61 protein-coding genes and 1 tRNA gene (2 of these 62 running past the window's edge) are annotated in these 54,330 nt (G+C 65.8%); 27 read left to right on the forward strand and 35 right to left on the reverse strand.

The genetic code is table 11. The features are described from left to right. Both pdxS and CHB65_RS06075 read right to left on the reverse strand, forming a co-directional pair. Window positions 1-167, reverse strand: partial view of a pyridoxal 5'-phosphate synthase lyase subunit PdxS gene (gene pdxS, locus CHB65_RS06070; protein WP_089384167.1) — the 5' end (the start) only. 742 nt of this gene lie to the left of the window's left edge; the window shows 167 of its 909 coding nt (coding positions 1-167); its start codon is at window positions 165-167; its stop codon lies off the left edge, out of view. Between the two features lie 166 nt (window positions 168-333). Then, the gene (locus CHB65_RS06075) at window positions 334-2,199 is read right to left on the reverse strand and encodes an aldehyde ferredoxin oxidoreductase family protein (protein ID WP_089384168.1); all 1,866 of its coding nucleotides are present in this window, start codon (window positions 2,197-2,199) and stop codon (window positions 334-336) included. Between the two features lie 118 nt (window positions 2,200-2,317). Between CHB65_RS06075 and CHB65_RS06080 the strand changes: the two genes are divergently transcribed. Together CHB65_RS06080 and CHB65_RS06085 are read left to right on the forward strand one after the other, a co-directional pair. Next, a complete protein-coding gene (locus CHB65_RS06080; protein WP_089384169.1) occupies window positions 2,318-2,992 on the forward strand; it encodes a molybdenum cofactor guanylyltransferase in 675 nt (224 codons plus the stop codon). Between the two features lie 169 nt (window positions 2,993-3,161). Continuing rightward, window positions 3,162-4,619 (forward strand): amidohydrolase, encoded by a 1,458-nt coding sequence (locus CHB65_RS06085; protein WP_089384170.1) that lies wholly within the window; start codon window positions 3,162-3,164, stop codon window positions 4,617-4,619. A 36-nt stretch (window positions 4,620-4,655) separates the two neighbouring features. On the opposite strand, the gene CHB65_RS06090 is transcribed toward CHB65_RS06085, so the two are convergent. The 3 genes from CHB65_RS06090 to hemC are packed head-to-tail and all read right to left on the reverse strand — an operon-like array spanning window position 4,656 to window position 7,439. Then, window positions 4,656-5,465: a uroporphyrinogen-III synthase gene (locus CHB65_RS06090; protein ID WP_089384171.1), complete on the reverse strand. Its 810-nt coding sequence runs from the start codon at window positions 5,463-5,465 to the stop codon at window positions 4,656-4,658. Then, on the reverse strand, window positions 5,462-6,280 hold the full coding sequence (gene cobA / locus CHB65_RS06095) for a uroporphyrinogen-III C-methyltransferase (RefSeq protein ID WP_089384172.1): 819 nt from the start codon (window positions 6,278-6,280) through the stop codon (window positions 5,462-5,464). The genes CHB65_RS06090 and cobA overlap by 4 nt, the downstream gene beginning before the upstream one ends. Next, window positions 6,273-7,439: a hydroxymethylbilane synthase gene (gene hemC, locus CHB65_RS06100; RefSeq protein ID WP_089384173.1), complete on the reverse strand. Its 1,167-nt coding sequence runs from the start codon at window positions 7,437-7,439 to the stop codon at window positions 6,273-6,275. The genes cobA and hemC overlap by 8 nt, the downstream gene beginning before the upstream one ends. A gap of 129 nt (window positions 7,440-7,568) precedes the next feature. Between hemC and CHB65_RS06105 the strand changes: the two genes are divergently transcribed. The 3 genes from CHB65_RS06105 to CHB65_RS06115 all read left to right on the forward strand — a co-directional run bounded on the left by CHB65_RS06105 (window position 7,569) and on the right by CHB65_RS06115 (window position 10,038). Continuing rightward, on the forward strand, window positions 7,569-8,846 hold the full coding sequence (locus CHB65_RS06105) for an aminotransferase class V-fold PLP-dependent enzyme (protein WP_089384174.1): 1,278 nt from the start codon (window positions 7,569-7,571) through the stop codon (window positions 8,844-8,846). An 87-nt stretch (window positions 8,847-8,933) separates the two neighbouring features. After that, complete coding sequence (gene sufU / locus CHB65_RS06110) at window positions 8,934-9,353, forward strand: Fe-S cluster assembly sulfur transfer protein SufU (RefSeq protein ID WP_089384175.1); 420 nt, start codon at window positions 8,934-8,936, stop codon at window positions 9,351-9,353. Window positions 9,354-9,393: 40 nt separating this feature from the next. Continuing rightward, window positions 9,394-10,038: an Sjogren's syndrome/scleroderma autoantigen 1 family protein gene (locus tag CHB65_RS06115; protein WP_089384176.1), complete on the forward strand. Its 645-nt coding sequence runs from the start codon at window positions 9,394-9,396 to the stop codon at window positions 10,036-10,038. Between the two features lie 79 nt (window positions 10,039-10,117). Here the strand turns inward: CHB65_RS06115 and CHB65_RS06120 are convergent, their stop codons facing one another. Then, window positions 10,118-12,646: a DEAD/DEAH box helicase gene (locus CHB65_RS06120; protein WP_089384177.1), complete on the reverse strand. Its 2,529-nt coding sequence runs from the start codon at window positions 12,644-12,646 to the stop codon at window positions 10,118-10,120. 304 nt (window positions 12,647-12,950) lie between these two features. Between CHB65_RS06120 and CHB65_RS06125 the strand changes: the two genes are divergently transcribed. Both CHB65_RS06125 and CHB65_RS06130 read left to right on the forward strand, forming a co-directional pair. Then, window positions 12,951-13,388 (forward strand): DUF5807 family protein, encoded by a 438-nt coding sequence (locus CHB65_RS06125; protein ID WP_089384178.1) that lies wholly within the window; start codon window positions 12,951-12,953, stop codon window positions 13,386-13,388. 176 nt (window positions 13,389-13,564) lie between these two features. Further along, on the forward strand, window positions 13,565-14,821 hold the full coding sequence (locus CHB65_RS06130) for an MFS transporter (RefSeq protein WP_179213594.1): 1,257 nt from the start codon (window positions 13,565-13,567) through the stop codon (window positions 14,819-14,821). Between the two features lie 89 nt (window positions 14,822-14,910). Here CHB65_RS06130 and CHB65_RS06135 read toward each other — a convergent pair whose 3' ends face one another. After that, the gene (locus CHB65_RS06135) at window positions 14,911-15,960 is read right to left on the reverse strand and encodes a tyrosine-type recombinase/integrase (RefSeq protein ID WP_179213595.1); all 1,050 of its coding nucleotides are present in this window, start codon (window positions 15,958-15,960) and stop codon (window positions 14,911-14,913) included. A 167-nt stretch (window positions 15,961-16,127) separates the two neighbouring features. Here CHB65_RS06135 and CHB65_RS16770 point away from each other — a divergent pair, with 167 nt between their 5' ends. Both CHB65_RS16770 and CHB65_RS06140 read left to right on the forward strand, forming a co-directional pair. Next, window positions 16,128-16,502, forward strand: coding sequence for a MarR family transcriptional regulator (locus CHB65_RS16770; RefSeq protein ID WP_143420350.1), 375 nt, complete (start codon window positions 16,128-16,130; stop codon window positions 16,500-16,502). A 141-nt stretch (window positions 16,503-16,643) separates the two neighbouring features. Continuing rightward, a complete protein-coding gene (locus CHB65_RS06140) occupies window positions 16,644-17,315 on the forward strand; it encodes a hypothetical protein (RefSeq protein WP_089384179.1) in 672 nt (223 codons plus the stop codon). Between the two features lie 85 nt (window positions 17,316-17,400). Here CHB65_RS06140 and CHB65_RS17995 read toward each other — a convergent pair whose 3' ends face one another. Then, window positions 17,401-17,817, reverse strand: coding sequence for an HNH endonuclease (locus CHB65_RS17995; RefSeq protein WP_089384180.1), 417 nt, complete (start codon window positions 17,815-17,817; stop codon window positions 17,401-17,403). A gap of 182 nt (window positions 17,818-17,999) precedes the next feature. Between CHB65_RS17995 and CHB65_RS16775 the strand changes: the two genes are divergently transcribed. Continuing rightward, window positions 18,000-18,563 (forward strand): hypothetical protein, encoded by a 564-nt coding sequence (locus tag CHB65_RS16775; protein ID WP_143420351.1) that lies wholly within the window; start codon window positions 18,000-18,002, stop codon window positions 18,561-18,563. A 663-nt stretch (window positions 18,564-19,226) separates the two neighbouring features. Here the strand turns inward: CHB65_RS16775 and CHB65_RS06150 are convergent. Both CHB65_RS06150 and CHB65_RS06155 read right to left on the reverse strand, forming a co-directional pair. Beyond that, window positions 19,227-20,561 (reverse strand): replication protein, encoded by a 1,335-nt coding sequence (locus CHB65_RS06150; protein ID WP_245809912.1) that lies wholly within the window; start codon window positions 20,559-20,561, stop codon window positions 19,227-19,229. 516 nt (window positions 20,562-21,077) lie between these two features. Beyond that, window positions 21,078-21,152: transfer RNA gene (locus CHB65_RS06155), tRNA-Arg, on the reverse strand. A 126-nt stretch (window positions 21,153-21,278) separates the two neighbouring features. Between CHB65_RS06155 and CHB65_RS06160 the strand changes: the two genes are divergently transcribed. From CHB65_RS06160 to CHB65_RS06185, 6 genes are all read left to right on the forward strand, one after another. Next, entirely contained in the window at window positions 21,279-21,908 is a 630-nt protein-coding gene (locus CHB65_RS06160; protein ID WP_089384182.1) for an AAA family ATPase, read from the forward strand. Continuing rightward, window positions 21,905-22,351, forward strand: a complete 447-nt coding sequence (locus CHB65_RS06165; protein WP_089384183.1) for an RNA-binding domain-containing protein — start codon at window positions 21,905-21,907, stop codon at window positions 22,349-22,351. The genes CHB65_RS06160 and CHB65_RS06165 overlap by 4 nt, the downstream gene beginning before the upstream one ends. A gap of 66 nt (window positions 22,352-22,417) precedes the next feature. Beyond that, on the forward strand, window positions 22,418-22,765 hold the full coding sequence (locus CHB65_RS06170; protein ID WP_089384184.1) for a hypothetical protein: 348 nt from the start codon (window positions 22,418-22,420) through the stop codon (window positions 22,763-22,765). A gap of 119 nt (window positions 22,766-22,884) precedes the next feature. Further along, a complete protein-coding gene (locus CHB65_RS06175) occupies window positions 22,885-23,343 on the forward strand; it encodes a TRAM domain-containing protein (protein WP_089384185.1) in 459 nt (152 codons plus the stop codon). 64 nt (window positions 23,344-23,407) lie between these two features. After that, on the forward strand, window positions 23,408-23,923 hold the full coding sequence (locus CHB65_RS06180) for a Tfx family DNA-binding protein (protein ID WP_089384186.1): 516 nt from the start codon (window positions 23,408-23,410) through the stop codon (window positions 23,921-23,923). Further along, entirely contained in the window at window positions 23,920-24,855 is a 936-nt protein-coding gene (locus tag CHB65_RS06185) for an ATP-grasp domain-containing protein (protein ID WP_245809913.1), read from the forward strand. The genes CHB65_RS06180 and CHB65_RS06185 overlap by 4 nt, the downstream gene beginning before the upstream one ends. 62 nt (window positions 24,856-24,917) lie before the next feature. Here the strand turns inward: CHB65_RS06185 and CHB65_RS06190 are convergent, their stop codons facing one another. The 8 genes from CHB65_RS06190 to CHB65_RS06230 form a co-directional block, all read right to left on the reverse strand. Then, window positions 24,918-25,475, reverse strand: coding sequence for a DUF1684 domain-containing protein (locus CHB65_RS06190; protein ID WP_089384187.1), 558 nt, complete (start codon window positions 25,473-25,475; stop codon window positions 24,918-24,920). Window positions 25,476-25,522: 47 nt separating this feature from the next. Next, window positions 25,523-26,227: a helix-turn-helix domain-containing protein gene (locus tag CHB65_RS06195; protein ID WP_089384188.1), complete on the reverse strand. Its 705-nt coding sequence runs from the start codon at window positions 26,225-26,227 to the stop codon at window positions 25,523-25,525. Between the two features lie 51 nt (window positions 26,228-26,278). Beyond that, window positions 26,279-26,551, reverse strand: a complete 273-nt coding sequence (locus tag CHB65_RS06200) for a DUF7521 family protein (RefSeq protein WP_394335410.1) — start codon at window positions 26,549-26,551, stop codon at window positions 26,279-26,281. 2 nt (window positions 26,552-26,553) lie between these two features. Beyond that, the gene (locus CHB65_RS06205) at window positions 26,554-26,937 is read right to left on the reverse strand and encodes a winged helix-turn-helix domain-containing protein (RefSeq protein WP_089384189.1); all 384 of its coding nucleotides are present in this window, start codon (window positions 26,935-26,937) and stop codon (window positions 26,554-26,556) included. A 654-nt stretch (window positions 26,938-27,591) separates the two neighbouring features. Next, entirely contained in the window at window positions 27,592-28,635 is a 1,044-nt protein-coding gene (locus tag CHB65_RS06215; protein WP_089384190.1) for an AIR synthase family protein, read from the reverse strand. Between the two features lie 66 nt (window positions 28,636-28,701). Then, complete coding sequence (locus CHB65_RS06220) at window positions 28,702-29,205, reverse strand: hypothetical protein (RefSeq protein WP_089384191.1); 504 nt, start codon at window positions 29,203-29,205, stop codon at window positions 28,702-28,704. An 87-nt stretch (window positions 29,206-29,292) separates the two neighbouring features. Beyond that, window positions 29,293-30,267: an aldo/keto reductase gene (locus CHB65_RS06225; RefSeq protein ID WP_089384192.1), complete on the reverse strand. Its 975-nt coding sequence runs from the start codon at window positions 30,265-30,267 to the stop codon at window positions 29,293-29,295. Between the two features lie 88 nt (window positions 30,268-30,355). Beyond that, window positions 30,356-30,553: a hypothetical protein gene (locus CHB65_RS06230; RefSeq protein ID WP_089384193.1), complete on the reverse strand. Its 198-nt coding sequence runs from the start codon at window positions 30,551-30,553 to the stop codon at window positions 30,356-30,358. 92 nt (window positions 30,554-30,645) lie between these two features. On the opposite strand from CHB65_RS06230, the gene CHB65_RS06235 reads away from it, so the two are divergent. After that, window positions 30,646-32,298, forward strand: a complete 1,653-nt coding sequence (locus tag CHB65_RS06235; RefSeq protein WP_089384194.1) for a cryptochrome/photolyase family protein — start codon at window positions 30,646-30,648, stop codon at window positions 32,296-32,298. Window positions 32,299-32,332: 34 nt separating this feature from the next. Here the strand turns inward: CHB65_RS06235 and CHB65_RS06240 are convergent, their stop codons facing one another. After that, on the reverse strand, window positions 32,333-32,512 hold the full coding sequence (locus CHB65_RS06240; RefSeq protein ID WP_089384195.1) for a DUF7470 family protein: 180 nt from the start codon (window positions 32,510-32,512) through the stop codon (window positions 32,333-32,335). A 94-nt stretch (window positions 32,513-32,606) separates the two neighbouring features. Between CHB65_RS06240 and eif1A the strand changes: the two genes are divergently transcribed. Next, complete coding sequence (gene eif1A, locus CHB65_RS06245) at window positions 32,607-32,888, forward strand: translation initiation factor eIF-1A (protein WP_089384196.1); 282 nt, start codon at window positions 32,607-32,609, stop codon at window positions 32,886-32,888. A gap of 15 nt (window positions 32,889-32,903) precedes the next feature. Here eif1A and CHB65_RS06250 read toward each other — a convergent pair whose 3' ends face one another. Beyond that, on the reverse strand, window positions 32,904-33,938 hold the full coding sequence (locus CHB65_RS06250) for a succinylglutamate desuccinylase/aspartoacylase family protein (RefSeq protein WP_089384197.1): 1,035 nt from the start codon (window positions 33,936-33,938) through the stop codon (window positions 32,904-32,906). An 80-nt stretch (window positions 33,939-34,018) separates the two neighbouring features. Continuing rightward, on the reverse strand, window positions 34,019-34,879 hold the full coding sequence (locus CHB65_RS06255) for a molybdopterin synthase (protein WP_089384198.1): 861 nt from the start codon (window positions 34,877-34,879) through the stop codon (window positions 34,019-34,021). A gap of 129 nt (window positions 34,880-35,008) precedes the next feature. On the opposite strand from CHB65_RS06255, the gene pyrH reads away from it, so the two are divergent. The 4 genes from pyrH (at window position 35,009) to CHB65_RS06275 (ending at window position 38,759) form a co-directional block, all read left to right on the forward strand. Further along, window positions 35,009-35,728: a UMP kinase gene (gene pyrH, locus CHB65_RS06260; RefSeq protein ID WP_089384199.1), complete on the forward strand. Its 720-nt coding sequence runs from the start codon at window positions 35,009-35,011 to the stop codon at window positions 35,726-35,728. Further along, window positions 35,725-37,440, forward strand: coding sequence for a lysine--tRNA ligase (gene lysS / locus CHB65_RS06265; RefSeq protein ID WP_089384200.1), 1,716 nt, complete (start codon window positions 35,725-35,727; stop codon window positions 37,438-37,440). The genes pyrH and lysS overlap by 4 nt, the downstream gene beginning before the upstream one ends. Then, window positions 37,441-37,731, forward strand: a complete 291-nt coding sequence (locus CHB65_RS06270; protein ID WP_089384201.1) for a DUF7573 domain-containing protein — start codon at window positions 37,441-37,443, stop codon at window positions 37,729-37,731. A 104-nt stretch (window positions 37,732-37,835) separates the two neighbouring features. After that, entirely contained in the window at window positions 37,836-38,759 is a 924-nt protein-coding gene (locus CHB65_RS06275) for a sensor histidine kinase (protein ID WP_089384280.1), read from the forward strand. Window positions 38,760-38,873: 114 nt separating this feature from the next. On the opposite strand, the gene CHB65_RS17880 is transcribed toward CHB65_RS06275, so the two are convergent. From CHB65_RS17880 to CHB65_RS06290, 4 genes are all read right to left on the reverse strand, one after another. Beyond that, a complete protein-coding gene (locus CHB65_RS17880) occupies window positions 38,874-39,008 on the reverse strand; it encodes a hypothetical protein (RefSeq protein WP_281251553.1) in 135 nt (44 codons plus the stop codon). Between the two features lie 82 nt (window positions 39,009-39,090). Next, window positions 39,091-39,381 carry a DUF5808 domain-containing protein gene (locus CHB65_RS06280; protein ID WP_089384202.1) on the reverse strand — a complete coding sequence of 97 codons (291 nt, stop codon included), beginning with the start codon at window positions 39,379-39,381 and terminating at the stop codon, window positions 39,091-39,093. Between the two features lie 81 nt (window positions 39,382-39,462). Then, window positions 39,463-41,112 (reverse strand): bifunctional N(6)-L-threonylcarbamoyladenine synthase/serine/threonine protein kinase, encoded by a 1,650-nt coding sequence (locus CHB65_RS06285; protein ID WP_089384203.1) that lies wholly within the window; start codon window positions 41,110-41,112, stop codon window positions 39,463-39,465. Window positions 41,113-41,125: 13 nt separating this feature from the next. Continuing rightward, window positions 41,126-41,434, reverse strand: coding sequence for a 30S ribosomal protein S24e (locus tag CHB65_RS06290; protein ID WP_089384204.1), 309 nt, complete (start codon window positions 41,432-41,434; stop codon window positions 41,126-41,128). A gap of 226 nt (window positions 41,435-41,660) precedes the next feature. Here CHB65_RS06290 and CHB65_RS06295 point away from each other — a divergent pair, with 226 nt between their 5' ends. The 4 genes from CHB65_RS06295 to CHB65_RS06305 all read left to right on the forward strand — a co-directional run bounded on the left by CHB65_RS06295 (window position 41,661) and on the right by CHB65_RS06305 (window position 45,239). Continuing rightward, on the forward strand, window positions 41,661-42,257 hold the full coding sequence (locus CHB65_RS06295) for a hypothetical protein (protein WP_089384205.1): 597 nt from the start codon (window positions 41,661-41,663) through the stop codon (window positions 42,255-42,257). Window positions 42,258-42,330: 73 nt separating this feature from the next. Further along, complete coding sequence (locus CHB65_RS06300) at window positions 42,331-42,618, forward strand: transcriptional regulator (protein ID WP_089384206.1); 288 nt, start codon at window positions 42,331-42,333, stop codon at window positions 42,616-42,618. A gap of 96 nt (window positions 42,619-42,714) precedes the next feature. Next, entirely contained in the window at window positions 42,715-42,843 is a 129-nt protein-coding gene (locus tag CHB65_RS17885; RefSeq protein ID WP_281251554.1) for a hypothetical protein, read from the forward strand. After that, complete coding sequence (locus CHB65_RS06305; RefSeq protein WP_089384207.1) at window positions 42,828-45,239, forward strand: APC family permease; 2,412 nt, start codon at window positions 42,828-42,830, stop codon at window positions 45,237-45,239. Before CHB65_RS17885 ends, CHB65_RS06305 begins: the two co-directional genes overlap by 16 nt. 54 nt (window positions 45,240-45,293) lie before the next feature. On the opposite strand, the gene CHB65_RS06310 is transcribed toward CHB65_RS06305, so the two are convergent. The 10 genes from CHB65_RS06310 to CHB65_RS06355 all read right to left on the reverse strand — a co-directional run bounded on the left by CHB65_RS06310 (window position 45,294) and on the right by CHB65_RS06355 (window position 53,961). Continuing rightward, the gene (locus tag CHB65_RS06310; RefSeq protein ID WP_089384208.1) at window positions 45,294-45,860 is read right to left on the reverse strand and encodes a GTP-dependent dephospho-CoA kinase family protein; all 567 of its coding nucleotides are present in this window, start codon (window positions 45,858-45,860) and stop codon (window positions 45,294-45,296) included. Between the two features lie 21 nt (window positions 45,861-45,881). Then, window positions 45,882-46,079: a transcription elongation factor subunit Spt4 gene (gene spt4 / locus CHB65_RS06315; RefSeq protein ID WP_089384209.1), complete on the reverse strand. Its 198-nt coding sequence runs from the start codon at window positions 46,077-46,079 to the stop codon at window positions 45,882-45,884. Next, window positions 46,079-46,660: a DNA-directed RNA polymerase gene (locus CHB65_RS06320; RefSeq protein WP_089384210.1), complete on the reverse strand. Its 582-nt coding sequence runs from the start codon at window positions 46,658-46,660 to the stop codon at window positions 46,079-46,081. The genes spt4 and CHB65_RS06320 overlap by 1 nt, the downstream gene beginning before the upstream one ends. Window positions 46,661-46,693: 33 nt before the next feature. Further along, on the reverse strand, window positions 46,694-47,104 hold the full coding sequence (locus CHB65_RS06325) for a PIN domain-containing protein (protein ID WP_281251555.1): 411 nt from the start codon (window positions 47,102-47,104) through the stop codon (window positions 46,694-46,696). A 1-nt stretch (window position 47,105) separates the two neighbouring features. Next, the gene (locus tag CHB65_RS06330) at window positions 47,106-48,329 is read right to left on the reverse strand and encodes a translation initiation factor IF-2 subunit gamma (protein ID WP_089384211.1); all 1,224 of its coding nucleotides are present in this window, start codon (window positions 48,327-48,329) and stop codon (window positions 47,106-47,108) included. A 223-nt stretch (window positions 48,330-48,552) separates the two neighbouring features. Continuing rightward, entirely contained in the window at window positions 48,553-49,269 is a 717-nt protein-coding gene (locus tag CHB65_RS06335) for a TorD/DmsD family molecular chaperone (protein ID WP_089384212.1), read from the reverse strand. Between the two features lie 36 nt (window positions 49,270-49,305). Then, a complete protein-coding gene (nrfD, locus tag CHB65_RS06340; RefSeq protein WP_089384213.1) occupies window positions 49,306-50,376 on the reverse strand; it encodes an NrfD/PsrC family molybdoenzyme membrane anchor subunit in 1,071 nt (356 codons plus the stop codon). After that, complete coding sequence (locus CHB65_RS06345; protein WP_089384214.1) at window positions 50,366-50,971, reverse strand: 4Fe-4S dicluster domain-containing protein; 606 nt, start codon at window positions 50,969-50,971, stop codon at window positions 50,366-50,368. The genes nrfD and CHB65_RS06345 overlap by 11 nt, the downstream gene beginning before the upstream one ends. Beyond that, on the reverse strand, window positions 50,968-53,253 hold the full coding sequence (locus CHB65_RS06350; RefSeq protein WP_089384215.1) for a molybdopterin-containing oxidoreductase family protein: 2,286 nt from the start codon (window positions 53,251-53,253) through the stop codon (window positions 50,968-50,970). The genes CHB65_RS06345 and CHB65_RS06350 overlap by 4 nt, the downstream gene beginning before the upstream one ends. Window positions 53,254-53,316: 63 nt before the next feature. Next, the gene (locus tag CHB65_RS06355; protein WP_089384216.1) at window positions 53,317-53,961 is read right to left on the reverse strand and encodes a helix-turn-helix domain-containing protein; all 645 of its coding nucleotides are present in this window, start codon (window positions 53,959-53,961) and stop codon (window positions 53,317-53,319) included. Window positions 53,962-54,207: 246 nt separating this feature from the next. On the opposite strand from CHB65_RS06355, the gene CHB65_RS06360 reads away from it, so the two are divergent. Beyond that, on the forward strand, window positions 54,208-54,330 hold the 5' end (the start) of the coding sequence (locus CHB65_RS06360; RefSeq protein WP_089384217.1) for a glycosyltransferase. The gene runs 2,757 nt beyond the window's last position; the window shows 123 of its 2,880 coding nt (coding positions 1-123); its start codon is at window positions 54,208-54,210; its stop codon lies beyond the right edge, outside the window.

The following is a 54,330-nucleotide window of genomic DNA, read 5'->3' on the forward strand; positions in this document are numbered from 1 at the left end:
ACGGCCTCAAGCGCCATCACCGCGACGGCTCCGGCATCCTCCGCGATCCGGGCCTGCTCGCGGGTGACGACGTCCATGATCACCCCGCCTTTTTGCATCCGGGCGAAGCCGCGTTTTATCAGCTCGGTGCCGTGTTTCAGCTCCTCCAGATCCGTGGCCTCTGGCATGGAAATCTCTAGGGCTGGCGCACACTTAACGGGTCGCTTTCGGCCCGTTTCTCCCGTCGTTGACGATCCGTTCACCCCGCGGTTTTTGGCCCGTGCTTCCAACCGCCTTCAACCCGTCTCCCCGCCGCTTCGGCCCGTTCCTCCGGCCGGCCATTTTCCCCCCGACTCACGACGGTCCATCCGTGGGGAACGGGGTGCCGACCGGCGTCGAGCCGTCGACGAGATCGGCCAGCCCGAGGCCGGCGACCGTCGCCGCCGTCGGCAACCCGTCCGGGCCCCATCCCCGGGCGCGGTAGTACGCCGTTAATAGCTCCTCGAAGGCCGCCGGATCGATCCGACTCCCGGCGGCGGGGCCGTTCGCGATCGGCTCCGAGAGGACCGCCGGTAGCCGGTCGTCGGTCCGGTCCGCGCCTTCGCGGGCGTTAAACAGGCGAACGAGCGTCCAGATCCGTTCACCGCACTCGGCGAGCCCTGCCGGGGTCTGCGGGAGGTCGCCGCCGGTCGTCCCGACGTGTGCCGCCATGAACGACGCCCCGTAGTCGTCCCAGAGCGTTTCGCCGGCGAAGTCGTCGGCGACGAGGCTCCAGAGGACCGAGCGGGTGTCCTGTGCAGCGATCACCGCCTCGACCCGGTCGTCGTCGTCCCACGCGGCGAAGACCTCCGCCTCGATCGGCCTCGCGCGCCGATGACAGCCGCCGCGATCGCTCGTCGCGTACGCGAGCGCCATCCCGACCGCGACCCGCGGGTCGTACCCCGGAAGCGACATCGATTTCATCGTGGGGACGCCGTCGTAGCCGACCCGATCGGCGGCGGCCTCCACGCCCTCACGCAGCGCGCACACGAGGTCGGCGACCCCGTCGTCCACGTCGCGCTCGTCCCAGCCGATCCCGGCGATCGCCGTCACGAGGTCGCGTGCCGCCTCCGGGTCGCCGAACGTCACGTCCTCGATCCGGGTGCCGCCGGGTAGTCTTCCAGTCACATCGAGTTCGCCTGCCTCGTTTGCGCGGGCGACCCACGCCACGGCGGTTCCCGCTTCGATCACGTCGAGTCCGAGCCGATCACAGCGGCCGCCGAGCGTCGCGACCGCATCGAAGTCGTCGAGGCCGAGGCCCGCGCCGAAGGTCATCTGGGTCGCCCCGCGTGGGACGGTCTCGCCCGACTCCGTCTCGACCCGAAACCCGCCCGGTACGGATTCGTCGGGGTTCTCCCGCTCGGATGCGGCCGCGCGGGCGGCGTCGATACCGATCCCGTCGATCCCCTCGAAGCGCCCCCGCTGCCATCCCTCCGTCGCCAGCGCGCCCACGGTGTCGGCAAAATCGGCCGATTCGAGGGTCTCGGCGGCGCGCTGCCAGCGCCCCACGTCCTCCTCGGCGTATCGCTCCGTCGCCGCCTCCCGAAGCGCGGCGAGTTCGGCCGTCGGCGGCTCGGCCGTCGGCCCGCGCGCGAGCACCGCCTTGAGCCCCTTCGCGCCCATAACGGCACCCGCGCCGCCACGTCCGGCGTGGTGCTCGCCGCCGTCGCTGGCGATGGTCGCGTAGCGGACACCGGCCTCGCCGGCTGGACCCACACAGGCGACCGCCGCGTCCGGGTGGGCGTTCGCGGTCTCGGCCGCGTCCGCGCCCCATGTCCCCGCCGCGAGGATCCGCCCGTTCCCGTCTTCGATCTCGATCCGGACGGGATCCTCGGCGGCCCCGGTGACGAGCAGGCCGAGGCAGTCATCGAGGCTGCCGGCCAGTCGGGAGGCGAACGCACCGCCCGCATACGAGTCGAGGAACAGGCCGGTGAGCGGCGATTTCGTCACCGCGGCGTACCGCAGTTCGCCCGGGAGCGATCCGGAGAGCGGGCCGACGAAGAACCCGAGCAGGTTCTCTGCGCCGAGCGGATCGACGCCGGCGTCGAGTTCCGCATAGAGATAGCGTGCGCCGAGTCCCTTGCCGCCGAGGTATCGTCGCCGCCATCGCTCCGGGACACGCTCACGCGTGACCGTGCCCGTGGAGAGATCGGCCCGCAGCACGTGAGTCCGGTCAGTCATTCGGTGTCACGGAGTTACGCGGGCTGACGTATATGCTGTCGGGTCGGACGGGTGGGTGCGCTCGACCGATCTCCGGGCGACCACAAACGCGAAGCCCCTGCGCTGAGACATATCGACCATGACGACCGGAGCCATCGTGGCGGGCGGCCGTTCGACGCGGTTCGGCGAGGCGGACAAGTCGGTCGCCCCGCTCGCAGGGGTGCCGATGATCCGTCGGGTCGCGAACCGGCTCGCGGGGACGGATGATCCGATTCCACCCGGGGCGGGACGCGCGTCCGGCGGCGATCCCGTCGTGGACGACCTCGTGGTCAACTGTCGGGCCGACCAGCGCGAGGCGATCGAGACGGCGCTCGCGGACGTTCCGCTCCCCGTCCGGTGGGCCATCGACGAGGAGCCGGACCTCGGTCCGATGGCGGGGATCCGCAACGCCTGTCGGGCCGCACCGAGCGACTACGCGTTCGTCGTCGCCTGCGATATGCCCTTCGTGGACCCCGCTTTCGTCGCGACGCTCTTCGCGGACGCGGCGGGCCATGACGCCGCGGTCCCCCGACTCGAGGACCGATGGTTTCAGACGACACAGGCCGTCTACCGTGCGGATGCGATGGCGGACGCCTGTGAGCAGGCGCTCGCTCGCGGCGACCGAAAGATCCTCGATCCGCTCTTCGAACTGTCCTACGTCGTCGTCGACGACGCGACGATCCGGCGCCGAACCGAGGAACGGACCTTCGAGAACATCAACACCGATGACGACCTCGAGGCCGCCGAGGGGATCATCGAGGGTATCACGGGGTGAGCGGTGGCGGGCCTCACGGGATGAACAGTGGCGGGCCTCACGGGATGAACGGTGGTGGGCCTCACGGGATGAACGGTGGCGGGCCTCACGGGATGGGCGGTGGCCGGGACGTCGTTGCCCGCGCGGCGGCCGGACGAACACTTTTGCGCTCGCTTCGTGATATCCCCTCATGGACACCGAATCGGTCGCTGCGTCGGTTGACGCCCGTCGTGAGCAACTCACCGCCCTCTCCAGGAAGATCTGGGAACACCCACAGACCGCCTTCGAGGAGACGTATGCCGCCGAGCAGTTGATAGACGCGCTCATCGAGCGCGGCTTCACGGTCGACGTCGGCGTCGGCGACATCGAGACCGCGTTTCTCGCGCGATACGGGGACGGGAGTCCCGTCGTCGGGACGCTGGGCGAGTACGACGCGCTCCCCGGGCTTTCCCAGCGGGCGACCGCGAACCGGGAGCCCGTCGAGGATGGCGCGCCCGGTCACGGCTGCGGACACAACCTCTTCGGCGTGGGTTCGCTCGGCGGCGCGCTCGCGGTCGCGGACGCCATCGACGACGGGCTGGAGGGAACGGTCATCTACGCCGGTACGCCCGCCGAGGAGGGCGGCTCCGGCAAGACGTACATGACACGCGCCGGCGCCTTCGACGACGTCGACGCGCTCGTCTCCTGGCACCCCGGCTGGTACAACGCGCCCACGGCCGCCTCGTGTCTCGCGGTCGATAGCTTCGAGGTGACCGCACGCGGCACCCCCTCACACGCCGCGGCCGCCCCCGAGGCCGGCCGGAGCGCGCTCGATGCCATTCAACTACTCAACACCGCCGTCGAGTATATGCGTGAACACGTCCCTGACCCCGTTCGGTTGCACTACGTCATCACCGACGGCGGCGCCGCGCCGAACGTCGTCCCGGCGGAGGCGACCGCCGAGTACCTCGTCCGTGCACCGAGCCGGACGCAGGTCGAGACCGTGAGCGAGTGGTTCAGAAACGCCGCCCGCGGCGCGGCGCTCATGGCGGACGTCGACGTCGAGGTGACCCAGACGGGCGGCGTCTACGGCGTCCGTCCGAACGAGACGCTCGCCGCGACGATCGGCGAGGTCATGACCGATCTCGGTGGCTTCGATGTCACCGACCGAGCGCTCGCGGCCGACCTCCACGAGACGCTTGAAAACGGCTCCGAGGCGGTGTCGGTGCTGCCCGCGGATGTTCGTGAGCGGGCACGAGCGGGACCGTATTTCACCGAGCCGCTCGACGCCTTCGACGCCGGCACCACCGGCTCGTACTCGACGGACTCCGGGGACGTGAGCCAGGTCGTTCCGCTCGGCCGGATGACGACGGCGACGTTCCCGGTCGGGACGCCGCTGCACTCCTGGCAGGCGGTCGCCGCGAGCGGATCCGTCGGGGTCGATGGAATGTGTTATGCCGCGAAGACGATCGGGGCCACGCTCGTCCGGTTGCTCTCGGACGGCGACCTGTTGGCGGCGGTCTCCGAGGAGTTCGAGGCACGTGGCGGCGTCGACTACGACTCGCCGATGCCCGCGGACGCCGACCCGTACGAGCTGTTCGACGTGGCGCGGCCGACGCTCGACCTCGATACATCCGATCGCGTCCGAGTCGTCACCGCGGACGACTGAGCGCGACGAGCGACCGTCGTCGCTCTGTTATTCCCGTTATTCGCGTTGTTCCCGTTTTTCACGCTGTTCGCGCTTACGTGCCGCCTCGACGACTGCGGCGGCAAGCGTGTCGAACTCGGCGGTTTCGGGGACCACGTCCACGTCGATCCCCTGTTCGGTCGCCGTCTCCGCCGTCGGTGGTCCGATCGTACCCACGACCGCCCGGTTCAACCCCTCGATCGCCTCCTCCCGGATCCCCCGCTCCTCGGCCGCCTCGAGGAAGTGGATCACGGTGAGCGAGGAGGTGAACGCGACCGCATCGAGCTCGCCGCGGGCGGCCATCGCGGCCGACTTGCCGCTTCCCTCGGGTCGCACGAGCCGGTAGAGCACCGTCTCGTTGAGATCCGCACCCGCGTCGTGAAGTCCCTTTAAAAGCACGTCGCTGCCGTGATCCGAGCGGGCCACCTCGACGCGCTCGCCGGCGACGTCGCCTTCGAGCAGTTCGACGAGCCCGGTCGAGGTGTACTCCTCGGGGATCAGATCGACCGTCCAGCCGGCCTCGCGAGCGGCGGCCGCGGTCGCGGGGCCGATGGCGACGAGGGTCGCGTCGTCGGGGTCCCAGCCGGCTTCCGCGGCGAGTTCGACCCCCGTCTTGCTCGTCACGATCACGTACGTGCCCGGCCCCGGGGTCGCACCCGTGGGCTCGACGGCGAGCATCGGGTCGGCGACCGCCTCCGCGCCGAGCGCTTCGAGGCGCTCGACGGCGTCGTCGATCCGTTCGTCTGCGGGCCTGAAGACGGCGATACGGGGGGCATCGCCGGTTCGCTTCCCTTCGCCCACTTCCGCATCCTCATCGGTTCGGTTCATTCTTCTCCCTCCTCCTCGCTCGCGTTCATGAGGAAGTCGATCACGCGGTCGCGGGTCGCCGCCACCTCGCCGATCACCGTGATCGCCGGGGGCGAGATGTCGGCCGAATCGCGCACGTCGACGATGGTCTCCAGCGTACCGGTCGCGACGTGCATATCGGGCCACGTCGCCCGCTCGACGAGCGCCGCGGGGACGTCGCCGTCGAGGCCGGCGCGCCGGAGTTCCGCGACGTACTCCGGGAGTTTCCCGACGCCCATCAGGACGACGATGGTGCCGCCCGTCGCCGCGAGCGCGTCCCACTCGACGGCCGACTCCTCCTTCGTCGGGTCCTCGTGGCCGGTGACGAACGAGACCGAGGAGGCGTGATCGCGGTGGGTGACGGGGATCCCGGCGACGGCCGGGCCGGCGATCGCGGAGGTGACGCCGGGGACGACCTCGAAGGGGATCCCGTGTGCGGCGAGGTGTTCGGCCTCCTCGCCGCCGCGGCCGAAGACGAACGGGTCGCCACCTTTTAAGCGGACGACGGCGAGCCCCTCCTCGGCGAGTTCGACGAGTCGACGGTTGGTGTACTCCTGTGGCGTCCACTCGCCGCCCGCGCGCTTGCCGACGTCCTCGCGTTTCGCCTCGGGGATCCGCCCGAGGATCTCCGGGCCGGGGAGTTTGTCGTGGAGGACGACGTCGGCCTCGTCGATCAGCCGGGCGGCCTTCACGGTCAACAGCTCCGGGTCGCCCGGGCCGGACCCGACGAGGTAGACGGTCCCGGGTTTCGTCGGCTCCGTCGTCGCCGGGTTGCCTCCGTTTGCCCCCTCAGTCATCGGCGTCCACCTCCTCGCGAGCGGCGGCGATCAGATCGGCCGCGCCCCGGTCGGCCAACTCGGCCGCGAACGCCTCCGCCGCCTTCGCGTGGTTTTCGATCGGAAGGTCGCGGGCGCCGGCGACCTCCTCGGTGCCGTCGATCGAGAGCACCCGCGCCCTGACGTGGACGTGCTCGCCCTGGACGAGCGCGGAGACGCCGATCGGCGCGATACAGCCGCCGTTGAGTTCGGCGAGGACGGTTCGTTCGACCGTGACGGCCACCCGCGTTCGGGGATGATCGACGGTCGAACGGACCGTCTCGATCACGTCCGGATCGGTCGCGGTGACGGCGATGGCGCCCTGACCGGCGGCCGGGACGAACTCCTCGCGTGGCAGCCGGGTCGTCGCCACGGCGTCCGCGAGCCCCGAGCGGAGCAATCCCGCCTCCGCGAGCACCAGCGCGTCGTACTCGACGTCGACGACTCGACCCATCGCCGAGCGCTCCAACTCCGTGAGCCCGTCGAACCACTCCTCGACGCTCCGGTCGAACGCCTCCTCGGGGGTTTCGGTGTCGTCCGTGTCCTCTGCGTCGTCCACGTCGCCTTCGTCGACGTCGCCTTCGTCGTCCGCGCCGTCGGGATCCGCATCGAGCCCACCTTCGGCAAGCAGCCGTCGTTCGTGTTCCGCCTGCAGATGCGGCGCGAGGAGCTTTTCGAGCCGCGTGTCGACGTTGCCGCGGATCGGCTCGACGGTCAGATCCGGCCGGCTCGCTTTGATCTGTGCCGTCCGCCGGAGCGATCCCGTACCGATCACGGCCCCCGCCGGAAGTTCGTCGAGCGCGAGGCCGTCCGGATGGACGAGGACGTCACCGGCGGGGGCGCGCTCCGGGATACCCGCGACCACGAGGCCGTCGGCACCGACGGTCTCCGTCGGGACGTCCTTTAACGAGTGAACGGCGAGGTCCGCGTCGCCGGCGAGGATCTCCTCGTCAAGCGCGCGCACGAACGCGCCGGTTCGGCCGAGCCGATGAATCAGCTCGTCGCGTATCTCATCGCCACGGGTCTCGACGCGACGGATCTCGACGTCGCGCCTGCGGGTCGACAGGACGTCACGGACGGCTCCGGCCTGCCGGAGGGCGAGGTCCGACCCGCGGGTGGCGAGTCTGAGCGTATCGGTCATAGCTGAATCGAGACCCCCCGGACTCAAAAGGACACCAGTTCGTTCCTGCGAGGCTGAACCAGCGTGAGAGACGCCGGCAACGCTCACCGAACCGAAGGGGTGTTGGTTCTGGAGCGCGAATTTCGGGTAATGGAAGTTCAGGAATCGTATCCGTTCGACGTCGAGGCGGTCCGTGCCGACTTCCCGATCCTCGATCGGAAGGTCGGCGGCGACCCGACGACGATCGGACAGGACGACAGCGACGACATCCCGCTCGTCTACCTCGATAACGCGGCGACGACACACACCCCGGAGCCGGTGGTCGACGCCATCGTCGACTACTACCGCGGCTACAACGCGAACGTTCACCGAGGGATCCATCAGTTAAGTCAGGAGGCGTCCGTCGCCTACGAGGAGGCACACGACACCGTCGCCGACTTCATCGGCGCGGCGGGCCGCGAGGAGGTCATCTTCACGAAGAACACGACGGAGGCGATGAACCTCGTCGCATACGCGTGGGGGTTGGAGGAGCTCTCCGCGGGCGACAACGTCGTGCTCACCGAGATGGAACACCACGCCTCGCTCGTCACCTGGCAGCAGATCGGCAAGCGGACGGGCGCGGACGTCCGGTTCATCGAGGTCACCGACGAGGGACGGCTCGACATGGACGACGCGGCCGAAAAGATCGACGACGACACCGAGATGGTCTCGGTCGTCCACGTCTCGAACACCCTCGGGACGGTGAACCCGATCCGGGAGCTCGCCGACCTCGCACACGAGCGCGACGCGCTGATCTTCGCCGACGCCGCCCAGTCGGTTCCCACCCGCCCGGTCGACGTGACCGACCTCGACGTCGACTTCCTCGCCTTTTCGGGGCACAAACTGTGTGGTCCCACCGGGATCGGCGTGCTCTACGGCCGCGAGTCGATCCTCGAGTCGATGAGCCCGTACCTCTACGGCGGCGAGATGATCCGCCGGGTCACCTTCGAGGACTCGACGTGGGAGGACCTGCCGTGGAAGTTCGAGGCCGGGACGCCCTCCATCGCGCAGGGGATCGCGCTCGCCGCGGCGATCGAGTATCTGGAAGGGTTCGGCATGGAGCGGGTGCAAGCCCACGAGGAGCTCCTCGCGGAGTACGCCTACGACCGGCTCACCGACCTCGGCTACGTCGACATCTACGGCCCGCCGGGCGACGAGCGCGGCGGCCTCGTCGCGTTCAACGTCGAGGGCGTCCACGCGCACGACCTCTCCAGCATCCTCAACGACTACGGGGTGGCCATTCGCGCCGGCGACCACTGCACCCAGCCGCTGCACGACACGCTCGGCGTCGCCGCCTCCGCGCGGGCTTCCTTTTATATTTACAACACCGTCGAGGAGGTCGATGCACTGATCGAGGCGGTGAGCGGCGCGCACGAACTGTTCGCCTGATCGGCTTCGTCTTTTCGGTCACTCCTCTCGAACCCGATCGACGCCGACGGAACGCTTTTGCTACCGAGAACGCTATCTCGACCCAACATGGGACTAGGCTCGGATATGTACAGACAGCAGATCCTCGATCACTACAAAAACCCGCGGAACTACGGTGAACTCGAGGATCCGGACTTCACACACGTCGGCGAGAACCCCTCCTGTGGCGATACGATCCGCGTCGACGTCGCGCTCGCGGACGACGAGGAGACGATCGAGACGGTTCGGTTCACCGGCGACGGCTGTGCCATCTCGATGGCCTCCGCGAGCATGCTCTCGGAGCGACTCAGTGGGATGACCATCGAGGAGCTGCACGAACTCGAGACCGAGGACATCACGGAGATGCTCGGCGTCGATATCTCTCCGATGCGCGTGAAATGTGCGGTGCTCGGCCGGCAGGTAACACAGGACGGCGCGAAGATCCACCGCGGCGAACTCGACGTCGACCGCACGAGGACGGAGGACTGAGCCCGCGGGACTTTTCGGTTCGGACCGCGTGTACTCGCGCATGAGCGAGGGGTTCGACAAGGAGGCCGAACGCGAAAAGCTCCGCAAGAAGTTCGCAGCGGACGACCAGAAACGCGAACACACGAAGCGGATGTCCGAGCTGCTTTTAAAAGGGGCGACGATGACCAACCGTCACTGTGAGACGTGTGGCGACCCGATCTTCCGTCACGACGGCCAGGAGTTCTGTCCGAGCTGTAACGCCACGACCAACGGGACGGATGGGGAGCAGGCGCCCGCAGGGACCGACGAAACGACACACCCCAGCGGTGCCACGGAAGCGGACGCCCACGACTCCGCCGCCGTCACGCCGGCTGATCCCGTCGATGGCACGACCGGACCCACCGGCACCGATGAGGCGCACGAAGCGACCAACGTCGGCGGCAGAAACCCTCCTGACACGCCGGCCCAAGGACCGCAACCGGGGGCCGGGGATGTGCAACCGGCGAGCCCGTCCGCCCGTCCCGAGGGACCCGTCGAGTCGGGCCACGGTGAGGTAGCGACCGACGTCGCAACCGCCCGAGCGTCGCTCACGCGAACGCTTGTCCGGTTTGCACAGGCTGCGGAGCAGACGGACGATCCACGACGGGCACGCGACCACCTGCGGGCGGCGCGGGAGGCGGCCGAGACGCTCCGCGCGTTGGAGTGAGCGACCGGCGGATCCCCCGACCGGGCACCGACGATTCGTTTATAAACCTCGACGATTCGTTTATAAATACGTCCCGCAGTCACTCGTACGGGCTTCCGACGACCTCGCGGATCCGATCCGCGGTGACCGCTCCAACGCCGTCGACTTCCAGGAGTTCCTCGCGCTCCGCGGTCATCACCGCCTCCACGCTGCCGAGGTGTTCCAACAGCGCCCGGGCGGTGATCGGACCGATGTCGGCGATGCTGGAGACGACGTACTCCTGTTGTTCCGCGCGCGTTTTCGTCGTCTTCTCGCCGTGCAGGCTCACCTCCCGATCCCGGGTCTCCTGTTCGCGCCGGGCGATCGTCGCCAACAGCGCCGTCGTGTCGGCCTCGCTTTCGGTCCGAAGAACGCTCACGCCGAAATCGACCGCGAGCGCCGAGAGCGCTCCACGGATCGCGTTCGGATCGATGTCGCGCTGGCCGTAGAGGTTCTCCCCCTCGACGATCACGATGGGACGTGCATACGCCCGGGAGAGTTCGCCGACCTGTTCGAAGAGCGACCGGTCCGAATCGAGCATCGAGTCGACGAAGTCGGCGGCGGATTTCCGCTCGACGGCGACGCGGTCCGAGAGGACGTAGTCGCCGACCGCCAGCGTCTCCAACCGGGTTACGAGTCCGTCGCGCGTCGAGAGATCCTTCGCGATCGAGGAGTCGAGTTCGCGCTGGTCGATGACGACCTCGACGCCCTCGTCGACGCCTGCGGTGGCGACGACCCCGTTTTCGTCGCTATCGCCGTCGGCCTCGTCGTCCTCGCTGTTATCGTTGCTGTCGCTGTCGCCGCCGTCATCACCCGCCTCGGCGCCGGCATCGCCGCCATCTTTCCCCCCGTTCCGAACCTCGGCCGCGAAATCCGTGAGCGCAGGATCCTCCGAGTCGTCCGCGGACACATCGGCCGTAGCCACGTCGTCTGCGGCCGCGTCGGCCGCTCCCGATCCATTCTCGGCGGGCCGTGCTGTCGGTTTCTCCTCATCACCCGCCGACGTGGCGAACGCATCGAGTCCCGCCTGCCCGTCGCCGACGCGCGATTCGATCTCGTCGGTTGCCGCTTTTAATTCAGAGAGCTCCGACTCCATCCGTTTCTCGCGGCGTCTGGAGATCCAAAAGAACGCCTCATCGCGGGTGTCTTTCGCCATCAACACGACGACCTCACCGCTTGCCTGCCGGCCGGTTCGGCCCTTCCGTTGGATCGAGCGGATCGCCGTCGGGACCGGTTCATAAAAACAGACGAGGTCGACCTCCGGCACGTCGAGGCCCTCCTCGGCGACGCTCGTCGAGACGAGCACCTCGAACTCGCCCGCCCTGAAGGCGTCGAGTGTCTCCTGTTGTTGCTTCTGGGTCATCCCGTCGGAGCCCTCCTTGTCGCCCTGCCCGACGAACTTGCGCACCTCGAAGCTCGTTTCGAGGAAGTCGACAAGTGCCTCCGCCGTGTCCCGCGATTCGGTGAAGAGGATCGCCCGCTCGCCGTCGTTGATCCCGAGCGTCTCCGCGAGCAGGATACGGGCCTGTGAGAACTTCGGGTGGAGCCCGTCGAACGACTCGGCCTCCCGCATCGCCCGCCTGACGGCCGGATCCGCGATCATCCGCTGGCTCGCCTTCGAGGCGCCCGAGGAGCGCGCCGCGTTGCGCTGGCGCTCGAAGTACCGCCGGACCGACTCGACCGACTGCGTCTCCACGAGCTCGACGGCCCGCCGGAGCTTCATCACCTCGGCGTGGACGGACATCCCCTTGTACCCGTCCGAGTTGTCCGCGTCCATCATCTTCCGGAGGGTCCCGCGCATCCCGTTGAGGTCGCGCTGGGAGAGGTCGGGATTCGTCGAGTTCGTCACGCCGAGCGACTTCAGCGTCTCCAACCGGTCCGAGATCACCTCGTTCAACGCGTCGCGGATCGCAAGCACCTCCGGGGGTAGCTCGACTTCGATCCATCGAACGTCGGTGTCGTGGGTGTACTCCGAGACGTCGGCGTCGCCCTCGGTCATCACCTCGACGTTGCGGAGACCGAGATTCGTACAGACCGTCTCGATCTCCTCGGTGTCGCCGCCGGGCGAGGCGGACATCCCCGTGACGAGCGGGTCGGCGGCGTCCGCGTGGTACCGCTCGGCGATGTAGACGTAGGCGTACTCGCCGGTCGCGCGGTGACACTCGTCGAAGGTGAGGTGGGTGACGTCCCGCAACGAGATCCGGTTTCCGACGAGGTCGTTCTCGACGACCTGCGGCGTCGCGATCACGATCCGCGCGTCCGCCCAGAGCGCGGCGCGGTCGTCGGGTTTCACGTCCCCGGTGAAGACGACGATCTCCTCGTCGGGGATCGTGAGCGCCTCGCGGTAGAACTCGGCGTGCTGCTGGACGAGCGGTTTCGTCGGCGCCAAAAAGAGCGCCTTGCCGCCGGCCGCGTGAAGCCGCTCGGCGGTGACGAGCAGGCTGACGGTGGTCTTGCCGAGGCCGGTCGGGAGACAGACGAGGGTGTGTGCGTCCCGGGCCGCGTCGGCGAGTTGGAGCTGGTAGCGCCGCCGCTGGAGGAAGTCGTCGACGAGCAGCGGGTGGTCGATGCCGGCGGCCTCGGTCGCCATCGGCGGCTCTTGGCCGGCTTCGGCCTAAAGGCTTCGCGAAGCGCGGTGAAAGTTATCGCTCGCCGTCCTCACGCTCCCGGAGGTCATCCGGGACGCGCTCGTCGGTCAACTCCGCCCACTCGACGAGTCGGTTTCCGGATGTCGTGTGCGTGCTCATCACGCGCCACGTCTCCCTCATGAATCTTAACGTTTTCTCCGATTCCCGCCGGATCGGAGCGGATCGCCACCGATCGACGGTCCGTCCCGCCCGCCAACGCCGATCCGAACACGGTCGGCTTTTAGGGCCGACGCCCGTCGGGCCGGCATGGACACCCTCGAAGCGTTTCTGGCCGGCGATCGGCTCGACGACGTCGTGCTCTTCATCAGCGACGCGTATCTGGAGGACGACTCGCGGCTTCGATCGGTCGGGGTCGAAACCGACGCGGGCGTTCGGCTCGTCCTCGACGGCGAGAAAGGGCGATCGGCGTTTCAGGCCGGCACCGGCATGGACGCGATGGCGTTCGCAAAGGAGGCGATGGGCAACGACGGCTCGATCGCGCGAACGCTCGACGCCGGCGAGTGCCCGTTCGCCGATGCGGAGCCCGACGTGGAACATACGGTCCGGTTCGTCTTCGCGTTCGCTGAGGCGCAGAACGAGGAGGTCGGCGGCATCTACGCCGATGGCGACGTCGTCCACGCCTACGCACACTGTGCCTGCGGCGAGAGCTATTCGGATCGGTGGGTCGTCGGCGAGCGGGCATAAGGGCGGGTCGCGGCTCGGCGAACGCGCATAACAGCGAGTCGCGGCTTACACCCGTCAGACGATCGTCCACTGGCGATCGCATCGAAACCCACGGCACAGGAAGGGATGGGCGCAGACGGTCCGACGCACCCGGCAATCGAAGATGGCCGATCACGGAAAGACGCCCCGGAATAAGAATGTTGAATACCGGAACGAGGCGATATCTCTCCGCTTCGACGTTGTTCCTCCGTTATCTCTCCGCGTTCGGTTCCGAACTGAAACACCTCGGAAGCGACGGTCGGGGGAGCCTGCTCCTCGCCATCGGAGCCGGGTGGGGCTTGACCACCGGCGCGAGGACGATCTATCCCGTGTTGCTTCCTCACCTCCGTGCTTCGTACGGACTCACCCTCACGGGCGCCGGAGCGCTGTTGACGGTCCTGTTCGCCACCTACGCGCTCGGACAGCTCCCCGGCGGGATCCTCGCGGATCGGATCGGCGAGCGGAAGACGCTGACGCTGAGTTTGGGGGTCTCATCGGTCGCCCTCCTGTTCGTCGTCCTCTCCCGCTCAAGTCCCGTCCTGTTCGTCCTGACGGCCCTGTTTGGGTTCGGCGTCGGCCTCTATGCGATCGCTCGGTTCACCGCCATCGCTACGCTCTATCCGGAGCGGTACGGAACCGCGATCGGCGTGACCAACGCCGCTCCCGAGGTCGGACAGGCGGTGTTGCCACCGGTCGCGGGCGTCGTCGCGGCGGCGGTGGGCTGGCAGTTCGGGTTCGGGTTCGCCATCCCGCTGTTCCTGATCATCGCGGTCGTGCTCTGGACGTCCCTGCCGGCGCATACGGCCGGCGAACGGGGCGCGGTCGACACCTTCTCCTCGGAGACGCTCCGGGTTCTTCGCTCGGAACTGCGGAAACCGCCGGTCGTGCTCGCGACCCTCCTGATGATCCTGGGAATCTCCGTCTGGCAGGCGTTCACCGGCTTCTACCCGACGTACCTCACCGAGGAGAAGGGACTCTCCTCGCCGGTCGCGAGCGTGCTCTTCGGGCTGTACTTCGGAGCCACGGCGTTCGTTCACCCGCTTTCGGGGGCGATCTACGACCGGCTAGGCGTCAGGTTCACCTACGCGGTCGTCGGCCTCTCCGTCCCCGCACTGGTCGCGCTCACCGTCGTCGAGAACGTCTGGTTGCTCGTCGTCATCTCGATCCTGTTGGGAACGCTCCTCGGGTTCGAGACGTCCACGGAGTCGTATCTCGTCAGGACCCTCCCCTCAAGCGTCGAGGGAACGGGGTTCGGCATCCTCAGAACCACCATCTTCGCCGTCGGGGCGACGAGCCCGATCGTGTTCGGTGCCGCCGCCGATCGCGACTTCTTCGACGAGATGTTCCTCCTCTTGGCGGCGATCCTCTTCGTCATGGTCGTGCTCGCGACCCGACTCCCCGTCGCGACGGACTGATCTGGAACCACGAAACCGACGGTTGTCGTACGAGCACGATGGGGTCTCGCTATCTCGGAATGTGCTGCGTTCGGTTGGGCACACATTGGCTATAAGTCTGGAAGGTACTCGCTGCGCTGTTCAGCCTGTTCGCGGTCGGACCGTCGGTCGTAGTGACGATCGAGAATATCCTCGCTTGCGTTCAGGCGATCTTTAACGACTCGACGAGGCACGTCCTCTCGTCGATAGTACGTGACACGCCCGCTCCGAACATCGTGCGGAGATCTCGACGAGGGACATTTGCTTGCGTGATCGAGATGGGTAGCTTCGCACTCATCGACGACCCGATCATGCGGGCACGGTTCTCCCCGCCAGCATGGACGGGTGACTCGGTAGAGTGTCGTCCGTAGCGTGTTTGCAGCTGGTCGACCATACTCGGTAGTGATCAGGGGTTGCCGCCCGTGCTCGTCAGTCACATCGTGTCGATGATAGTCGATGTAATCCGCGATGTACTGCGCCGTCGGTTCGCTAATTCGATTCCACCGCGTTCCCTTTTCTTGATTCTTGAGCGGAGTTCCGGTATCCGGTCGGTGAACGAAGTGGATGGCTGGTCCGTTCACGCGCGGGTGGGTTCCATCGAGATCAACGTCCCGAAGGTCGAGCCCCCGAATGGCTCCCGTTCGTGCGCCCGTTTTCCAGAGCAACAGCAGAACGATGTGATCACGCGAGCCCGGCTGTGCGTGTTCGAGGTAGTCCAGAATTTCGAGCACCCTGTCGGCTTCGAGAGTCGAATCGGAAACGTCCTCTCCGTTCGACATTCTCGGGAGAGCAACCTGTTCGTAGAGGGTCGCGGGGACCGCATCAATATCGGCGGCAAAACGAAGAAATCGACGAAGGGATGCGAGTTGGCTCTTGAGCGTAACCCGCTTGATTGGGTCACGCCCATCTCCATGTCCTTCGCGTCTCCAGGTGCGGTAGCGGTAGAGATGTCTCCCAGTTAGGTCGTTCAGATCCTCGATATCGTGCTCGTCACAGAATTGAAGAAACGCAAGAAGTCGATGCTTTTCAGCTCGACGAGTTGATTCCGCATGCTCGTCGCGCATGGCGCTATGGAACATCTCGACCGCATCTACCGGTGTGATGGGGTCGAGTTCACTCATGTCCCCTAGAGATACCGTTCGTGTCTACCGCTCCTTTCGCTGGCATATCATAACCGTAGGAGCCTTACCCAATAAAGATTTCCTAATTAGGAAATAACAAACAGAACTCTAAGATTGGTTTCCCAGAAAGGAAACGGTATTATTATCTTCGAGTTATAACTGCGACTATGAGTGATACTGAAGGGGAAGACGAAGTGGTGGAGGCCGACGATCCATCAGACTTAGATTACAGTATTGATCTCTCTGGGGATGCTACACCGGTTATTAGTGGTAACCCTCCTGACTGGTTTACCGATGCAGATGCACAGATTCTATTCGTGATGTATACCGGGTTAGTTCTGACACCCTCGATAATTGCAGATAATACAGAGATCACACGTCAAACGGTAGGCAAGCGGTTGAATACACTTCGAGCAGCAGGGTTCGTTGAAAAACTGGACCGAGGAAAGTATCAAATCACGCGAGATGGAGCGTTTGTTGTTTCCGGAGATCTAGAACTCTACGATAACACCGATCGATCTCCCCCTGAAGAGTATCTGTAAAACCGGCTGACCGGCTCTACCAAAATTTAAAGAGTTGGTTTGTAATGAAAACTTACAACTACAATTGATTCTCAAGAAATTCCTCATTTAGTGAACTATCTAACTTATACAGTTGAGTCGTGTTATTAAGAGACACAATCAATGAAGGCAGTAATTCAGGGTGAGATTCATGTTTCAAGTACGGATAGATGTCTCCTTGATTCTCGTTTAGATCAAAATGCAGACGCGTTATTTGTGGAGGCGAGAGAAGACCGTGTCGGGCCAGATGGCTGGTCTGTAGGATATCTTTCTTTTTTGATCGGGATTCTCATTCTGTACTGGTTACAGGATGTCTTATCTAATGGACCCGGAATCAAAGAGAAAACTAATCTGCCTATTCACGATGAGATCGATACACCTCTTCCGGAGCTGTATGCTGAGTTGCCCCAGAGTTGGATAGTTACGTTAGGGATACCCACCGCGATTATTTTTGTTGCGGGATTGTTGATTCCATCTTTCCCAATTCCGTTTATCAACGAACCAGTGATTGTTGGTGTCATATTCACACTTTCAATGAGATTACTGATGTTAATCTCGGCTATTTGTCTGTTCTCATTCGGCCTAATAATTCTTGAAGAAAAACGGATTGGAACCCGTGACCAACACATGGCAAGCGAGATCGACAGAATAGCTAGAGCGAAAGGGTACCAGACCGTGGTTGTTTCCTGTGGTGATGAACACATAGACCGACTTCCGGCACTTTTGGAAGAGAGAGGATGGGAGACTGAGGTCCACGAATCCGCGCACAATTGGGCTGCAAAGATCTCTCCCTGATTGAATTATCGGCTCTGAATAGAGAGGCTGTAGTCACAGAGTAAGTGTAGTGTACAGCTGGTAACTTCGTATTATGAAGGCCCAGCTATACCCGCATCTCGATGGATCCCATCAAAAGCCGCATGTCAGCTTCAGCGACGTGCCAGCATTGATCTTCACCGACGTAGATTGGCTGAATAGGGACATTACACATCTCACCCATTTGTGGGAGTATGTTTCGCCAGAACTGTCGGTAGAGTTCAAACGTCTCCGAGTCCATCATCCCAGTGCTCGCTGATTGGACGGTCGGTGCCATCTTCTTACCATGGGCAGCGTCGTGACACCTACGACAAAGGACTGTCTGATTACTCATCAGGTTTGATCCACCTTGTCCCCTTGGGACGATGTGGTGGACATCTAGTACCGCTTCATGCTCTTCTACTCCACAGTTGGCGCAACGGTTCTCGCACCGTTCCCGAACGGCCATATTCGTAATTTTGTAGGCTTGTGTTGTCTTGCTCATATGCGTGCTATGGGCACCGCTTTCGAACAGGACAAGAGATAAATTCGGGTGCTTCGTTGCCCCAAATGGCGTCTCCTGTCCGGCTGCACATCCACGGTCCGGGGATGCTTATCGGCTCATGCGCCGAGATCCTTGATCTCCCTCGGCGCACGATCTAGATTGAGAGAGTAGTCACTTCCGGGATGATACTCTCTGCGGCTCTCAAACTCAACTTCGTCCGTCTTTTTCAGCACCGAACTGCATCTGGAAAGATGAGAGGTATTATTATATACTTACTGGACAAAACGTACAGATATACAAAATGTATGATTCGTAGAGAACCTTCGGAGGTTCATTGGGATGAGCTGGAGATCGAACATGTGTATATCGATGATACTGAGGTCTATGGGGAAAAGCGGATACCACGTGAGACAGAGCACACCACGTTCTATGACGAACCCACAAATAGAACCTACGTAATAAAGTGTAACTCTGGAGAAATATTTGAATTTAGTGGCGGAACAGCATCTGAGAATGAAAGAAGGGCGGATGTATTCATGACTCTTTGGCTTCGTACTGGTGGATTTAAAATAGGAGACAACCAGACAATGGTACCGGCGCAGATAGCTGCACTAGGGAAACCCTCAATCGCAGCCTACCTAGACGTGACCCAAGAACTCGACCGAAATAGGATTGGCGAGTTATTGCGTATTAGCAAAGGAACTGTTGAGCAATACATCTCAAAAGTTAGGCGTGGACATCGATGAACACCTCTGTCTTATTGATTAGGTTATGATCGATTAAAATCAGTGTCTCGGATTTATCACGTCGCTTCTGTCATACTTGACCGGCTCTGTTGAAATCCTTCAGACTTGATACGATCTGCGTGCTGAATACGGAGCGCGAATGCACCACGAGTTGAAGCTCGATCTCGAAGAGTAATGGGCGGTCAATACAGGGAACTCAGCAAGCGGAGGCGATCTTGACGCTATGAACTCCTGATCAGAATCGACTGCTCAATATAAATACTTAGACGGCGTCATTTATCCCAATGGTTGGGTGTTTCTCGTGAGTATACGGCGAAGGCTCGTCGTTTCAGGATGTCTTGGGATGATCTGTGGTGGGCTAGGCTGGCTCGTCTTCACCATCCTTCTGCTTGAGCATCCTGCCGCAGCATTCGCCCCCCAGCAACCTTTGCTATGGATCGGTCTCTTCGGATTCTTGTTTGCCGTGAGTCAAGCTATTGATGAGAAGCTCGGACACCGACATGGTGATCAATAAGCACTCTTCAGCGATCAGTTAATTCAGCACTGATTGTTCGGAAGCAACGGACCGCCCGTGCTGCATACGTCCTCTGTATCTCGCACGGCGCCCGAAACCTATCAACAGTTGAGGATTTCAACAGAGCCACTTGACCAACTTCAGCAGAGTTACCGGAATGTATTAAGATGGGCATCTGTAGTACGACAAACAGGGCGGTCTGATGGTTGGTAATTCGGAGGATCAAGATGCTCTGCTCCCTCTATTTTTTGATATTGAACCGCACTCCGTTGGATATCGAATATCGTCTCCCCGTCCCGATCCACACGGCCGATCCCCTCTAATGACCACCCTTCGTTGACGATCTCCACCGGCTTTTCATCGGTTTCTGGAGTAGCGTCTGTTTCCGGATCGAACGAAGGGTTCGGGATAGCAACCGCCTCTACATCACTCTCTTCAGCATCAAACTCCCGGTCAATCAACTCGTTTGCACCCGTCGAGAAGCGAACCATTTGGGTACCAGTCGCCCAGCAGGATGCTCGGAAGATCAGCTCATCTACGTTCCTATCGAATAGCTCCTCTCCGTACGATCCAATGTACTCACCGATGTAGGATCCCAGATTTCCTACGTCCTCATACTGCTCGTATTCTTCGGGGGATAGATCTGTATCGACACGCCGAACGGAGATCGGACGATTGTCTGGATCAGGACTGTAGTAGTCATGTGCGTCCCGATGGGCAATATCGCAGACCCGAAGATGCGCATCGATAGCTGGATGGAAATCGGATTCATCGATCGCTCCGTCGACGAAAATCGCGATGTGGATATGCCCGTACCCGGTTTTGTGATGCTCAGCAACCAGAGCGTATTCCCACTCCTTACCGCTTAACGAATCGTATAGAGCGTGATAGACACCACGCCCTTCGTCAGGACGGAACGAGTTGACGACATCACGGAGATGATCGGCTGGACATCTCCACCCACCGCTTCCGTTGCGCGATGAGCCCGATAGGGTGAGCATCGCGACATGAAGATCATCGTATTCAGCCGTGATCTGTCGTTCGAGGGCTTTGATGCGAGCATAGTATTTATCACCGTAATTCGGCTGGTGAGAGTTCGTTAGCGGTGCGCGGACCCGCTCCCCATCGGGCGATTTGAACACACGATGGGCAGAGCGGTATCCATTGTACCAGGTGAGGAACGCCCGAAGCGTATTACTCCAGGTCGCAGAGCGGAATCCGTTGTCACCGTACTTTTCGACGGTCGCCTCTTCGCGAATTGATGTACCCTCCCGGACGGAGATGGGCCGGTTAGCCCGTTTGGGCATCTGGTCGATGAATTTATCGACAATTCTGTTCTTCTGTTTCCAGTAGTGCCTTCGTGAAGACGGTACATCGCCCGTCTCACCGCCCTCAGTGTTCGATGTACAGTTAGTCTTGGAAGGCCGAGAGCGCGACTCCCAATCTGGTGCGTGCGGACCCGTGATTGAGGTGGGATTACTCACAGCAACCACCCCGCACCGCACCACGCATCCCCCCTCCCTTCGGTCGGGGGGGTGCGCGGCGGCTTCCGTTGCGTGGGGGCAAGCCCCACGGACGGCTGGTCGAGCCGGTGCGCGCGCCTCGGGGCACTCGGCGCGCGTTCCGGGGTGCTCGCTCCTAAAGGTCGCTCGCACCCGGGCAACCCGGCTCTCCCGTTCCGCCGCTCGGAGGCAAGGACGGGGAGCAAACGCAGGCCCGAGTCAACCCCCACAAGGGGGGCTGACTCTGACACGTCGAGAGCAATCGACCCATCTACTTCGGAAAGGGTGGGCCGGTGGGTGGGTGGGTACAACCAGTGTTGACCGTATGGTTCGGTAGGGAGAACACCGAAAACCGACCGCAGGCGCGGGGGAGCGTTCAACGACTTGACGAACTCCAAAATGAGAGAGTCAGGTGTGGATTGAGAAACCCGTGATTCCGAGCGAGAGAGGTTCTGAGCCGTCGGTTTGAATAGAACCACTAAACCGACGGTTTTCGTACGAGCACGATGGGATTCGAACCCACGACCATCGGATTAGAAGTCCGACGCTCTATCCTGGCTGAGCTACGTGCCCTCGTGAGGTGAAAAGCGACCGTCGCTTAAAAACGACCGTGATTCGTGCCTCGATCGGTTATAAATCGTCGCGGCCGTCGCCGGCCCAACAGCAGACATAAGTCCGTCACGGGGGTAGCCGCGGGTGATGAACGTCTACGGAACCGTCGGCCTCCCCGGCAGCGGCAAGGGGGAGGCGGCGAACGTGGCCGAGGCGGCCGGCGTCCCCGTCGTCGTCATGGGCGACGTGATCCGCGAGGAGTGCCGACGACGCGGCCTCGACCCGGCCGAACACCACGGCCGTATCGCGGGCGTCCTCCGCGAGGAGGAGGGCGACGACGCCATCGCCGCCCGAACCCTCCCGCGCATCCGCGAGGCGGCCGCCGAGGGCGACGCCGACGCCGTCCTCGTCGACGGCCTGCGATCGACCGTCGAGTTGGCGCGCTTCCGGGAGGCCTTCGGCGACGACTTCACGCTCGTGGCGATCCACGCGCCCTTCGACCTCCGCGCCGAGCGCCTCGGCGACCGCGGCCGCGACGCCTCCGATTCGAACCTCGAAGCGCTCCGCGAGCGCGACGCCCGCGAACTCGATCTGGGCCTCGGCGAGACGCTCGACCGCGCCGACGTCGAGATCGACAACACCGGCACGCTCGCGGAGTTCCGCACCCGGATCCGCGAGCTGCTGGGCGTCGAGCCCGACGACCACGCGGACCCCGACGACTCCGCGGAGACTGCGGATGCCACGGAAACCGCGGACGCCGGAGGTGAGTCGGCGTGATCTACAGCGTCGACGTACGGATCGAGACGCCCGTCCGCGACACGGAGGTGACCGATCGGGTGATGGACGCGGTACGGAACGTCTTCGCGGACGCCGATTTAGTCCATTCGGACGGCCGACTCGTCGCGGAGACCCACACCCTTGACGGCTTCTCCGACGTGCTTCACGAACAGGAGATCCTCGACACCGCCCGTGGCGTGTTCCGGGAGAACGCCACCGACGAGGGCTTTCACTTCTCGTTGAAAAAGCAGGCGGCCTTCGAGGGGACGGTCAACTTCGCGGTCGGCGAGCCGGACGAACTGGGCGACATCGAGGTGACCGTCCGGGTGCGAGAACCCTCGGTCGCCGAGTTCATCGACTACGTCGCCCCCGAGACCGACGAGGGCCAGCCCGTCGACCCCGTCCGCGAGTACGGCGACCGATTCGACCCGGCCGATTACTGACGTCCGCGGCCGGTGGCGGCTCCGCCGACCGACGCCGTTTAGATGCCGGCCTCTGAACCGGGACGCATGGAGCCGGTCGACGACTGGCGGGCGGCGCTCCGGGACGCCGGCGAACTCACCGGACCGATAGCCGCCGGGATCGTCGAGGCCCACGGCGACCGCGGGAGTCGCGCGCTCGAAGCGGTCGCTGAGGAGCGCGTCAAACGCTATCGGGACTTCACCGTCGTCGTCGGCCACGAAGACGAGTACGTCGTCGAGGCGGGTCGGTGTACCTGTGCGGATGCGACCTACAACCTCGACCCGGAGAACCCCGAGGAGCGGTGTTGGCATGCCATCGCCGTCGACGTCGCGGAGGCGCTCGACGTGGTCGACCACCACGACATGTGGTATTCGGAGGTCCGTGAGTTCCTCTGAACCTCCCGCCAGTGGCGTCCTCCGTGGACCGTATCGTGACGTCCTCGGCGGACCGTATCGCATCGTTCGCGGGCCCGCAGGCCGGAAACGTTTAGAACGCCCCCCGGCTATCGGGAGCCATGGCGGACTGTCCACTCGCCGACGAATGCCCCAGTTTCGATGAGCGGATCCAGGGCATGGGGTGTCAACACTACGGCAACAAGGGCGGCGCCGAGTGGTGTAACCACTACGACATGCCGATCTACGAGCTGAAGGCCCAGCCCGTCCAGCCCGGCGAGGAGGTCGTCGTCGAGGTCGACGACATGCACGAAAGCGGCGCCGGCGTCGGTCGCACCGAGGACGGCTTCATCATCCTCGTCGATGGGTTACTCCCGCCGGCGCGCGCCCGTGTCTCGATCGATCGGGTGAAATCGAACCACGCGACCGCAAAGGAGATCGTCGAACGTCTCCCGGAGGAGGCCGAGGACGACGAGGACGCCGAGGAACCCGCCGACGAGGACGCCGACACCGGACGTGACCGGCCACGGCGTGCGGACCGTGAACGGCTCGGTAGCCGCGAGAACTTCTGGGGCAAGTAGCTCGTCCGTTACCGTCGCCGTTGCTTCCCCGCTCCTTTTGACCCCGCACCGCCTTCCATCCGGTATGGATGCAGACGATGCCCGTCCGGCGGACGCGGACGTGGCCGCCGATGAGGTCGATCCCGAGGCGATCGATCCCGACGCGCTGTTGGCGCGCGTGGGCTTCGACCCGGAGGCGAACGTCCTCACACGTCGACAGGCCGAGGTGCTCGCGCTCCGGGAACGCGGGCTGAGACAGTCGGACATCGCCGACTACCTCGGGACCTCCCGTGCGAACGTCTCCAGCGTCGAGGCGAGCGCCCGCGCCAACGTCGACCGCGCGAAGGAGACGATCGCCTTCGCGGAGGCGCTCTCGGCGCCGGTCCACGTCGAGATCGCCGCCGGCACCGACCTCTATGACGCGCCGAGACGGGTATATGACGCCTGCGATGAGGCGGGTGTGAAAGTGAACAAGACCGCACCGGATCTGATGAAGACGATCGGCGACCGCGCGGGCGACGCGGTCCGCGGCCGCGAGGTCAGACATCGGCTGTTCGTCACCGTCACCGACGAGGGGACGCTTCGCGTCAGGAAGCCGTGAGCGACGCCGATCGGCTGCGACTTGCGGTGACGACGGATGCCGAGACGCTCGAACGGATCCGTGATCCGCTCGCGACCCGTGGGATCGACGCCCGCCACCTCCCCGTCAAGGGTCGGTCGATCCCCGTCTCGGGGGGGATCCCGACAGACATCGCATCCGCGTTCGACGTCGGCTTCGTCTATCCCTCCCGCCTGATGGAGGGCGGCGCGCTCGATGCCCGGTTGGAGATCCCCTGGGTGAACGGCCGCGACGCCGTGGTGACCTCTCGGAACAAGGGAGGGGTGGTGGCCGCGCTCGATGCGGCCGACGTGCCGGTGCCGCGGACGACGATGATCTCGAACCCGGTCGATGAGGCGGTCGTCACCGAGGCGGTCGAACGGTTCTCGTTTCCGGTCGTGGTGAAGCCGAACTCGACGACACGCGGCATCGGGGTCGCGAAGGCGACCGACCTCGATTCGCTCCACGGCATCATCGACTACCTGAACCTCGTCCACGACTACCGCGCGACCGGCGACAAGTCGTATCTGCTTCAGGAGTACCTCCCGAACGCGACCGACTACCGCGTCATGGTGATCGACGGGACGTATGCCGGCGCGGTCGAGCGGCGACTCCCGCCGGATGCGCTCGCGGCGGGCCGCTGGAAACACAACGTCCACCGCGGGGCCGTCGCCCGCGGCGTCGACCTCGGGCCCGAAGCCCGAGCGCTCGCGGAACGGACGGCCCGGACGCTCGATATCGACTGGCTCGGCGTGGATCTGCTCGCCGTCGGCGACCGGGCGGCAGCACGTTCGGATGGCCACGAAGCGGACGACGGTCGTCTCCTCGTCAACGAGACGAACGCCCGACCGACCGTCGATGCGGCGACGAAGTACGAACCGGACTTTTACGACCGGCTTGCGGCGCTTGTTCGACGGATCGCCGCGGGCGACTGACCGGTAAGGATGCGTCGATCCGATCGAACGGTCCGTTCGGTTACGTACCCACCGCAGCGTCGCTACGTCTCCGTTCCGTCGAAATCGGGCTTCCGCTCGCCGGCCGGGATCGTCGTCTCCAACCAGTTCTCCTCGGGCGGAAGCGGACAGGAGAACGTCTCGCTGTACGCACAGAAGGGATTGTACGCGAGGTTGAAATCGATGGGTACGACGTCGCCGTCGGCGAGTTCGCTCGTCGGCTCCAACTCCATGTATCGGCCCCGTTCGTAGCTCTGTTGTCCGGTCGTCTTGTCCCGAAAGGGGACGAACAGCGCGCCGTCATCCCCCTCCTGCCGATATCCGGAGAGGGTGTGCTCCTCGGGACCGATCTCGAAACGGAACGTGATTTCCCGGAGGTATCGGACCGGATTCCCCGCCGTCGTTTCCATCTCGACGGGCTCCGGCTCGTCGTGGACCGTCACGGTCGCTTCGAGCCGGGAGGCGGGATCCGGGTCGAAGTACTGGAGGCCGTCAAACGCCTCGCGGCGCGCCGGTGGGATCGGCGACTGTGGATGCTCGGCGAAGAACTCGTCCTTCTCGCGGCGGTTCGCTCGAAGCTCGTCGACGTACTCGCTGGTCACGGCGGATCTGGACGAGCCACCGGTTTCAGTGGCCCGATCCCGTCTCGCTAGAGTGCGCGCAGGTCCTCAAGGCAGTCGTCGAGATCGCGCGTCGAGGTCGCGAGCGAGAAGCCATCGACCTGTGCGAGCGCGCCGGCGTGCTCCCAGAGGTTGTCCGCGTCGATCCCGTGGAGGATCACCGCGTTGGGGGTCGGGCTGACGACGCGCATCGCCACGAGCGGCGACTCCCCGCGGGTGACACGGGTGAACACGAGCACCCGGTTCGTCGACTGTCCGTAGAGGCGATAGAACTCCTCGCTCGAGAGGCGGGTGATCGCCTGAATGGAGTCGATGACGGTGTGGCCGTTGACGTGGTCGTGATCGCCGCGGACGACCTCCGTCGCCCCCATCGCCTCGTAGAACGTCTCAAGCGGGACGGCGGTGGTGTACTCCCGTAAATCGTGGACGATGTCGTTCTCGAAGCCCGCCGTGAGCACCCGGGCGTACTGCCGCAGTCGGCTCCCGCCCCGGCGCTCGTCGATGTCGAGCAGCCCCTCGACGGTCCGGCGGACGACGCCGATCCCGGGGCTTTCCCGGCGGCCGCTCTCGTAATCGGAGATCACGGACGAGGAGACGCCGAGCTGCTCTGCAAGCTCCGTCTGTGAGACGTCGAAGTCGGTCCGCCACTTTCGGAGGGTCGCGCCGGGGTCATCGCTGAGCGTGATCTCGCCGGCGATGCGGCGGGAGAGCTCCTCGCGTGCGGTCTCGCTCATCGCTGCAACCCACGCGTGACCGTTTCAAAAGGCTGTCGAACGATGGGTTCGTCACTCGACGTACAACGAGTAGACGATGACGGCGAAGCCGAGCGCCGTGAGCGTGCTGTCGATCGCGATCCCGACCGCGAGGTCCGTCCCGATGAACTGATGGGATACCCCTCCGATCACCGCGCCGACGGTGACGACCCCGAAGCCGAGCCCGAGCGCCCGAAGCGACTGATCGCCGGTTCGGCGGTACGCCCGGAGCGCGTAGTAGGTGATGCTCCCACCCAGAAGCAGGATGGCGGTCTTTGCGACGATGATTGCGAGTTCCACGTGCATGTCTATGTCTCCTCCCGAAGCTCGGACCACAGTTCCGCCAGCCGTTCGTCGCGCGTTCGGTCCGGACGGCTGAACTCGACGACGAGTTCGCGCTCCGGATCCGCTTCGACGCTGACGGTGATCGATTCGAAGCCGACCGCGTAGCGCGTCGTGTGCTGGCCGTCACGACGGATCTCCGTCGACTCCTCCAACAGCGAGGCGTCGGTGAGCTTCTCGAGTTTCCGGTAGGTCGTCGAGAGGGGGACCTCACACTCCTCGGAGAGCTCGCTCGCCGTCTTCGGCTCGGTGAGCGCCCGAATGAACCGCTGGGCGGCATCGTCCGCCAGCGCATCCAACACCGCCTCCGGCGACGGTGGCTCCTCGTCGCGCGACGGGTCCCGCACCATGGACACCGCTTCCGGCCGGGCGTTCTTAAAGGATCGAGTTTCCGCGTCGTCACCCGACTTCGTCCCGCCTCACGAACCGCTTCGATCGCAACGGGCGTTGCACTGGCCCGTCGAACACCTGTTGCACTGGCCCGTCGAACGCCTGTTGCACTGGCCCGTCGAACGCCTGTTGCACTGGCCCGTCGAACGCCTGTTGCACTGGCCCGTCGAACGCCTGTTGCACTGGCCCGTCGAATCATCCGTTACATCACCCGTCGCATCGACCCGCCAAGCCGTTCAGCATCTTTCGAGGTGGAGCCCCCGGCCTCAGGGAGCGAGGGCTTCCGACTGGTCGGAAGAACGAAGCGAGTAGGCCGGGGAGGAAGCCGACGTGCTGGGAAACAGCTACGGTGGCTTCTGCCACCTGACTCGCTATCCGATACATTTTTTCTGGGGGCCGCCGTGCAAACATCCAGTGATACCGTCGCACAAGTCGCCGGTATCACGGGCCGCAGTAGCCAGGCCCCCGAATGGTGGGGACGTTGACCCCGAAGGTCGTTCGGTACGGGAGAGGAACAACCTTCCTCCCCGGCGACAACTGACGGCGAGTCCCACATCAAAGCCCCTCCCTCCACGAGCGAGGTCGTAAGACCGAGCGAAGTAGGGAGGGGTCGGTTACCCGGAACCTGCTTCCGCGCCGGACAGTTCAGCGTACACCGGCCAGGAGGCGTCGCCGTCGGGCGGACTCGTCTCCTCGCCGTCGATGGCGACGCCCGCACCCCGCTCGACCGTTCCGACCACGGCCGCGGGCGTGTCCCGCGCCCGAAGCGTTTCGACCACCCGCTCCGCGTCGGCCGGCGCGACGGACGCGAGCAGGGTTCCCGAGGTCGTCGCCCGCCACGGAGCCATCCCCAGCGCTTGACAGACGGGCTCGACGCCCTCGGACACGGGGACGGCGTCGCGCTCGATCTCGAACCGGACCCCGCTCGCACCCGCGGTCTCGTGGAGCGCGCCGAGCAGTCCGCCCTCCGTCGCGTCGTGCATCGCGTGGACCTCCCCCGCGGCCGCCGCGGCGAGCGCGTCCTCGACCAATCGGACGTCATCCAGCCGTTCGGCGGCGACGGCGACCGTCTCGGGGTCGAGATCGGAAAGCGCCTCCGGAAAGAGCGAGGCGAACAGCCCCGTCGCCTCCACGGCGGGCCCCCGTGTCACGACGAGTCGGTCGCCCGGTCGCGCGCCGTCGGGGCGGACGATCCGCTCGGGGTCGCCGATCCCGAGGACGGTCGCCGCGCCAACCCATGGGAGCGTCGCGCCGGGATATCGGGCGGTGTGGCCCGTCGTGACGGCGATATCCAGTCGCCCACACTCCTCGCTTATCGCCCGCCAGATGCTGGCGAAGTCGTCGTCGTCGAACGTCGTCGGCAACGCGAAGGCGATCGAGAGGTGTGAGGGGGCGATCCCGGAGACGGCGACGTCCGAGAGGGCGATGTGGAGCGCGAACCGCCCCGCCCGCTCGAAGCCGAGCGCGGGGAGCATCGAGATCGGATCCGTCGCAACCACGACCGCCGGCGATTCCTCGGCACCCTGAACGGCGTTCGGCGCTATCACCCCGAAATCACAGCCGTGGGCGGGCCCGAGCGTCACGTCGGAGCGGTCGGCACCCAGGTTCGGTCGGATCCGCTCCTCGAAAAACCGCCGTCCGATCTTGCCGTCGCTCATGCCGATGGATTCCGCCGGTCGAGCAAAACGATTCGGTTCGGAACCGGCACGGGGCGGAACGCCCCCTCAGTCGTCGTCTTCGAGCGCCTGCGCGATCCGCTGGAGCTGTCGGGTCGCATCGCGGACCTCATCGCGGAGCTGCCGGACCTCACGGACGAGCTCCTCGTTGCCCGCGTCGCCGCCGCGCTCCTCGCGTGCGCCCGGACCGCCACCCATGCCCGGCGGGCCGCCGCCCATGCCGCCGGGGCCGCCGGGGCCGCCGCCCATCATCCCCGACATCATCTGTGCGAAGGGGTTACCGCCACCGCCCATCCCCGGGCCGCCGCCCATGCCGCCGGGGCCGCCGCCCATCATCTCCTCGGGGTCGGGGCGGTCGCCCTCCTCGCGCTCCTTCTCGCGTCGCTTGCGGATCTCCTCGACGCGCTCGCGGAAGGACTTCTCCTCGTCGTTGTCGCCCTCGCTTCCGTCTTCGCCCCCGCCTCCCCCGCCGTCGTTCTCAACGTCCGAACCCGTCGGCTCGTCGTCCGATGCGTCCTGTGCGTCCGCCGCCGGATCGTCGTCGTTCGCCATGGCTGGGCTTCGACGGGCCGGCCGAAAAGGGTTGTCGCTCCGGCACGGGCGGTGGTGGGGTGGTCTCGACGCACACTCCACACCGACTCAGTCGTGTCCGGAGACCCGAACCGGCTCGTAGGGCTCCTCCAGCCACTCGATGTCGGACTCCGAGAGGTCGATATCGAGCGCCTCGACGGCGTCCTCTAAGTGCTCGACGCTGGAGGTTCCGACGATCGGCGTGTCGACCCAGTCCTTATGAAGGAGCCACGCGAGCGCGATCTGGGCCATCTTCACGCCCTTCTCCTCGGCCAGTTCCTCGACGCGGGCGTTGACCTCGGGGCCGCCGCCCTCGCGATAGGGGTGTTCGTACATCCGCTTCTCCGTCCGGCCACGGAGCGTCGAATCGACCGCCCCGTCGGGACGGGTGAGATACCCGCGGGCCAGCGGGCTCCACGGCATCACGCCGATCCCCTCCTTCGCACACAGCGGGAGCATCTCGCGCTCCTCCTCGCGATAGACGAGATTGTAGTGGTTCTGCATCGAAACGAACCGGTCGGTGCCCAGCCGGTCGCTCGCGTGTAACGCCCCGGCGAACTCGTGGGCCCACATCGAGGACGCGCCGAGATACCGAACCTGCCCGCGTCGGACGAAGTCGTCGAGGACGCCGAGCGTCTCCTCGATCGGGGTGTCGTGATCGAGGCGGTGGATCTGATAGAGGTCGATCGTCTCCATGCCGAGGCGATCGAGGCTGTTTTGCAGCTCCTGTTCGAGCGCCTTTCGCGAGAGGCCGCCGGAGTTCGGGTTCGACTCGTCCATCCGGAAGTAGCCCTTCGTCGCGACGACCGCCTCCTCACGATGGCCCGAAAGGGCCTTCCCGAGGATACGCTCGGACTCGCCCTTCGAGTACATATTGGCGGTATCGAAGAAGTTGATCCCGAGTTCCAACGCCCGCTCGACGAGTTCGATCCCCTCCTCCTCGCCGAGGACCCACTCGCGCCAGTCGGGGTCGCCGAAGCTCATACAGCCGAGACAGATGCGCGAGACGGTCATGCCGGTGGACCCGAGCGTCGTGTACTCCATGCGGACCACTCCGCACGAACCCTCAAAAAGGTAGGTTCGGCCGGTGGGCACGTCGAGGAAACGTCATCCCGCCCGCGACGTCCGCCGCTTACTCGCTTTTAAACGAGGCGGTGTAGACGAGGAACGCGCCCGTGAGCAGCACGAACGAGAGGAAGGTGACGAGCGCGAGAACGTTCGCGACCGGGTCGAGCGGGTTTAAAAACTCCTGACCGGTCGTATCGAGCACCAAGACCGCGAGGAGGGCGGCGATCAGGCCGAGCAGCCAGTTCGTCAACAGATCGTCCATACCCCTCCCCTCACTCGGATCGAATAAAAAGCCCGTGGGGAGACGATCCCGTCCACCCCCGCGATTATGTCGCTGGCGGCCCTTCCTCGCATGTGAGCGACGACGTCACCGCCTGGCTGCTCGGCGACCAGCTTAACCCGACCCTCGACGTGCTCGCCGACGCCGACCGCGTCCTGTTGATCGAAGCGCACGGCTTCGCCGACCGCCGGCCCTATCACGCCCACAAGCTGACGCTGGTCTTCTCGGCGATGCGCCACTTCCGCGACGACCTCCGAAACCGCGGGCACGACGTCACCTACCTGAAACGTGATTCCTTCGGCGACGCGCTCGGAGCGTTCCTCGCCGATCGGCCCGAAACCACGCTCCGACTCATGTGCCCCGCGAGCCACGGCGCGGCCGAGCGACTGGAAGCCCTGGTCGACGAGCATGGCGGCCACCTCGACCTCGTGGAGAACGAGTGTTTCCTCACGACGCCCGCAGACTGGCGCGAGTGGACCGGCGAGCACGAGCCGGGCCGAACCTACCGACAGGAGCACTGGTACCGCCACGCCCGCCGGGAGACGGGGATTTTGATGGACGGCGACGAGCCGATCGGCGGCGAGTGGAACTACGACGAGTATAACCAGGAGACGCCACCCGAGGGATGGAGACCGCCGGAGACGCCACGCTTCGAACCGGACGCGCTCACGCGTGAGACCCACGAATGGGTGACCGATCGCTTCGACACGTGGGGAACCGACGACCTCGACGGCTTCGCGTGGCCGACCACGCGCGCGGACGCGCTCGACGCGCTTGAGGATTTCATCGAGCGACGCCTCCCCGCATTCGGGCGGTATCAGGACGCCCTCGTCGCCGGCGAACCCTTCCTCGCACATTCGTTGTGCTCGCCGGCGATCAACCTCGGGCTGTTGCACCCGATGGAAGCGATCGAAGCCGTCGAGGCCGCCTACGCGGAGCGCGGCGTGGATCCGGGGGCGTTCGATCCCGCGGGGGACGGGACCGGCGTGGGTGGAACCGGGGACACGACCGCGACGACGCTCGCGGCGTTTGGTGGCGATGAGTCATCCGCGGATACCGACACCACGCTCCCGCCGGTCCCGCTCAACGCCGCGGAAGGCTTTATCAGACAGGTCCTCGGCTGGCGGGAGTTCATGCGACACGTCTACCGGGAGACGATGCCCGAGTTGGCGCGGGCGAACCAACTCGACCAGGCGCGCGACCTGCCCCCGGCCTACTGGGACGGCGAGACGGGGATGACCTGTCTCTCGGAGGCCGTCGGACACGTCCGCGAGTACGGCTACGCACACCACATCGAGCGGCTGATGGTCCTCTCGAACTTCGCGCTGCTCTACGGGGCCGATCCGGCGGAGCTGAACGAGTGGTTCCACCTCGGCTTCGTCGATGCCTATCACTGGGTGACGACACCGAACGTCGTCGCGATGGGCTCGTTCGGCACCGACGTGCTCTCCTCGAAGCCGTACGCCTCATCGGGGAACTACGTGAACCGGATGAGCGACTACTGCTCGGACTGTCCGTACACGGTCTCCCGGACGACCGGCGAGGGGGCCTGCCCGTTCAACGCGCTCTACTGGGACTTTTTAACGGAGAACGAGGAGTTCCTCCGTGGGACGGGTCGGATGGGGCTGATGTACAGCCACGTCGACCGCAAGGACGACGAGGAGTGGGAAGCGATCCGCGAGCGCGCCGCGACCGTTCGGGAGCGGGCGGCCGCGGGCGATTTATAAGGGCGGCCGTTCGGTCCGCGTTGCCCGCCCGTGATCACTTCATCCCGAACATCCGCATCGTCGAGTCGGCGACGCCCTTCGCGATGAGCGCCAGTCCGGAGAGGAGGATCATCACGCCCGCGCCGATGACCGGATCATAGACCGTCAGGAGCGCCACGGCGAGAAAGACGACGAGCACGCCGAGGATCCCTTCGAGCCCGAGAGTATCGCGCATGTCGTGACGCTCGACCCGCCGCCAGTTAAAAACGACCGCTCCCGACGCGGAGGGCGGTGTTTTTATTCTCTGACCCGCGTATCGCCGCGTACGCATGAGCGACGGAGACGGTCGACGTGACCTCCGGATGCCAGAGGACGATGAGGTGTTCGCCGAGGTCGTAGAGATGCTCGGGGCGAACCGCGTCACGGTCCGCTGTGCGGATGGGACCGAACGGACCGCACGGATCCCGGGCCGAATGCAAAAGCGGGTCTGGATCCGCGAGGGCGACATCGTGCTCGTCGACCCGTGGGACTGGCAGGACGAGAAGGCCGATATCACGTGGCGCTACGAGCAGAACGAGGCGGATCAGCTCCGTGAGGAAGGCCATCTTTAACTCGGACCGACCGATTCACTCGATCCGCTCGGCGACGCCGACGAGGGTCTCGCCGGCGATGACGGTCGACTCCCGCGTGATCGAGTAGACGATCCCGTCGCGGTCGGCGGTCGCGGTCTGGAGCACCTCGAAGGTCGTCGGATCGTACACCTCACCGACCGGGTCACCCTCGGCGATCTCGTCGCCGATCGCGAGCCCATCGACGACCGAAAAGAGCCCGGAGTCGGCCGCGCGCACCCGCCCGAGGTGGTTGCGTGCGAGCGTCCCGTCCCACGGATCCGGGTCGCCCGCGAGGAGGTCCCGCTCGCGAAGGACGCCGAGCATCCCCTCGACGCCGACGGCGACGGCTTCCGGAACGATCTCGCGGCTGTGTGCCAACTCGGGGGTGATCGTGGGGATCCCCTCGCGAGTGGCGGCGACGCGGAACTTCCCACTGAAGCCGCGTTCGGCCCACTCCACGTCGGCGTCGTCGCCCGCGGACTCCGCGAGCAGGAGGTCGGTGCCGAACGCCTCCGCGAGCGTCCGGCAGTCGTCATTCCCGCGCATGTAGACGGTGTGGGTGCGCATCGACGGCGACCCGGTGTGCAGGTCGACGATGGCGTCCGCCCGGCTCGCGAACGGCCAGAGCCGGGCGGCCATCCGCTCGTGAAGCGTCCCGTCGGGGTCGCCCGGCCAGCAGCGGTTCATGTTCGGGTTCACCGAATCGAGGCGCTCCGGCGTCGTGTACGAGACGTGATCGAAGGTGAGCGGGTCCGCGACCGGGACCGTCACGAGCGTCCCCGCGAGGTCTGTGGCGCGTTCGTCCGTCCCATCCGCGGCGTCGCCATCCCCCGTCAGCCGCTCGTGGAGCCGCCTGAGGACCGCCGTCCCGTTCACCTCGCGGCCGTGTTGTGCCGCCTGCGCGTAGACGACCGGATCGCCGTCGGGAACCGAGAGCGTCGGGCCGTCCTCGCCGTCGACAAGCGAGCCCGTCCCGTAGACGTGGACGGTCGTTCGGATCGGCACGCCGGAGGGGAGCCGAGCGAGCGTGAGGGTACGCGCGTCGTGCATACACGTCACTCGCGCCGTGCGGATTTATAAACCCGGTTCGGTGGACGTTTCGCCGGTTCGACGCGCGACACCGGCCCGCTTCACTCCCGCTGGTGGACCCAGAACTCCTCGCGCTCCGTCGTCTCCTTTTTAAATATCGGCACCTCGTCCTTCAGCCGGTTGATCCCGTCCTCGACGGTCCGGAACGCCTCCTCGCGGTGTCCGGCGAGCACGACGACGAAGACGATGTCCTCGCCCGCTTCGATCACCCCGGTGCGATGATGCATGAGGACCTCGAAGACGCCCGGCCGGTCGGTGAGTTCCTCGGAAATGGCGTCCATTCGCTCGCGGGCGACGCCCTCGTACTTCTCGAACGCGAGGTGGCTCGTCCGGTCGTCGTCGGGGGCGTCCTTCGCGCGAACCCGTCCGGTAAACGTCGCGATCGCCCCGGAACGCTCCTCGCCCGCGGCCTCGCGGACGCGCTCGGTCAGCTCCTCGACGGTGATCCACGGCTCCGCATCCGCGAGTGACGCCACGAGGTCGTCGAGGTCGACCGTCTCGGCCGACGTCGCGGTCACGATGACCGTCCCGGGGACGTCCTCGGCCCCCCTCTCGTCCCCGAGCAGCACCGTCGGCACCCGAAGCCGGCTGTAGCCGACGGCGACACAGTAGTCGTGATCCGGCGCGACCCGGTCGAGGACCGTATCGAAGCCGTCGGCGCGGCCGGTGCCGCTCCAGGTTCCGTCCGGCGAGAGCGAGAGTTCCGTGGCGACCGGCTCCGATTCGGCGTCAAGAAGCGTCGTCCCCGAGACGCCGCCGTCCGTCGACGTCACACCGGGGGACGGATCGTCGGTTGGCCCGGCGTCGGCCCGAGTGACGACGGCGACACGGCCATCCAGTCGCTCGACGAGGCGATCGGCGAGGCGATCCGCGTCGGGACCGAGGATCGAGATCGGTTGCATATCCGAACGGCGGGCATCCAGCGGCTTAGGCGTTTCCCGCGGGGCTCGGGTCCACCCGAAACCGCTCCGTTTACCGCCCTCGTCGCCGCTTAATAATCCTTAAGCCCGCGACCGGGTTAGCCCACGCCAATGAGAGTCGTCGTTTCCATCGGCGGGAGCGTGCTCGCGCCGGATCTCGATCCGGACCGGGTCGCCGCCCACGCCGAGGCGCTCGAACGGCTGGCGGCGGACGGGTGTGAGCTGGGCGTCGTCGTCGGCGGGGGCGGCGTCGCACGCGAGTATATCGAGGCGGGCCGCGCCCTCGGCGCGAACGAGGTCGAACTCGACCAGCTCGGGATCGACACGACTCGGCTGAACGCCCGGCTGCTGATCGCCGCGCTCGACGGCCGCGGCAACCTCTCGCCGGCGACGGACTACGACGAGGCGGCGGCGGCGCTGCGCCGTGGCGAGGTATCGGTGATGGGCGGGCTCGTCCCGGGCCAGACCACGGACGCGGTGGCGGCCGGCTTCGCGGAGGCGGTCGACGCGGATCTGCTCGTCTACGCGACGAGCGCGGACGGCGTCTACGACGTCGACCCGAACGTCCACGCGGACGCCGCCCGCTTCGACGAGATGACGCCGGCGGAACTCGTCGACGTCGTCCTCCCGATGAGTCGTGACGCCGGTGCCTCCGCGCCGGTCGATCTGCTCGCCGCGAAGCTCATCGACCGCGCGAGGATCCGATCGGTCGTCCTCGACGGCAGCGACCCCACAGCCGTCGTCGATGCGGTCCTCAGCGGAGAGCACACCGGGACCGACGTCGTCCCCGAGGGGACCGATGCGCCGAGCTACTGGAGGGACCGAGCATGAGCGACGACTCCCCGCATACCGATAGCCCACATGACGACTCCCCGCATGTCCTCTCGACGCGCGCGGTCGGATCGGCGGACGAGACGAGCGACGAAGGGGTGGAGGCGGGCGAGTTCCACGCCTTCTGGGCGGACGAGGTCGCCGACATCATCGAGGCGCGCGAGCCGGACGAGCCGATCGTGATCAAAGGCGGGGTCTCCCCGTCCGGGGTCGCCCACCTCGGCAACGTCAACGAAGTCATGCGCGGCTACTTCGTCGCCGAGGTGTTGCGCGAGCGCGGCTACGAGGTTCGGCAGGTGTTCACCTCCGACGACAAGGACCCACTCCGAAAGCTCCCGCGGAAGCTCGCGAACGCCGACGGCGAAATCGTCGGCCTCGGCGACGTCGACGCGGGTGCGCTCGGGCGCAACCTCGGAAAGCCCTACACCGCGATCCCCGATCCCTTCGGCGAACGGGAGTCGTACGCGGCGCACTTCGCGGCGTTGTTGCAGGCGGATGCCGACCGGCTCGGCGTGCCGGTCGAGATGATCTCGAACACCGAGCTGTACGCCGAGGGGGCCTTCGACGACGCGATCCGGACGGTACTCTCCGACCTCGATGGGGTCCGGGAGACCCTGTCGGCGTATCAGGACAAGGTCGACGACTCCTACGTCCCGTTCAACCCGATCTGTGGCGATTGTGGGAAAGTGACTGAAACGGTGACCGCGGTCGACCTCGAGACCGAGACGGTCGAGTACGCCTGTACGGACATGACCGTCGGCGGCGACGTCATCGCCGGCTGTGACCATGAGGGGACGGCCACCTTCCGCGAGGGGAAGCTCCCATGGCGGCTCGAATGGCCGGCGCAGTGGGACGTCCTCGGGGTCGACTTCGAGCCGTTCGGCAAGGATCACGCCGAGGGATCGTGGCCCTCAGGGGTCGACATCGCGCGAAACGTCTTCGGGGTCGAGCCGCCGGTGCCGATGGTCTACGAGTGGTTCACGCTGGACGGCGAGGCGCTCTCCTCCTCGGCGGGCAACGTCATCACCGTCCCCGAGCTGCTCGAGCTGTTGGAGCCGGTGGTCGTCCGCTACTTCTTCGCGCTCCACCCGAAGAAGGCCCGTGACCTCGACATCGCGCGACTCGACCAGCTCGTCGACCGATTCGACCGGTTCGAGCGCGCCGCCGCCGGCGAGGTCAACGACGAGGAATTGACCGCCTTCGCCGAACGGGCCTATCCGTTCGTCGCCGGCGAGGAGCCACGCGCGGAGCGGGTTCGGCTTCCCTACACGTTCGCGGCCGTGCTGGGAATGGTCGATGACCCGGCGCTTCGCGAGCAGCTCGCCCGCGACGAGGGACATATCCAGGAGGACACGCCCGCGTGGGCGGTCGAGGAGGCGCTCGAACGCGTCGAGCGTGCGCGGACGTGGGCGGAGCGGACGGACAACGAGTACAACTATCGGCTTCAGACCGACCTCCCGGACGTCTCCTTCGAGGACGACGTCGCGGCCGCGCTGGACGACCTCGCGGCGTTCGTTGAAGCCGGCCACGACGGCGAGGCGATCCAGAGCGAGATGTACGAGACGGCCCGCGCACACGACCTCGAGGTCGGCGAGTTCTTCGAGGCCGGCTATCGGCTCTTCTTCGACGATACGCAGGGGCCCAGACTCGGCGAGTTCCTCGGGGAATTGGAGCGTGAATACGTCGTCGCAAGGCTCCGTCGCGAGGCGTAGATGCCCGAGGACCGATCGCTCGATGAGTTCATCGATGCGGGCGCGGGGAGCGATAACGACGATCCGGTCGACGGTGAAGACGATTCGATCGACGAGGTGGGTTCCGAGAGGGACGGTTCGGAGCACCCCGAGAGGGACGGTTCGGAGCCCCCTGATGACGGCGTCATCCCGGCGCGGTCGACATCGACGTGGACGTCCGGTGGAGTTGCCTGTCCCCGATGCGGGACGGTCGTCGAGCGCCGCTGGATCGACGACGACGAAGCCGTCTGTGCCGACTGTTTTCAGTGGTGAGTGCCGGCCGGCGCCCGCATCCTCCTCGACGATGAAAGCTTAATACCCGTCCGGTGCATCGGTTGATTACACGCCTCACCCATTCATTTCAAGTAGAATATATGATGAACGATACCCCGAGCGTCCCCCTCGATCGGCCCGCCGCCGCCATCGCGGGTGGGTATCTCCTCCTCGCAACGGGTTGGGTGGTTCTCACGGATCTGGCGTTTGCCTCGATGTCTCCGGGGTTCCAGCCGCTGGATCCGACCCGCCTGCTGTACGCGTGGACGCTCGTCGCCGTCTCGACGCTCGGCGTCTATCTCGTCGCCATCCGGTATCGTCGTCGTGCTGGGGCCGTCCGCAGCGACCTCGCGATCTCGAACCAACAGCTCCAGGTATTAAGTCGGGTGTTCAGACACAACGTGCGGAACGACCTCAACGTCGTTCGCGGCTACACACACCTCATCGAGGACCGCGTGGACGACGAGGAGGTCCGACGCCACCTCGAAACGATCCGCGAGACGACCGACGACGTCGTCGCGATCAGCGAGAAGCTAAGTGTCGTCGAGGAGACGTCGCCGCGTACCCCCTCGGGACGTGTCGACCTCGTGAATATCGTCGACGACGCGGTCGAGGACTTCGAGGATGAGGACGTCGACATCACCGTCATCGCGCCATCCGAGGCCTGGATACGTGCGGATAGCTCCGTGCGCTATCCGGTCCGGGAGGTCTTCGAGAACGCGATCGCTCACAACGACAAGCCGACCTGTCGGGTCGATGCCCGGATCGACGTCAACGGGACGGCGACGTATCTCGAGGTCCGCGATAACGGTCCGGGGATCCCCGAAAACGAACGCCAAGTGCTTCAAGCCGAAGAGGAGACGCCGCTGTCACACGCGAGCAGCATCGGCCTCTGGCTCGTGAAGTGGATGTGCGAGCTTCACGGGGGGACCGTCAGGTTCGACGCCTCCGATGACGGGACGACCGTCCGCCTTCGGTTCAACGCGCTCGCCGACGATCCGATCGATTTCGCACCGTCCGCGGGGTAACCGTTCCGCGGTGAATCGCCCCGGCGCTTCGGCTTGTCGGTGAAGAGAATCGGAAAACTGAGAGTTGAAACCACACGGCGTCGCCCGCACGGCGACGACCGGATGTCGCGGACCTTACTCCAGTTCAGTGATCGTCACCGCGTAGACCGCCCCACAGTTGCCACACTCGACGTGGACGCCGTGGCTGGTCTGTCCACGCGTGAACTCGGAGATCTCCTCCGAACACGAGCACTCGAACTGGACTTTCATCGCTTATCCTTACGTGGATGTCATACTTAAAACCGAGTATTGTCTCTCAGTAACTGATAACCGGTCGTCCGTTCAGCGCCGCTCAGTCGTTGTCGACGATGACCTCGACCGGGCCATCGTTATCATCCGTTTCATCGACCGTTCCGACCGATTCCCCGCTCTGTTTGCCCTGCCAGTAGAGCCCGGCGGCGACGGCGAGGACGACCCATGATCGCCAATTCGCAAGATTGAGTGTGTAGCCGATTCCGAACGGCTTCTCGACCAGCATGCCCTTTCCGGGCTGCCAGTACGAGGACAACAGCCGGCCGAGGCTCGGTCGTTCGAAGTTGTACGGGATGCCGAATATCTCTCCCGAGGATGGTTTCTCGTCCATACGCGTCCCTTCATCCGCCGAGAACGTGAATGTTCCCCCGCGGCGGTCTGGAGATCACCCGTACCGGTGCCTCCGTACACCTCACCGATACCGTCCCCGACGCTCCACGTCGCGGAGCCGATCCAGCGTCTCCGTGCCGGCGACGCGTCGATACCCCGTCTCGAACGCCTCGATTGACGGGTCCGGATCCGTCGCCGTCGCCCGGACCGATCCCTCGAAGACGTGGAGGTCCATCGCGTGGTCCTCCACGTGGCCGCTGTGATAGCCCAATCCGAAGTCGATGAGAAACGTCGCGGGCGACTCGGCCGTCGCTACCGTATCGACACGCACGTTTCTGATCGTCGGATCGCCGTGGACGATGCCCGCGCGGTGCAGCCGCGCCAGAAGTGCGCCGACCGTTCCCATCCGATCGGTCGACGGTGCGTCCGCGAGATCGTCGTCCCCGACGTACTGCAGCGTGAGCGTCGCGTTCGCGACGTCGACGTCGTAGACGAGCGGAGTCGGCACACCGGCGCGCCTGGCCTCGCTCGTCAGCCGTGCCTCGGCGACGGTTCGGTCCCGACGTATCGACGCATCGAGACGCGGATGTCGGTACGCCTTCGGCACCCGGCGTTTGATCACCCGGGGCTTCCCGCCGTCGGGATCGGGCGCGACACGCACGACCGCCTCGGCCCCGCGCTCGGGTTTCCCCCCGGGGCCACCGCCGGCTGCCTTGTCCCGTCCAACGGACGGATCGCCGGCCCGCCACGTCACCGGGACGTCGTCCGGCCGGAAGTTCGGGTCAACCCCCGAATCGGCGATCGGCATGGTGTCGTCGACCTCTGCCATCTTCGCCCCGAGGACGGCGATCATCCCCGCGTTATCGCGGAGCAGTCGCGGCTCGGGCGCAAAGAACGTCGCGCCGCGCTCGCGACACATCGTCTCGAGCATTTCCCGAAGCCGCTCGTTCTGGCCGACGCCGCCGCCGAGGACGAGTTCGTCCGCGCCCGTGAGCGAGAGCGCCCGTTCGGAGACCTCCGTGAGCATCGCGAAGACGTGTTCTTGAAGCGCGTGACAGATCCCGGGAACCGCGACGCCGTCGTCGTACGCGTCGTTGGCCGCGGAGCTGATCCCGGAAAACGAGAAGTCCATCCCCTTCACGACGTACGGCAGTTCGAGCAGCTCGTCGGGATCGGCCTCCGCGGCCGCCACCTCGACCTTCGGGCCGCCTGGATGGTTCCAGCCGATATGGCGGGTGAACTTGTCGATGGCGTTGCCGACCCCGGCGTCCATCGTCTCGCCGAGTACCCGATAGCGCCCGTCGTGATAGCCGAGCAGGTGGGCGTTCGCGCCGGAGGCGTTCAGACAGACGGGATTGTCGAACCCCGACTCGTGGCGACCGATCTCGAGATGTGCGACCATGTGGTTGACGCCGACGAGCGGGACCGCGAGCGTCCCGGCGAGCGCCCGCGCGGCGGTCCCGACGGTCCGCAGACAGGGGCCCAACCCCGGTCCCCGTGAGAAGGCGACGACGTCGATCGCGTCGGGGCCGTACCGTTCCTCCGCGTGCGTCAGCACCCGATCGATCACCGTCGGGATCGCCTCAGTCATGTGCTCTGCGGCCTCACGTGGATGAATGCCGCCGCTCTCCGGCTCGTAGGGATCGGATTCGATGTGTATCTCGTCGCTCTCGGCGTCGTACAGGGCGGCGCTCGCACACCACGCCGTCCCCTCGATGCCGAGAACCCGCATTAACAGGGTCCGTTCAGGCTTCCTCGGCCGCCGCGTCCTCGTCCGCGCCGATCTTGTTGCGTTCGAGCATGTATTCCTGTTCGACCTCCAAGGCGTCCGCGGCGGTGTCGTAGACCTTCGCGTAGCCGACCGTCTTGCGCATCCCGAACTTCGTCTCCAGCTCGTGGATGACGACTTCGTCGGAGGCCTTGTCGAGCTTGGCCGCGAGCGAGTCGCGAACCGAGAGGCGTGAGGGGGTCGCGTCCTCGTGGGTCGTCTCGAAACGAACGTCCGTGCGGTGCAACATGGGGTTCTCCTCCTCGGAGATGATATCGACGTCCATAGTTCAGTTACCTACATATCCCCCGGAACGCTGTAAAAGGATTTCGAAGCGACGGACCCCGCTCGACCGGATCTCCACGGCTCCGTGGGAGCAACTCGGTGTCGACGGATCCGGACCGGTGCCGACGGATCCGGACCGGTGCCGACGGATCCGGACCGGTGCCGACGGACCCGAACTGGTGTGGGTATAGGTGTATGTGTCTGGAGTCCGTACCGATAGCCATCCAATGCCACCGGAACCGTCACACGCCGCCCGGCCGGAGGAGCGCTCCCGGTACGAGCTGATGCGGGTCAAACACGTCATCCTCTCGCTCGCGCCGATCCCGCGGAAGCTCCGCTGGTGTGGCTACCTCGCGCTCATCGCCGCGCTTCCCGCCCCGATCATGCTCCTGCTTCCGGCCGATGTTCGGGCGACGTTCCACGCCGGTGACCCGCTTACCGTCCCGCTTGCGGTCGTCACGATCACCGGGATCGGCATCCTCAGCCTCCTCCTCGGAACCCTCGGGTTGGCGTTTATCGGCCATCGGACGGCCGTCCACGAGGGGCTCGCCGAGCCACGGATCTGGACCTACATCGGCTTGGAGGACGCGTTCACCTTCGCCGCGTTCATCACGGGCGCGCTCGCCACCGTGGCGAGCGTAGGCATCCTCGCGAGCGGTCTCGCGGGCACGGGGGCGGTCGTTTGGCTCGAAGGCGTCGGCGTGCAGCCGTACTTCTCCGTGCCCGGGCTGTCGCTTCCGCCCGTCGCCGCCACGGTGGGCGGACTCGTGGTCGCCGTGACCGCGTTCGGGAGCAGCCGGTGGGTCGCCGGGCTCGACGGTTGAAAAGCGGGATGAGAGAGGTCGCCCGGACGCGTCATCGTCGATTTTTATACTGGCCCGCTCGAACCGGCTGGCGATGGCCGACCTCAACCCGATCGCCAAACGGATCCACAACATCCAGCCGAAACCGGTTCGTCTCGAACTCGACTCGGGCGACTCCGGAACCTTCCGGTTCTCCTCCACGGAGTTCTTCCAGCGCGAGTTTCGCGGCGAGGGCGAACGTGTCGACGACGATCCGGACGCCGAATACCGACTGATCACCTCCGAGGATTACGAACGGGTGCTTTTGGGTCGATCCGGACCCGACGAAGGGGGCTGGGAGATGGTTGGCGAGATCGTCGCCGTCGAGGCCGCCGAGGCCTGACACGTTCGGTTCGCTGGCTCCGCAACGCGGTCGTTTCCCGCCGATCCATACTCGTTAGATAGATCGGCTATATTCGGGTATCGCTAACGATCGCTCATGTTCTTCGACGGACGGAGACGACCGTCCACGACGACGATCGGATCGGGCACGCCGGCGACGTTTCCGACGTCACCCGGCGAGGAACCGACGCTGATCTTCCGGGGTGAGGGATGCCGACCGATCTGAAACGCGACCTCGGGCTCGCGGAGACCACGGCCATCGCCGTCGGGGCGATGGTCGGGTCGGGGATCTTCATCCTCCCGGGGATCGCCTACGTCACCGCCGGCTCGGCGGCGGTCCTCGCGTTCGTCATCGCCGCGATCCTCGTGTTGCCCGCGGCGCTCTCGGCCGCCGAGATGGCGACGGCGATCCCGGAGGACGGCGGCCCGTACCTCTTCGTCGAGCGCGGAATGGGGCCGCTCATGGGAACCATCGCGGGGGTCGGGACGTGGATGATGCTCTCGTTAAAGAGCGCGCTCGCGCTCGTCGGGGGTGTCCCCTATCTCGTCTACGTCCAGCCGACACTCGCCGAGGCGATCACCGCCCTCGCGATCGGGTTGGCGCTGTTTTTCACCGTCGTCAACCTGGTAAGCGCCGAGGGCTCCGGCAAGCTCCAGTTCGGTATCGTCGCCGCGCTGCTCGTCGCGCTCGCGTGGCTCGTCGTCAGCGGCGTCCCCGACGTGCAGGCGGACCAAGTCGCCGGCGCGTTCGACCCGGCGACGGAGGGGATCCTCGCGGCCACCGCCATCGTCTTCATCTCCTATGCGGGGATCACGAAGGTCCCGGCGGTCGCCGAGGAGGTGAAAAACCCCGGCCGCAACCTCCCGCTCGCGATGGTCGGCGCGCTCGCCATCGTCGCCGTCCTCTATGCCACCGTCGTCTACGTCACGATCGGCGTCCTCGACGTGACGGCGGCGGTCGAGGCCGGCGAGCTCCGGTCGGACGGCGAGGGCGCGATCATCGCGCTCGTCGCCGACGAACTGCTCGGCTTCGCCGGCGTCGTCGTGATCGTGCTCGCCGCCATCCTCGCGCTCGCCTCGACCGCGAACGCGGGGATCCTCGCCGCCTCGCGGTTCCCGCTCGCGATGGCGCGTGACGGCGTCTTTCCGTCGTCGTTCGAACAGGTCAGCGAGCGCTTCGGGACCCCCGCGAACGCCGTGGCGCTCACCGGCGCGCTCCTCTTGCTGCTCGTCACGTTCTTTCCGATCCAGACGGTCGCCTCCTTCGGGAGCGCCTTCCAGATCCTCGTCTTTATCCTGCTCAACATCGCGCTCGTCGGGTTCCGTGAAGGTGCGGTCTCGGAGTACAAACCGGTATTTAAAGCGCCGCTGTACCCGTGGCTCCAGCTGTTCGGGATCATCGGCGGCGGCTACGTGCTGTTCCAGCTCGGGCTCGTCCCCGCCCTCGGCGCGCTCGGGATCGCGGCGCTCGCGGCCGGCTGGTACTTCCTCTACGCGCGACACCACGTCGACAGCGAGGGGGCCGCCCGCGACGCCGTCCGCCGTGGCGCGGCCGAGCGCTCCATCGAGCGGACCCGTGCGGCGTTCGAGAACCGCGACGGCACGGACGTCCTCGTCGCGCTCACCGAGTCGACGACGCCCGAGGCGGCCCGCGATATGACCCGCATCGGGCTCGACATCTCCCGGTTGCGCGGCGGCCTCATCGACGTGGTTCGGTTCGACTCCCACCCACACCGGGTGTTCACCGCCCACACCGACCGGCTTGAGGAGCCGACGGGCACCCTCGGCGACTGGCTCGGTTTCGGCGAGGAGCCGCCGAGTTGGTTCCCCATGGAGTCGGCCGAGGAGTCGGCGGGATCACGCGCCGATGGGTCCGGCTCCCGCGATACCGACTCGACGACGTCCCGCGGCGACGGCGGCACCGAAGCCCTCGCACACCCGCCGGAGGAACCGCTTCGGGTCGAAGAACCCGAGCGGGGCCGGCTCCAACGCCACGTCGTGAGCACCGAGAACGTCGTGGACTCCGTCGCGGCGTACGCGGCCCACGAGGGCATCGACCTCGTCCTCGCGGAGCGACAGACGGCCGACCTGCATCGGGCGTTGTTCGGCGGGGAGACGGCCGAACTGCTTCGCGAGGTTCCCTGCGGCATCGCGCTCGTCGAGGACCGTGGCTTCGACGGCGACGAGACCCTCGAGGAGATCGCCGTCGTCACCCATCGGGGCGCATACGATCCGCTGAAGCTGCTTATCGCCGACGCCATCGCGGAGGAGACGAACGCGACGATCTCGCTGTTACAGGCGGTTCCGGCGGACCCGCCGGCCACCCAACGCGAGCGGATCGAGGACTATCACGCCGAGCTGATGCGGATCCTGACGGTCCCCGCCCGCTCGCGGATCATCGAGGCCGACGACCGCATCGCCGGCCTCGCGCGGTTCGCGACGCCGGCCGACCTGCTCATCACGGCGACCGAGAGCCGAGGACTCGCGGGATCGGTTCTCGGTCGCCCGGGCGACGAACTCGTTGACCGGGTCGACTGTACCGCGGTGATGGTCCAGCCGGCCGACGAACAGCACGCCGGACTCGTCCAGCGGTATCTGTTGAGTCGGATCTTCGGGAACTAAAACGGCGGGTCCGAACGCCTCGTCCTTATCGAATTCGCCCGCGCCAAAAACGCCTCAGCCGTCCACGCCGAGCGCGGCGAGCGCCCCCTCGACGTCGCCGTCCATCGCGACGAACAGCTCACGGGCGTGTGCGCGGCGCTCGGGTGTGATCGCGATCCGGACCATTCCCTCGCCGGGTTGGCCGTAGACGACGGTTGCACCGTCGGGTGCCGCAAGGATCGCCGGCAACGCGGCGAGGTCCTCCTCGCCGTCCACCTCGATGATCGTCGCTTCCGGCGTCGCGATCGCGTCACGAAGCGCGATCAATAGCGCCTCGGAGAGCTCCGCAGGGGGGTTCTCGACGTAAACACGCCGTTCGTCGGCGGCCGCGAGCGCCTCGTCTATCTGTGTGTCGACGGCCTCACGTTCGGTCCGTCCGTCGATAAGCGCGACATCCGGGACCCGGCCCGCCTCGCGGAGATGGTAGGTGACGACGTCGCCGACGGCGACGAGCGGGGCGTTCGGCGCGTCGTGTTCGGCCCGGGTGTCCGCGGCGGCCGCGAGCAGCGCGTCGGTGTCGGTCGTGACCGGGCCGAGCGGATCTTTAAACGCGTCTCGGAGGGAGTCGGGAAGGGTGAGCATGGGCGGTGGTGCGGGCGGGGGTTATCTGACCTTTAACGCGTACGAGCCCGGCTTCGTGACGTTCATCTCCTCGGCGATCTGGCTCTCTTCGGGTCGGGTGATGATCACGTATCCGGCCCAGTCCTCGGTGAGCGAGGAGGAGCCACAGTGTTCACACGCCTGTGCGTCCGGGTCGTTGACGAGATGACACTCCCGACAGGCGAGACGGTCCTCCGCCATCAGTCGTCCTCCCCGGTCGCGCCGGTTTCGGCGCGTCGGCGGCGACCGCTTTCGAGCCAGTCGTGTTTGCCGAGCCCGGGCTGTTTCGCCGTGAGCCCGATCTTCGAGTCGCGGGGGTTGCGCTCGTCGACGCTCTTCGTGACGACCCGGACGCGGACGGAGTCGTCGACGCCGAGCGTCTTATCGGAGTCCGAGGAGGCGAGCTGCTGGTTCGCCCCGTCGAAGGTGAGATATTCGTCGGTGATCTGTGAGACGTGCAAGAGGCCGTCGACCGGCCCGATCCCGACGAACGCGCCGAACTCGACCGTCTCGACGACGGTGCCGTCGATCACCTCCTGCATGTCCGGATCGAAGGTGAGTGCGTCGAACTCCACCTCGTAGTAGACGCCCGGACGGTTGTGCAACACCGCGCCGTCACCGACATCGTGGACCTCGATGACGCTCACGACGCTGCCGACGTCCTCGTCCATTCGTCCTTCCAGTTTGTCCTGTAGCAGGGCTTTCACTCGCTCGTCGGTGACGTCCGCGAGGTGTTTCGGCGGGACCTCAACCGTATCCTTGAGTCGAACTCGTTTGTACATGTGCGTGTGTGCGTGGTGCGCGGTAAACCTGCGCTACGGTTCCGTTATCGCCAGTGCGTTCCGCCCCCTTAAACCGATTACTGGTGCGTCCGCCGCGAGCAGCCGGTTCCTGAGGGGACGGTCGTTCGTGACGACGTACCCCACCCGACCCGTCGTGGCCAGTTCGAGGAGCGCGTCGTCCGCGTATGATTCTTCGGTTTCCACCGTCCGTGCGCGTTCCGCGAGGTCCGCGCCCACCGCCGCGGCGGTCGCCGCCTCCCCGGCCCCCGACTGGAGCCCATCGAGCTCCGCGAGGACCGCCTCGGGAACGACCGCCTCGTACGACCCGAGGAGCCGATCGAGCTCCTCGAAGAGGCGAACGTTCGCCTCCACCGGGGCCATCAGCGCGCTCGCATCGAGCGCGACGACGGGCGGGGCCGCGGCGCGACGGTCGGACGATGACACGTTAGACGAGCGTCCCGACCCCGATAAGCCGCCACCGGGTCCCGACCCGGCGGTTGATCGCGATCTGTGCGCCCGAGGCGGCACAGACGGGACGTTTGAGCTTCACCTCACATTCGCCGTCGCGCGCGCTCGTCACCGCGCCGACGGTCGTCGCGGTGCCGACGGTGAGCATGAGCGGTTCGCCCGTCGAGATCTCCTCGACGGTTCCCTCGCCGACGACGCGGTCGAGCAGGTTCACGGACATCTCGAACTCGTGGCGCGTCGGCGGGAGCGTCCCCGGTTCGCCGGCGACCTGTCCCGCGAGCGCGTCACCCTTCGTCAGGCTCGGATCGAGGCCGGTTCCGACGCCGAGGAGCCCGCCGGGTTTCGCGGTCTCGACCTGCTGGCCCCCCGCCTGCAACGAACGGACGGTCGTCTCCAGGGATCGCCACTCCGTCTTGCCGCCCTCCTCGACCTGCCGGCCGGGGCGGATCTCCACGCCGTCGCCGACGGAGAACTCGCCTTGGATAAGCGAGCCACCCACGACGCCGCCCTGAAGGTTTTCGGCGGTCGCCCCCGGGCGATTGATGTCGAACGAGCGGGCCGCGAACATCCGCGCCTCCTCGTCGGGGTCGCGCTCGGGCGTCGGGATCGACTCCTCGATGGCGGCGATGAGGAGGTCGAGGTTGACGCCCTGTCCCGCCGAGACGGGGACGATGGGCGCGCCCTCGGCGACCGTTCCGTCGACGAACTCCCGTATCTGTTCGTAGTTGTCGACGGCGCGGTCGCGGTCGACGAGGTCCACCTTGTTCTGCGCGATGACGATGTTCTCGATGCCGATGAGGTCGAGCGCCATCAGGTGCTCTTCGGTCTGTGCCTGCGGGACGTCCTCGGTCGCGCTCACGACGAGGACGGCGCCGTCCATGATCGACGCCCCGGAGAGCATCGTCGCCATCAGCGTCTCGTGGCCGGGCGCGTCGACGAACGAGACCGTCCGTAAGACCTCGCTTTCGCTGCCGTCGGGACACTCCTCCTCGATGGTGTAACACTCGGGCTCGTCGACGCCGGGACAGCGGCGGAACGTCGTGTCGGCGTAGCCGAGTCGGATGGAGATGCCACGTTTCATCTCCTCGCTGTGCTGGTCGGTCCACGATCCGGACAACGCCTGGACGAGCGTCGTCTTGCCGTGGTCGACGTGACCGACGAGACCGATGTTCACCTCCGGTTGTGTGTTGGCTTGGGTCACTTTTGAACCTCCTCAGGGAGTAGTCTTATGCGAAATTCGCCCCGTGCGACTGATAAAGTTGCTGTTATAGTGCCGTGATGGGCCCGATCCCCCCGGCCGTGTGTGACGAACTCCCGTCATTTGGTCGCGGGCCGTCTCCGTGACCGAAGCCAACGCATGCCTTTCAGCCCCATGCCCCGGATCCCTGTCGTGATCCCGTCGTCACGGACGGTCTCCGACCGGATCACTCGATCCGGATTTCCGCCCGATCGACCATCGCTTCGACTGCATCCGGATCCGGGCCTGTCACCCCCGCTCGCTCGCGGGCGGCGGTGACCGTTTCGCAGGCGGCAGCAACACAGTACCGATGGAACGGCGAGTCTGCTGCGGCCGCATCAGCCAGTCGTTCGAGCGCCGGCACCCAATCGAGGTGATGCTCCAAGAACGACCGATACGCCGTTCGTTCATCGGTCCGGAGCAGCGCTGCCGCGTACTCGAACACCAGCGCGAGGTGATCGGGCTGATAGGCGGATGGAACTGAGAACCCGCCCGCGTCGTATCGGCGCTGCATGTCGGCCGCGGGCGGCCCGAGGAGCCCACCGCCCGCCGTCCCGTCATGCCACGGTCGATAGACGGACTCCACGAGCGGCGCGTATGGGGTCCGCAGGCCCTCGAACAGCGCGGTATACTCACGGTCGAATGCTGCCCTCCCGGTCGGCACCGCGTCGGGGCTCCCCGGGCCGTCCGGAACGGGGATCGACAGCGCCTCCGCAAGCGCCGTGTACTCGGCGGCGAACCGCCCGGCTTTCACGTCCCGATACAACCGCTCGTCGGGGTGTTTCAGTCCCTCGGCAAGGAGGGTGTACAGCGATGCCCAGCGCTCACGGTCATCGGCGTGGTGGTCCGTTCGGCGCGTGTGTCCCTGTGGCTCCGTTCGGCGCGTTGGTCGTCGTTTGGACATGTGTGGTGTGATGTGGGATCTGTTGTCGCCTCGAAGCTACGTCGACAGCGGGGCGTTGTAGGCGGCGGCGATGATCAGATACCGGAGCGCGACGCCGCCGAGCACGACGAACCCGAACTTCAGCGTGTAGGTCCCCCGGACGAGCCGCCGTAACCGATCGCTTGCGTGCACGTCCACGCGACGTTCGAGGGCGATGAGGCCGACGGAGATGGCAAGCGGGAGCGCGAGGCCGACGGTGACGACGCCACCCCAGAACACGAGTCCATACTCCTCGGTCAGCAGTCCGAACGCGGAAACGGCCCCCGGTCCGCCCGATGCGAGCGTCGTCAGGAACAGCGCCAAGACGGCTATCTCGCCGAGGATGACGACGTCGTCCGCCACGCTGAACGCGGTGACGTTCGTTCCCTCGACACCGTCGAAAAGCACCGTCACGCCAACCGTCGCCGCGAGGCCGATCGAGAGCGCGCTCGCGAGGAAGAGCGCCGGGAGCAACGTTCCGTCCCAGAGCGGCACCGTCGCCGAGACGTCGCCGAGTTTGAACCCGGTGTACGCGATCATCGACAGCGCGAGCGCCGAGCCGACCCCGGAGCATAGCAGCCGCCGCCGAGGACCGGGGTGCGTTCGGCTGGCCACCCGGGCGAGCCACGAGTCCACCGGCACGTCGAAGCGGTTCTCTATCCGACTCGTGACGACCCGGGGAAACGCGGCCCTGCCGGCGGGATTCTCGTGCCACACGACCCAAAGTCCCTGAAGCGTCGCCACCGCGGAGAACAGCACGATGATCCACGTTCCGATCACGAGCCAGGACCCGACGTTGACGAAGAGGATCGGAAAGAGCAGCGCCCGGACCGGCGCGCCGAGATGGAACACGAGCAGGAAGACCATTCCCGCTCCGACGGCCCCAAGGGCGAGCACGGTTCCCCATCGAGTGATCGAGTACATCGGGCGGTCGACCGCCGGGTCCGTGGAGCGAACCCTGAGTACGTCGGCGGCGAACCCGGTTACGTAAGCCCCGCCGGCGAGACCGCTGAAAAACAGGTAAGCGGCGATATACCAGCCGTACTCCTGTTGGGTCAACCAGACGAGTCCATCCGGACTATCCATCATCCCCGCTCACCCCCTCAGTCCCGGTCGCGGGTTCGAGGACGACAGCCGGGCCGCCGTCATCCGATCGGAACTCCTCGGCGGCCGCCGTCGACGCCCCCCGCAGGAGTTCGTTGATCGGCCCGGAATCGAGCGCACCGGTGACACAGTTGTCGACACAGGCGGGGGTTTCACGGGCCGTCTCGGACTCCTCGCGGGGCGGGGAGCCGTGGCCGTCGCCGGCCCCGGAGCCCAGACAGCCGTGACACTTCTGTGCGAGTCCGTCCTCCCCGAATTGGATCGCCCCGTACGGGCAGGCGTACGAACAGTAGTTACAGCCGATACACCGGTCCTGCTCGATGGTGACGATCCCGTCCTCCGCACGTTTCTCGAGGGCGTGTGTCGGACACACGTCCCGACATTCCGGCTCGGCGCAGTGGTAACAGCCCATCGAGATCGAGATCTCCTCGTAGTCCGGGAACGTGCCCTCCCCGACGTGTTCGACGCGTCGCCAGGTGACGTCCCCCTCGTCGATGTCGTTCCTGACAGTACACGCCTGTGAACACGCGTGACAGCCGATGCATTTGTCGGGGTCGAAGTAGAATCCCCACTGGCTCATGCGGTTTCACCTCCGACACGGCTGACCTCCACCGGGAGGTTCCTGTCCACCTGTCCGCTGACCGGCTCGACATGCCGTTCGGTGTTCATCGTCATCATGTTCGCGCCGGCCTCATCGGGCGCGAGCGAGTACGCTCCGAAGCCGGAGACGGCAAACAGCCACCCCGGGCGAACGCCCTCGTAGACGTGTGCGACGAGTTCGACGTGGCCGTCGGGGGACTCCACGCGAACCCGGTCGCCCGTCTCGATCCCCCTCGGGTCGGCATCGCTCGGGTTGATGTGCAACAGGTTGCCGTCGTACCCTTCATACCGGAAGCCGAACCGATCGAGGTATTCCTCGCGCGCGTCATCGAGCGCCTGACAGTGGCCCCGCGAGAGCTGTTGCACGAACCCGTCGGTCAACAGCAACGGATACTCCTCGTCGGTCGTCTCGCCGTACAGGTCGTCGTCGGGCGGATGCCACTCGGGTGCAGTACTGACGTCAGTTTCCTCGGCGAGGGCGGCGTACCCGTCGACGACGTCGAGATCGAACTGGAACTTCCCGGTCTCCGTGTCGAACCCGTGCTCGCGCCACTGCTCGTACTTGACATCGGCGACGATCTCGTAGCTCCGCTCAGCGATGTCCTCGAACGAACGTCCGATCCCCGAGAGCTGTTCGTCATAGAACTCGACGGCGTCCTCCCACGGGAAGTACTCCCCCCAGCCAAGCTCCGTCGCGAGGGCACTGTAGATCTCGTAGTCGGTCCGACAGTCCCCAACCGGCTCGATGAGGGCGTCCGAGGCGGTCACCCACCCGGATTCGCTGTAGGCGCTGTCGCCGCCCGTGGCGAGGAACGGCTGTTCGAGCGTCGAGGCACCGGGGAAGACCACATCCGCGCGACGACTTACGCCGCTCCAGAACGCGTCGACGGTGATCACGAGGTCCATCGCTTCGAGGGCCTCGGCCCACGCCTCGCTGTTCCCACTTTTAAGCGGGGCCGACCAGTTGTTGACGAACCCACGGATGTCGCCGCGCTCGACCGCGGTCGGGACGGCGTTGTGTGACAGGTCTCGGATGTGGCGCTGGTACGGGTGGTCGTCGTAGTCGGGCGTGGGACGACCCTCGTGGTTGGCCGGCACGTCGATCCCCCGCTCCTCGAAGGGGTCGGCGAGCGAGAAGCCGGCCCGCCAGTGGCGGGTCCCGCCCTTCCGGTCGATGTTGCCGACCAGCCCGTTGAGCGCGTGGACGTTCTGACAGTTCTTGAAGCCGTTCCCCTGAAACGAGAGGCCGGTAAACGGGAACGCGACCGCACGCGGTGCCGCCTCCGCAAACCCAATGGCCACCTCGCGGATGGTCTCGGCGTCGACGTCGGTGATCCCCGCTGCCCACTCTGGGGTCTTGTCCGCGACCGCCTCGCGGTACGCATCGAAACCGTAAGTCCACTCCTCGATGAACTCCTCGTCGTGGAGCCCCTCCTCGATGATCACGTGGCCCATCGCGAGCGCGAGCGCCCCGTCCGTCCGCGGTTCGATCGGGATCCACCGATCCGCGACCTCCGCCGTCTTCGTGTATCGGGGGTCGATACAGACGAGCGTCGCGTCGTTCTCCTCGATGGTCTCCATGATCCCTTTCGGCTCCCACTGGCCGCGGAAACACTCCATGGGGTTCCGCCCCCACGCGATCATGTACTCCGAGTTCCGCCAATCGGGCCACTCCCGGCCGTAACCGGCCATCCACTCCCAGGAGTCCGAAAACGGCCCGTGGCAGGTCGTCTTGCGGCCGACCTGGATCGGTGCGCCGTATAGGTCCCTGAACAGCAGGTCATGGAACTCGCCGCCGATCGGATAGCCCTGGTATCGGAGGAGCTTCTCCGGACCGTGTTCCTCGCGGAACGATTCGAGCCGTTCGGCCGCGTACGCGATCGCCTCGTCCCACTCCGCGCTCCGCAGTTCGCCGTCCTCGCGAATGTACGGTCGCGTGATCCGGTTCGGGTTGTACGTCTTATCGAGTTGGGCGAGCCCTTTCGAGCACAGGGTCCCCTCGGCTCCCGGACCAGCGCTGGCTTTCGGATGGCCGTCCACACCGGTCAGGTCGACGGCCGTCCCGTCCTCCAACGTGACCTCCTGCCCGCAACTGGCACGGCAGATCCAGCAGTTGTTGTACGCAGTTTCGCGGGCCGCTTCGGCGTGTGCAACGGCGCCGGAGTCCCGATCGACACAGCCGGCGGCCGCGACCGACAGCGCGCCCGCAGCCCCCTTGAGGAACGTCCGTCGTCTGACCTTGCTCCGTTCGTCCTCATCCATACAGAACACACACGTTGATACGTTTCTCACCCGTGAAGCGCCGACGCCTCACTGTGAGTCCCTTTAAATATCCCCGTTCGAGGAGACCCGACTCGCGTCGAGGACGAGCTTTCGCTCGATGGTACTGAGCCGTTGGGAGAGGGTCCCCTTCGAGACGTCGAACTCGTCCGCGAGCGCCGCCAAAGACGTTTGCCGGGGATCGTCATAGTAGCCCGACGCAACGGCCCGCCGAAGTGTTTCGCGTTCGAGGGGAGTGAAGATTCCGAAATCGACCGTCCGAAGGTCCGAAAACTCGCGGTCCGGGTCCGTCTCGCCGATCTTCCGTACGGTGACGGCGCCGATCTCGGAGAGCCCACTGATCACGTCCGTCAGCAGCTCGCGGGATCGGGCGTACGCTTCGATCCGGACGCCCCTCTCCGTCACTTCGGTCACGCCGGCGCTGATCCCGTTGCGGTTGAGCCGCTCGTAGTAACACTCACGCTCGTGACACGGCTGTTGTGTCTGCTCGATCCGAGCCTCGCCCGCCGCGTCGGACGCACCGCGGACGGTAAGCGAGCAGCGTCCATCTTCGGCGTGGCGTGAGACGGTATCGAGTGTGTCGGTGCGTGCGTCGAGGCGTCGCATTGCACACGGGTGATCCTCCGGGAGCGCCAGTTCGACCTCGAAGTATATATCCAGCGCCTCCCCGCCCGGAATCATCACTCCCATGGCCGGGTTTACGGCTTGAGCGAGGTAAGCACCCCGTCTGATAATGAAGCCCTTTTTATATCCTCTCCCAACCCGGATTTAACTCGCGAACGCCGCCGGCCCTGAACCCTCCTGTGGAGGGGACTGCAGACCGCTGACGGCCGCCGTCATCGGGTCCACAACGACCCACGAACGTGTCGGCCGGCTCTTCCGCCGTGAGCACTCGATCATCTATTCACCGGAAGTCTTTATATACTGCTCTTAGCTATGTGTATCGCGAACCGGGTTCGAATAAAGGTTGCTTTGTGGTACGTTGCGACGCTTTCTGCGCTCGTCGGCATCGTCGCCGTCGCCATCGGGGTGGTTCCCGAGGGATGGGTGCTCGTCGGC

The organism is Halorubrum vacuolatum (assembly GCF_900188065.1).
Classification (GTDB): domain Archaea; phylum Halobacteriota; class Halobacteria; order Halobacteriales; family Haloferacaceae; genus Halorubrum; species Halorubrum vacuolatum.

What these genes read in the sequence shown, in the direction of transcription:
- CHB65_RS06170 (WP_089384184.1), top strand. Translation starts at nt 22,418, where the DNA reads ATGGAGCCGGTCGACGACTGGCGGGCGGCGCTCCGGGACGCCGGCGAA.
- CHB65_RS17885 (WP_281251554.1), top strand. Translation starts at nt 42,715, where the DNA reads ATGTTCTTCGACGGACGGAGACGACCGTCCACGACGACGATCGGATCG.
- CHB65_RS06220 (WP_089384191.1), bottom strand. Translation starts at nt 29,205, where the DNA reads ATGGCGAACGACGACGATCCGGCGGCGGACGCACAGGACGCATCGGAC.
- CHB65_RS06080 (WP_089384169.1), top strand. Translation starts at nt 2,318, where the DNA reads ATGACGACCGGAGCCATCGTGGCGGGCGGCCGTTCGACGCGGTTCGGC.
- spt4 (WP_089384209.1), bottom strand. Translation starts at nt 46,079, where the DNA reads ATGGCGGAGGACCGTCTCGCCTGTCGGGAGTGTCATCTCGTCAACGAC.
- CHB65_RS06350 (WP_089384215.1), bottom strand. Translation starts at nt 53,253, where the DNA reads ATGGATGAGGACGAACGGAGCAAGGTCAGACGACGGACGTTCCTCAAG.
- CHB65_RS16770 (WP_143420350.1), top strand. Translation starts at nt 16,128, where the DNA reads ATGAGTGATACTGAAGGGGAAGACGAAGTGGTGGAGGCCGACGATCCA.
- CHB65_RS06205 (WP_089384189.1), bottom strand. Translation starts at nt 26,937, where the DNA reads ATGGTGCGGGACCCGTCGCGCGACGAGGAGCCACCGTCGCCGGAGGCG.
- CHB65_RS06115 (WP_089384176.1), top strand. Translation starts at nt 9,394, where the DNA reads ATGAGCGAGGGGTTCGACAAGGAGGCCGAACGCGAAAAGCTCCGCAAG.
- CHB65_RS06215 (WP_089384190.1), bottom strand. Translation starts at nt 28,635, where the DNA reads ATGAGCGACGGCAAGATCGGACGGCGGTTTTTCGAGGAGCGGATCCGA.
- CHB65_RS06270 (WP_089384201.1), top strand. Translation starts at nt 37,441, where the DNA reads ATGCCCGAGGACCGATCGCTCGATGAGTTCATCGATGCGGGCGCGGGG.
- eif1A (WP_089384196.1), top strand. Translation starts at nt 32,607, where the DNA reads ATGAGCGACGGAGACGGTCGACGTGACCTCCGGATGCCAGAGGACGAT.
- CHB65_RS06290 (WP_089384204.1), bottom strand. Translation starts at nt 41,434, where the DNA reads ATGGACGTCGATATCATCTCCGAGGAGGAGAACCCCATGTTGCACCGC.
- CHB65_RS17880 (WP_281251553.1), bottom strand. Translation starts at nt 39,008, where the DNA reads ATGAAAGTCCAGTTCGAGTGCTCGTGTTCGGAGGAGATCTCCGAGTTC.
- CHB65_RS06305 (WP_089384207.1), top strand. Translation starts at nt 42,828, where the DNA reads ATGCCGACCGATCTGAAACGCGACCTCGGGCTCGCGGAGACCACGGCC.
- cobA (WP_089384172.1), bottom strand. Translation starts at nt 6,280, where the DNA reads ATGACTGAGGGGGCAAACGGAGGCAACCCGGCGACGACGGAGCCGACG.
- pyrH (WP_089384199.1), top strand. Translation starts at nt 35,009, where the DNA reads ATGAGAGTCGTCGTTTCCATCGGCGGGAGCGTGCTCGCGCCGGATCTC.
- hemC (WP_089384173.1), bottom strand. Translation starts at nt 7,439, where the DNA reads ATGACCGATACGCTCAGACTCGCCACCCGCGGGTCGGACCTCGCCCTC.
- CHB65_RS06125 (WP_089384178.1), top strand. Translation starts at nt 12,951, where the DNA reads ATGGACACCCTCGAAGCGTTTCTGGCCGGCGATCGGCTCGACGACGTC.
- CHB65_RS06085 (WP_089384170.1), top strand. Translation starts at nt 3,162, where the DNA reads ATGGACACCGAATCGGTCGCTGCGTCGGTTGACGCCCGTCGTGAGCAA.
- sufU (WP_089384175.1), top strand. Translation starts at nt 8,934, where the DNA reads ATGGGACTAGGCTCGGATATGTACAGACAGCAGATCCTCGATCACTAC.
- CHB65_RS06120 (WP_089384177.1), bottom strand. Translation starts at nt 12,646, where the DNA reads ATGGCGACCGAGGCCGCCGGCATCGACCACCCGCTGCTCGTCGACGAC.
- CHB65_RS16775 (WP_143420351.1), top strand. Translation starts at nt 18,000, where the DNA reads ATGATACTCTCTGCGGCTCTCAAACTCAACTTCGTCCGTCTTTTTCAG.
- CHB65_RS06280 (WP_089384202.1), bottom strand. Translation starts at nt 39,381, where the DNA reads ATGGACGAGAAACCATCCTCGGGAGAGATATTCGGCATCCCGTACAAC.
- lysS (WP_089384200.1), top strand. Translation starts at nt 35,725, where the DNA reads ATGAGCGACGACTCCCCGCATACCGATAGCCCACATGACGACTCCCCG.
- CHB65_RS06075 (WP_089384168.1), bottom strand. Translation starts at nt 2,199, where the DNA reads ATGACTGACCGGACTCACGTGCTGCGGGCCGATCTCTCCACGGGCACG.
- CHB65_RS06135 (WP_179213595.1), bottom strand. Translation starts at nt 15,960, where the DNA reads ATGAGTGAACTCGACCCCATCACACCGGTAGATGCGGTCGAGATGTTC.
- CHB65_RS06300 (WP_089384206.1), top strand. Translation starts at nt 42,331, where the DNA reads ATGGCCGACCTCAACCCGATCGCCAAACGGATCCACAACATCCAGCCG.
- CHB65_RS06275 (WP_089384280.1), top strand. Translation starts at nt 37,836, where the DNA reads ATGAACGATACCCCGAGCGTCCCCCTCGATCGGCCCGCCGCCGCCATC.
- CHB65_RS06200 (WP_394335410.1), bottom strand. Translation starts at nt 26,551, where the DNA reads ATGCACGTGGAACTCGCAATCATCGTCGCAAAGACCGCCATCCTGCTT.
- CHB65_RS06225 (WP_089384192.1), bottom strand. Translation starts at nt 30,267, where the DNA reads ATGGAGTACACGACGCTCGGGTCCACCGGCATGACCGTCTCGCGCATC.
- CHB65_RS17995 (WP_089384180.1), bottom strand. Translation starts at nt 17,817, where the DNA reads ATGAGCAAGACAACACAAGCCTACAAAATTACGAATATGGCCGTTCGG.
- CHB65_RS06195 (WP_089384188.1), bottom strand. Translation starts at nt 26,227, where the DNA reads ATGAGCGAGACCGCACGCGAGGAGCTCTCCCGCCGCATCGCCGGCGAG.
- CHB65_RS06230 (WP_089384193.1), bottom strand. Translation starts at nt 30,553, where the DNA reads ATGGACGATCTGTTGACGAACTGGCTGCTCGGCCTGATCGCCGCCCTC.
- CHB65_RS06240 (WP_089384195.1), bottom strand. Translation starts at nt 32,512, where the DNA reads ATGCGCGATACTCTCGGGCTCGAAGGGATCCTCGGCGTGCTCGTCGTC.
- CHB65_RS06175 (WP_089384185.1), top strand. Translation starts at nt 22,885, where the DNA reads ATGGCGGACTGTCCACTCGCCGACGAATGCCCCAGTTTCGATGAGCGG.
- CHB65_RS06345 (WP_089384214.1), bottom strand. Translation starts at nt 50,971, where the DNA reads ATGAGCCAGTGGGGATTCTACTTCGACCCCGACAAATGCATCGGCTGT.
- CHB65_RS06320 (WP_089384210.1), bottom strand. Translation starts at nt 46,660, where the DNA reads ATGTACAAACGAGTTCGACTCAAGGATACGGTTGAGGTCCCGCCGAAA.
- nrfD (WP_089384213.1), bottom strand. Translation starts at nt 50,376, where the DNA reads ATGATGGATAGTCCGGATGGACTCGTCTGGTTGACCCAACAGGAGTAC.
- CHB65_RS06355 (WP_089384216.1), bottom strand. Translation starts at nt 53,961, where the DNA reads ATGGGAGTGATGATTCCGGGCGGGGAGGCGCTGGATATATACTTCGAG.
- CHB65_RS06250 (WP_089384197.1), bottom strand. Translation starts at nt 33,938, where the DNA reads ATGCACGACGCGCGTACCCTCACGCTCGCTCGGCTCCCCTCCGGCGTG.
- CHB65_RS06180 (WP_089384186.1), top strand. Translation starts at nt 23,408, where the DNA reads ATGGATGCAGACGATGCCCGTCCGGCGGACGCGGACGTGGCCGCCGAT.
- CHB65_RS06105 (WP_089384174.1), top strand. Translation starts at nt 7,569, where the DNA reads ATGGAAGTTCAGGAATCGTATCCGTTCGACGTCGAGGCGGTCCGTGCC.
- CHB65_RS06090 (WP_089384171.1), bottom strand. Translation starts at nt 5,465, where the DNA reads ATGAACCGAACCGATGAGGATGCGGAAGTGGGCGAAGGGAAGCGAACC.
- CHB65_RS06140 (WP_089384179.1), top strand. Translation starts at nt 16,644, where the DNA reads ATGAAGGCAGTAATTCAGGGTGAGATTCATGTTTCAAGTACGGATAGA.
- CHB65_RS06130 (WP_179213594.1), top strand. Translation starts at nt 13,565, where the DNA reads ATGTTGAATACCGGAACGAGGCGATATCTCTCCGCTTCGACGTTGTTC.
- CHB65_RS06285 (WP_089384203.1), bottom strand. Translation starts at nt 41,112, where the DNA reads ATGCGGGTTCTCGGCATCGAGGGGACGGCGTGGTGTGCGAGCGCCGCC.
- CHB65_RS06160 (WP_089384182.1), top strand. Translation starts at nt 21,279, where the DNA reads ATGAACGTCTACGGAACCGTCGGCCTCCCCGGCAGCGGCAAGGGGGAG.
- CHB65_RS06295 (WP_089384205.1), top strand. Translation starts at nt 41,661, where the DNA reads ATGCCACCGGAACCGTCACACGCCGCCCGGCCGGAGGAGCGCTCCCGG.
- CHB65_RS06310 (WP_089384208.1), bottom strand. Translation starts at nt 45,860, where the DNA reads ATGCTCACCCTTCCCGACTCCCTCCGAGACGCGTTTAAAGATCCGCTC.
- CHB65_RS06255 (WP_089384198.1), bottom strand. Translation starts at nt 34,879, where the DNA reads ATGCAACCGATCTCGATCCTCGGTCCCGACGCGGATCGCCTCGCCGAT.
- CHB65_RS06335 (WP_089384212.1), bottom strand. Translation starts at nt 49,269, where the DNA reads ATGTCCAAACGACGACCAACGCGCCGAACGGAGCCACAGGGACACACG.